The sequence below is a fragment of the Streptomyces sp. NPDC029159 genome (genome assembly GCF_055564055.1).
Window position 1 is genome coordinate 1 of record NZ_JBVHWT010000013.1, and the last position, 56,362, is coordinate 56,362.

Consider the following 56,362-nt stretch of genomic DNA (forward strand, 5'->3'; position numbering starts at 1 on the left):
AACCCCCTGAACAGTCGTGCAGTCACCGCACCGTTGGGAACCCCCCCACCCCCGCGTCCCCCCGCTTTAACCTGCGCGGGGAACCCGCCGACGGAGGGAGGTTCGGGGGTGCCCCCCGTTCCCCCCCCCCGGGCCGCCGTCCGGGGCGCCGCACCCGCAGGGCGCCCCGGACGGCATCTCCCGGCGGTCCGTCAGTAGTCCGTCCGGTCCGAGAAGGCGTCCCGGTCGCCCTCCTCCCGGCGCCTCGCGCCCGCGCCCTGCACCACCAGCAGGGCCAGGCCCGCCACCGTGAAGTTGCGGGTCGCCGCGTCCAGCCCGTTCCACTGCTTCGACTGCCACATCGCGAACCACTCACCGCCCACCGCGAGGAACCCGGCGCCGAACAGCAGCAGGACCATCACCAGCCCGGCCACCGCGACCGTCCGCGCCCGGCCGGGGGAATCCCGCCGCAGCCGCAGCGCCCACCACAGCGCGCCGATCGTCAGCAGCGCCGCGGCCAGCGTCTCCCAGACGATGATCGCTATGTATGCGCCGTCCTGCACTCTGCGGGAGGTCACCGCCCGCCACATCAGGTCCTCGTCCCGGAACGTCGTGTCCATCGCCAGCACATGACGGACGAACTCCTGGTTGGTGCCGAAATCCGTGATGTTGCCGAACGCGACGAGCGCCATGTACAGCGCGACGATCCCGGTCAACACGACCGCGGCGACCGGAAATCCGCTCCGCGGGGTCCGTTCGGACATGGTTGCTCCTCTGCTCCGCCGGGCCCCTGCGGCCACGGCCCGTGCAGCCTGCCATGACCGGCGCCCGAACGTGCCCGACCTGCCGTTTCCGTTCCCCGCCCGAAGTCAACTCCCGTACGCTGCTGCCCATTCGACCGGGTGAGCGACCGGCGGACGGCAGCGCGGTGCGCGGCCGCGGATCGAGAGGAAGAGCGGGACGATGAAAAAGGCGTGGGGCGCAGGAGCGGTGGCCGTGGCGGCGGCCGGGATGATCACGGTGGCGGCCACCGCGGGCGCCGAGACGGCCCCGGCGACCTACGCCACCAGCACCTCCGTCGGCGTCCACAATGCCTACGAGAAGGACAAGTACCCCTATCTCGCGGACGCGTTGGACTCCGGTGCCGCACTCGTCGAGCTCGACGTCTGGACCAACGGCTTCGGCCGCTCCTGGCGCGTCTCGCACAGCAACCCGCTCGGCAACAACAGCAACTGCGAGGGCGCGACCACCCCGGCCGAGCTGCGCTCCAAGGGCCGTGACCAGGACTTCGGCGGCTGCCTCGCCGATATGCGCGCCTGGCACGACGCACACCCCGGCCACCGGCCGGTGCTCATCAAGGTCGAGATGAAGGACGGCTTCAACGAGAAGGGCGGCCGTGGCCCCGCCGCCTTCGACGCCCTCGTCCGCGCCAAGCTGGGCGATGCGGTCTACGGCCCCGGCGACCTCACCGGCAAGCACGCCACCCCGGACGAGGCGGTCCGCGCCGGCGGGTGGCCCCAACGGGACGCGCTCAAGGGGAAGTTCCTCTTCGAGCTGATCCCCGGCACGGTCGAGGAGAAGAACCCCCTCGACAAGCTCTGGACGGACGTCGAGTACGCCCGCCACCTCAAGGACCTCGCCGCCCAGGGCGAGCTGGGGCGGTCGACGGCCTTCCCGGCGGTGCACGGCGCGGCCGCCGGTGACCCCCGCAGCCGGTACGAGGACGCCTCGCTGCGCCCGTGGTTCGTGATGTTCGACGGCGACGCCTCGACCTACCTCGCCGACGGTGTCGACACCGCCTGGTACGACACCCGCCACTACCTGCTGATCATGACGGACGCCCACAAGGTGGCCCCGGCGATCGACGGGACGAAGCCCGGCGAGAGCGACGCCCTGGCCCGGGTCCGGCAACTCGCCGGGGCCCACGCCAGTTTCGCCACCGCCGACTGGTATCCGCTGCCGAACGTCCTGAAGACGGTGGAGCCGCGCGGCGGGAAGTGACGGCGGCGCGCCGGGTTCCGCGGGGCCCGGCGCGCTCCTTGCCCGCTACGCCGGCGCGTCCCCGATGCTGTGCCGGATGAGCGTCTCGGCCAGTCCCGTCTCGTTGGGGAAGTCCATCGGGACGATGCCGAGCCCCTGCCAGCCGGCGCCCTCGCCCTCCAGCAGGCTCTTGACCTTCGGGTTGAGGCGGTCCGCGTTGGAGCGGGGCGGCAGCAGCGCGGCGGTGCTGACGTGGTTGACGAAGAGCTTGCCCGGTTCGGCGACCGCCTTGCGGAACTCCGCCTCGATCTTCGGGAACTTCCCGATCGGCTCGGTCATGTAGTCGTCCTGGATGTCGAACAGCTCCGGCGCGCCGTACCGCACCCCTGGCATGGCGTCGGCGTCCGCCAGCAGCACCACCCGGCCGCGTGCCTCGCCCACCGTCGGCAGCCCGCCGTCGAGCCGGAACAGCGGGCGGTAGCCCTTGGTGTCGAGGTAGAGGTCGAAGATCCGGCGGAACTCCTCCGCCGCCACCTCGGAGTACTCCTGCTGCACCCGCATCAGCACCGTCTCCGACGGTTGCGCCGCGAGGAAGTCCCGGCAGGCGTTGAGTACGTCGCCGAACATCAACTCCTGGTAGAACGCGCCGTGGTGGATGGCGAAGACGTCGTCGATGGCGCGGCAGCGGACGTCGAGGTAGCGGATACCGCTCGCCAACTGCTCGGCGACCGAGGTGTTCTGGCACTCCACCCAGGGGCCGCCGTGCCGGGCGCCGGAATCGTGGGTGCCGGGGATCGAGAGCCGCTGGACCGGGGTGGCGTCGCCGACCGCCGCCAGCCAGTTCTGCGCGGAGACCGTCGCCGTTCGGCGGGGTGCGGCCACCGCGGCGCCCGCACCGGCGCCCGCCAGCATGCCGGCGCCGGCCAACGCCGCCGCGCCCTTGAGGAAGCCCCGTCGATCCAGCCCCATCCCCGCCACCCCTGCCCCTGGTCCGTCGTACGCCCGGACCCACCGGTGCGTACAGGTGATCGAGGTATCGAACCACACGGACCCGCCGGGCGGAATCCGCGCGGCGGGCCGGGGAGGGCGGTGACGGGGCCGGATCGGTCAGCGGCGCACCGAGAGCGACAGCGCGAAACGCCCTGCCGCGTCCGTCCACCAATGGGTCAAATCCATCCCCGCGGTGGCGAGTTCGGTGCGGATGCCGTTCTCGCGGAACTTCGCGGAGACCTCGGTACGCAGCTCCTCACCGTCGGCGAACGGCACCGCCAGGCCGAGTGCCGGGATCTTGACCGTCAGCGCCCGGCGGGCGCGCAGCCGCATCTCGATCCAGGAGTCGTCGGCGTTCCACCGGGCGAGGTGGGTGAAGTCGTCCGGGTCGAAGTCGGCGTCCAGCTCGCGGTTGATGACGTGCAGGACGTTGCGGTTGAACGCGGCGGTGATGCCCTGCGGATCGTCGTACGCGGCGACCAGCGTCGCCTCGTCCTTGACCAGGTCCGTGCCGAGCAGCAGCGCATCGCCCGGGGCGAGCAGGTCGTGCAGGTCGCGCAGGAAGACGGCGCGTTCGCCGGGCAGCAGATTGCCGAGCGTGCCGCCGAGGAACGCCAGCAGCCGTGGCCCCGGGGTGTCCGGCAGCGTCAGTCCGTGCTGGAAGTCGGCGACCAGCGCATGGACCGTCAGGTGGGGGTGCTCGGCGAGGAGCGATTTCCCGGCCGCCTCCAGAGCGGACGCGCTGACGTCGACCGGGACGTAGGTGTCCAGCAGCTCCAGCGCGTCGAGGAGATGGCGGGTCTTGTCCGACGAACCGGAGCCCAGCTCGATCAGGGTGCGGGCGCCCGTCGCCGCGGCGATGGCGCCGGAGCGGGTGAGCAGGATCTCGCGTTCGGCGCGGGTCGGGTAGTAGACCGGCAGCCGGGTGATTTCGTCGAACAGCTCACTGCCGCGGGCGTCGTAGAACCACTTCGGCGGCAGCTCCTTGGGGTCGTGGGTCAGCCCCCGCCGGACATCGGCGCGGAGCGCCGCCGTGGTGGCGTCGGCGGGCAGGGTACGGGTGAGGGTGAAGGGGCTCACGGGGTGCGCTCCTTGAGGGGGGAGAGGTGGACGCCGTCGCGGGTGGCCCGCAGCAGGGTGGCGTCGGGCACCTCGGTCCAGTGGGGGGAGTCGTCGTACGGCTCGGAGGCGACGACGGTGCCGCCGCCCGGGATCGGCAGATGGAAGAGGGGGTCGCCCCAGGTCGTGGCGGCGATGGCGGTGCCGTCGGTCATCAGGAACGTCAGCCGCGAGCCGGGCGCCGCCTCGGCCACCGCGTCGACGGTGTGCGCCAGCGCCTGACCCATGTCGTCGCCCCGGGCGAGCCGGTTGCGGATGAGGGCCCAGCAGAACGCGGCGTCGCAGCGGGCCGCCAGCCGCAGCAGATCGGCCGGCGGCAGGGAGGCGGTGAGCGGCGCCAGCGCATCCGGCCAGCCGCGGACCGCGCCGTTGTGGCTGAAGAGGTGGCCGTCGCCGGTGTACGGCGCGGCCGCCGCCTCGGCGTCGGCGCCCGACTCGGTGGCGTCCCGCACCGCGGCCAGCAGCGCGCCGGTACGGACCACCCGGGCGATGCCGGGCAGACACTCATCGGCCCAGATCGGCCCGGCGCGGCGGTAGCGGGCCGGTTCGGGGTCGTCCGGCGCGTACCAGCCGACGCCGAAACCGTCGGCGTTGACCGTCCCGCTCTGCTGGTGGCGGGGCGCCCACGACTGGTGGTGGAGACTGTGCGGCGGATCGAGGACGATCTGCCGCATGGGCACGGGCGGGCCCAGATAGGCGAGATGACGGCACATCGCTCACCGCCCTCCCCGTGGCGGCCCCGGGCGCCTCATGCGGCCTCCGGGGCGGCGTCGCGGGCGGTGCGGAATCCGGCGAAGATCTGCCGCCGCACCGGAAGGTCCCAGTTGCGGAACGTCCCCCGGCACGCCACCGGGTCGACGGCGAACGAACCGCCCCGCAGCACCTTGTACGCCCCGCCGAAGAACACCTCGGAGTACTCCCGGTACGGAAAGGCGGCGAACCCCGGATACGGCAGGAAGTCGTCGGCGGTCCACTCCCACACATCGCCGATCAACTGCCCCACGCCCAGCGGCGAACGGCCCGCGGGGTAGCTCCCGACCCGGGCGGGCCGCAGATGGCGCTGGCCGAGGTTGGCGTGGACGGGCTCCGGGTCCGCGTCGCCCCACGGATACCGCCGGGAGCGGCCGGTCGCCGGGTCGTGGCGGGCGGCCTTCTCCCACTCGGCCTCGGTGGGCAGCCGCCGCCCCGCCCACCGTGCGTAGGCGTCGGCCTCGTACCAACTGACGTGCAGCACCGGCTCGTCGGGCGGCACCTCCTCGGTGACCCCGAAGCGGCGGCGCACCCAGCCGCGGCCCTCGCGCCGCCAGAACAGCGGGGCGCGCAGGCCGTGTTCGCGAACCTGAGCCCACCCTTCGGCGGCCCACCAGCGGGGCTCGTCGTAGCCGCCGTCCTCGATGAAGCGCAGATAGGCGGCGTTGCTGACGGGCGCGGTGTCGAGATGGAACGGTGCGACGGTGCGGGGGTGCGCGGGCCGTTCGTTGTCCAGCGCCCACGGCTCGGTGGAGGTGCCCATCGTGAACGGGCCGCCGGGGACGAGCACTTCGGCGGGGAGCGGTCCGTCGGTGGTGTCCGGGGGCGCAGGCGCGGTGAGGACGGCCGGGCCGCGGCGCAGCTGGTGGGTGATGAGCATCGTCTCGTCGTGCTGCTGCTCGTGCTGGGCGATCATGCCGAACGCGAAACCGGCGTCGAGCAGCGGAGCGCCGTGCAGCGCGGCGCCCTCCAGGATGTCCAGGACCCGGCCGCGGACCTCGGCGACATAGCCGTGCGCCTCGGCAGGGCCCAGCAGCGGCAGGGACGGGCGGCTGGCGCGGGGGTGCGCGAACGCGTCGTAGACGGAGTCCAGCTCCGGGCGGAGGGCGTCGCGGCCGCCGACGGTGCGCAGCAGCCACTGCTCCTCCTGATTGCCGATGTGCGCCAGGTCCCAGACCAGCGGCGACATCAACGGGGAGTGCTGGGCGAGGAGATCGGGCTCCTCGACGCAGCCGGTCAGCAGGTGGGTGCGGTCGCGGGCGGCGAGCAGCGCGGTGGCCGCGCGGCTCCGCAGCGCCTCGGGATCGTGGTTCACGGGCTCTCCTTCCCCGGAGCTGTACCGGCCTCGGGCACACCCGCGGCGGCCACCTCGTCCAGGACGTCCAGATGATCGTCGGCGGGGCAGCGGCCACGGGCGACGTAGCGCGCGGTGAACGCGTCGACGGCGGCCAGCACCTCGGGCCCGGCGCCCAGCCGGGGCAGCGCCTCGCGTGCCGCGTCGAAGCAGATCAGCGCGGCGGCGTGCAGCTCCGGGTCGGTCAGCGCGGCGCGCGCCGCCCGGCGCCACAGCGGATTACGGGGCGCGGGCCGGGCGCCGGCGGTCTCCGCGAGGGGCTTGACCGCGCGGTAGGCGCGCTCGGTGGCCTCGGGGTCGTCGAAGAGCGCGGCGGTGACGGCGAGCGGGACCACCCAGCCGCGCTCCCCGGGCTGCGCGTCGATCATCCGCAGCTCCAGGTGGCCGCGTGGGCGCACCGGAGGGAAGAGGGTGGTGACGTGGTAGTCGAGATCCTCCCGGGTCGGTGGCCGGGGCGCCGCGCCGCGGATCCAGTCGCGGAAGGTGAGGTCCTCGGGGGCGTCCCAGGGGCCGTCCGCGCCGCGGATGCACATCACCGGGGCGTCGAGGACGTACCGGGCCCAGGCGGTGCGCGGGTCGTCGCCCGGCGGCGGGGCGAGGGTGCGCGCCGGGTCGAGCTGCGACCACACCAGCTGCCGGGTGGTGCGGTAGCCGGTGGGACAGCCCTCGCTGGTGGGGGAGTTGGCGAACGCGGCGGACAGGACGGCGCCCAGCAGATGGGCCAGCAGCCAGCGGCGGCCCAGGCCCAGCGGGCCGGGCTCCTCGTGGCCTGCGTCCAGGCAGACCTGCACCGATGCGGTGGCGCACATCATGGAGCGGCCGGCCGGGCCCCAGCGGTCGAAGTACGCCTCCATCGCGTCGTACCGGGGCTCGGCGAGGACCCGGCTGGGGGCGTGCCAGGGGTTGTGGCCGTGACCGGCGAGGCCGAGGCCGTGGGCCCGTACGACGGGCCTGACCTGTGCGAGATCGGCGGTGACCGTCTCGATGCAGGACATCAGGGAGGCCGCGGGCGGCGAGCTGAGCTCCAGCTGACCGCCCGGCTCGAAGGTGAGACGGGACGCGAGGGGGAGCTGCCGCAACGCGTCGGCGGCGGTGTGCAGTCGGGACGGTGCGACGGGACTTCGGGGGGCGCGGGCGTCGTGGACCAGCCACTCGATCTCGACGCCGATCCGGCGGGGCGGACCGGTCTTGAAACAGATTCCGCGCAGATGAGCTTCGAGTTCGGCTTCGCTGACCGCGGGTCGTACGGGCATCGCTTCCCTCTCCCCTCCGGGGCGGCTGGGCTGCCGCCCTCCACCTAAGCCGCTGTGGCGCGTGTGCTCAAGGGGGCTTCGGGCGCCCGCGGGCGGCGGTCGGCGGCCGACGGGCCGGAGCTGCGCGGCACGGCGGGGGCGCGGGGTACCCCCGGGCGGTACGGCCGTCCGGGTGAGGTGGCGTGGCGGCGGCCCCGAGTGCCGTGCCCGGCGGCCGGTCACTGGCGGTAGCCGCCGAGGAAGCGGCCGATGCGGCGGATGGCGGCGTCCAGGTCGTCGGCGTGCGGGAGGGTGAGGATGCGGAAGTGGTCCGGGCGCGGCCAGTTGAAGCCGGTGCCCTGGACGACCTGGATCTTCTCCCGCAGCAGCAGATCGAGGACGAACTTCTCGTCGTCGTGGATCGGGTACACCTTCGGATCGAGCCGGGGGAAGGCGTACAGCGCGCCGCGGGGTTTGACGCAGGAGACGCCCGGGATCTCGTTCAGCCGCTCCCACGCCACGTCCCGCTGGGCGTGGAGGCGGCCGCCGGGCAGCACCAGGCCCTCGATGCTCTGCCGGCCGCCCAGCGCCGCCTGGACGGCGTACTGTGCGGGCGCGTTGGGGCACAGCCGCATGGAGGCGAGGGTGCCCAGGCCCTCCAGGTAGTCGGCGGCGTGCTGCTGCGGACCGGAGACGACCAGCCAGCCGGAGCGGAAGCCCGCGACGCGGTACGCCTTGGACAGCCCGCTGAAGGTCAGGCACACCAGGTCGGGGGCGAGTGCTGCGGCGTGGTGGTGGATCTCGCCGTCGTAGAGGATCCGGTCGTAGATCTCGTCGGCGAAGACCAGCAGCTGATGGCGGCGGGCGAGGTCGAGCATGCCCTCCAGCAACTCGCGGGGGTAGACGGCGCCGGTGGGGTTGTTGGGGTTGATGATGACCAGCGCACGGGTGCGGTCGGTGATCTTGGATGCGAGGTCGTCCAGATCCGGCAGCCAGTCCGCCGACTCGTCGCAGAGGTAGTGCACCGCCTTGCCGCCGGCCAGCGTCGTCACCGCCGTCCACAGCGGGAAGTCGGGGGCCGGGACGAGGACTTCGTCGCCGTCGTCGAGGAGGGCGGTGACGGCCATGGAGACCAGCTCGGAGACGCCGTTGCCCAGATGGATGTCGTCGACGCCGACCTCGGGCAGCCCGCGGCCCTGATAGTGCTGGGCCACCGCGCGGCGCGCGGCGAGGATGCCGCGGGACTCGGTGTAGCCGTGCGCCCGGGAGAGGTTGCGGATGACGTCCTGGAGGATCTCCTCGGGCGCTTCGAAGCCGAAGAGCGCGGGATTTCCGGTGTTCAGCCGCAGCACGCTGTGCCCGGCCTCCTCCAGTGCGTCGGCCTGCTCGATCACCGGACCCCGGATCTCGTAGCAGACATCGGCCAACTTGCTGGACTGCTTGAACTGCATGCGGCGGCCTCCCCTTCGTCGTTCGCCGGGCTGCGGGACGTGGCCGGGGCGCGTGGTGGGCGGTGCCCGCCCGTGCGCCGTGCCGGCCGGTCCGCGGCCGCCGCGCGGTGCGGCGGAACCCGGCTTCCTCACCGTACTTGGTTTTACCAAGCCCGCACTTGGAAAGTCCAACCATATGTCTATGCTGGAGTCATGTCGCGCCGAAGTTATGACCAGTACTGCGCCGTCGCCCGCGCCCTCGATGCCGTCGGCGACCGCTGGACGCTCCTCATCGTCCGCGAACTGCTGGGCGGAGCCCGCCGCTACACCGACCTGCACACCGACCTCCCGGGCGTCAGCACCGACATGCTCGCCTCCCGCCTCAAGGACATGGAGCGCGAGGAGCTCGTCACCCGCCGCCGCCTCGCCCCGCCGGGCGCCGCCTTCGTCTACGAACTCACCCCGCGCGGCCGGGAGCTGCTGCCGGTCCTCACCGCCCTCGCCGACTGGGGCGCCCCCGCCCTGGGCGACCCGCGCCCCACCGACGCGGTGCGCGCCCACTGGTTCGCCGTCCCGCTCCTCACCCGCCTCGCCGCCCACTTCTCCGGCGACCCGGCGGCCCCCGCCGCTCCCGGCATCGGCGTCCTCGACGTCGTCCTCGACGAGGGCACCTTCCACGTCACGCTCGGCGGCGACACCCCGGTCTACGGCGACGGCCCGGCCCCGGAGCCCGACGCCAGCCTCCGGATGTCCACCGCCACCTGCGTCGATGTCGCCCACGACCAGGTCTCCCTCGCCCAGGCGCTGGAGTCCGGCCGGATCGCGGTCACCCCGGCCGGGGAGGCCGACGCCGTGTCCGCGGGGGCGCGGGGAGCGGGCGGTGCGTCATGACGCGGCGTCCCCTGGCGGTCTTCGATCTGGACGGCACCCTCGCCGACACCGGGCACCGCCAGCACTTCCTCGACCGGCGCCCGCGCGACTGGGCCGCGTTCTTCGCCGCCGCGCCCGAGGACCCGCCGCTCGCCGAGGGCGTCGCCCTGGTCCTGGCCGACGCCCGCGACTGCGAGATCGCCTACCTCACCGGCCGCCCCGAGAAGTACCGCCGCCCCACCCTCGACTGGCTCGCCGCCCACGGCCTGCCCGAGGGCACGCTCCGGATGCGCGCCGACGACGGCCGCCGCCCGGCCCGCCACGCCAAGCTCGACCTGCTCCGCCGCCTCGCCCGCGGCCGGGAGGTCTGCCATCTCGTCGACGACGACGCCCTCGTCTGCGAGGCGGTCGCCCGCGCCGGTTTCCCCGTCGTCCGGGCCGACTGGGCCACCCCGTCGGCCGCCCTCCGCGACGCCCAGGAGCGGGAGGGGCGGACGTGAGAGAGGACGCGAGGGCGGTGGGGGAGGGCCGGACATGACGGAGGAGGACGGGGGAGCGGCGGAGGCCGTTCCGTGGAGCACGCACCGGGTGGCGCTCCTTCCGGACCGGGTGATCAAGATGTACCGCCCGGGGCACGGCGACGCCCGGGCGCGTGAGATACGTGCCCTGCGGCTGCTCGCGGTCCACGCACCGGGCCTCGCCCCGGTGATCCTGGAGCGCGGCGCGTCCCGGCCCGGTGCGCTGACGATGAGTCGCCTGCCCGGCGCCCCCTCCGCGGCCGCCCGCTGGGCGCACCGGAGCTGGACGCCTGGGCCGCGGCGCTCCGGACCGTGCACACCGCCCTCCCGCCCGGGGAGCTGGCCGCGCTCCCGTTGCGGCCCGGCCACCAACGGGCGGTGACGGAGCGGCTGAGGCGCTGGTACGCCCGCCCGGCGGACCGCCCGCGCCCGCCCGTGGTGCGCCGCGCGCTCGACGCGGGCCGCGCCTGGCTCGCCGCCGCGCCGTCCGGCGTCACCGGGGACGCCCCGGCGCCCGACGCCGCGCCACCGGGTGGCGGCGTTGCCGTCGCCCGGGCCGCAACCCGCCGGGCGCGACGGAACGTCAGGCCCACCGCCTCCGGGCGCTCCTGGAGAGCTGACGGGCCGTCGGCGCTGAGGCGGCGCCTGCCCCGTACGGCGGAATGTCCGCCGCGTCCGGCGCCGTTCGGCGGAGCCGCCCGGGACGGCTCCGGTGGCATCGGGCATGGCTCGGGGCATGGATCGCCCCTCATCGTCCCTGGCCCGTACCGGAACCGCCCTTCTGCTCGCCGCGGCCGCACTGGCCGGACCGCTCGCCTCCGCCTCGCCCGCCACCGCCGATAAACCCCGTCACGATCCGGCCCGTACCGCCTCCGCCTGGCTGCCCTACTGGGGCGATGTGGACGCCGCCTACCGTGACGCGCTGCGCCACGCCGATCAGCTGCACACCGTCAGCCCGTTCTGGTACGAGGCGACCGGGGACACCGCCGTCACCGCCCATCCGGGGGCCGGGCGCCGCGACATCGTCCGGGGGCTGCGGCGGGCCGGGATCAAGGTGGTGCCGACCGTCACCGAGACGCTCGGCGCGAAGGAGATGGCGGGGCTGATGCTCGACCGGCGGCGCCGTGCCGCACACGTCGAGGCGCTGGTGCGGACCGTGCGCGGCCACGGCTACGACGGCATCGACCTGGACTACGAGACGATGGCGCTCACCGGCGGCGCCGCCGACCACGACCGGGTCGCCACCGGGTACAACGCGCTCACCGCCGACCTCTGTGCCCGGCTGCACGCCCTCGGCAAGCAGTGCGTCGTCACCGTCGTGCCGCAGACCGGCGGCTCCGGCGCGGCGTACGACTACCGGCAGTTGGGAAAGGTCGCCGACCGGTTCCGCATCATGGGCTACGACCTGCACTGGTCCAGCGGCGCGGCAGGACCGCTCTCCTCCCGGCGGTGGTACGACGCGTTCCTGCGCCGGGCCACCGCCACCGTCCCCCGGCACAAGATCGAGGTCGCCTTCCCCGGCTACGGCTGGGACTGGGACCGGACCGCCGGCGGCCGCGCCACCCACCGGACCTGGAAGGAGGCGGAGGCGCTGCGCCGCAGCACGGGCGCCCCGTACCGCTTCGACGCCGCCTCCGGCACCCCGCACTTCCGCTACCGGCGCGACGGCCACACCCACGAGGTCTGGTACCAGGACGCGCGCGGCGTCGCGGCGCACAAGGAGGTGCTGGACCGGTACGGCGTCCGCGGCACCGGGCTGTGGGCGCTCGGCTTCGAGGACCCGGGCAGCTGGGCGGCGCTGCGGGCCCACGCGGTGCGCCACCGTCCCGTGCGCTGAGCCGACGCCCGGTGAACCCGCCGGCCCGGCACGCCCGTTCGCGCCGGGGCGCGGGCGGGTGCGCGGGGCGCCCGGCGGGCCCGCCGGACGGTTTCCGGAAGCGGTTCCCTCCGGGATACCGACCGCTTAGTATGCCCGTGGCGCGCCGGAGCCCCCACGGTCCGCGCGCCGTCCGCGTACCCACGGCCCGGGAGGCAGCTGGTGAAGGCATGGCGCGTACACGCGAACGGCGAACCGCGTGAGGTGATGCGGCTGGAGGAGGTGCCGGAGCCGGAGGCGGGCCCCGGGCAGCTGCTGCTGCGGGTGCGGGCCGCGAACATCAACTTCCCGGACGCACTGCTCTGCCGCGGCCAGTACCAGGTCCGGCCACCGCTGCCGTTCACCCCGGGCGTGGAGATCTGCGGCGAGGTGCTGGCCGTGGGCGAGGGGGCGCGCGGTGCGGTCGGGCAGCGGGTGCTGGCCCAACCGCCGCTGCCGGACGGCGGGTTCGCCGAGCGGGTGGCCGTCGACGCCGCCGCCGTGCGCCCGGCGCCCGAGTCCCTGGACGACGCCGAGGCCGCCGCCCTCCACATCGGCTACCAGACCGGTTGGTTCGGCCTCCACCGCCGGGCCCGGATCCAGGCGGGGGAGACCCTGCTGGTGCACGCCGCGGCCGGCGGCGTCGGCAGCGCCGCCGTCCAGCTCGGCAAGGCCGCGGGCGCCCGGGTGATCGGTGTGACCGGCGGCGCCGAAAAGGCCCGCGTCGCCCGTGAGCTGGGCTGCGACCTCGTCCTCGACCGGCGCGCCGACGACATCGTCGCCGCCGTGAAGGACGCCACCGACGGCCGTGGCGCCGATGTCGTCTACGACCCGGTCGGCGGTGACGCGTACGCCAAATCCGTCAAGTGCATCGCCTTCGAGGGGCGCATCGTCGTCGTCGGCTTCGCCAGCGGCGCGATCCCCACCGCCGCCCTCAACCACGCGCTGGTGAAGAACTACGCGGTCCTCGGCCTCCACTGGGGCCTCTACAACACCAAGGACCCGGGCGCCGTCGACGCCTGCCACGAAGCCCTCACCGAGCTGGCCGCCAAGGGCGCCGTCGCCCCGCTGATCGGCGAGCGCGTCCCGCTCGACGGCGCCGCCGACGCCGTACAGCGGGTCGCCGACGGCACCACCACCGGCCGTCTCGTCGTCCTGCCCGGAGCGGAGGCGGGACGATGACCGACGCCGCCGACCTGCGCGCCCGCACCGCCCGGCTGCTGGCCGCGCACCCGCCCGCCACCACCGCCCCCCTCGACTTCCTGCGGGCCCGCTTCGACGCCGGGCTGGCCTGGGTCCACTTCCCCGAGGGGCTCGGCGGGCTCGACGCGCCGCGCGCCCTCCAGGCGGTCGTCGACGCCGAACTGGCCGCCGCGGGCGCCCCCGGCAACAACCCCGGCCGCCTCGCCATCGGCCTGGGCATGGCCGCCCCCACCCTGCTGCGCCACGGCACCGAGGAGCAGCGGCGCCGCCATCTGCGGCCGCTGTGGACCGGCGAGGAGGTCTGGTGCCAGCTGTTCAGCGAACCGGGCGCCGGCTCCGACCTCGCGGCGCTCGCCACCCGCGCGGTCCGCGACGGCGACCGCTGGGTGATCGACGGCCAGAAGGTCTGGACATCCAGCGCCCATCTCGCCCGCTGGGCCATCCTCGTCGCCCGCACCGACCCGTCGCTCCCCAAGCACCAGGGCCTGACGTACTTCATCTGCGACATGACCGCCCCGGGCGTGGAGGTCCGGCCGCTGCGCCAGATCACCGGGGAGGCCGAGTTCAACGAGGTCTTCCTCACCGGCGTCTCGCTCCCCGACAGCCACCGCATCGGCGAGGTCGGCCAGGGCTGGGAGGTGGCCCGCACCACCCTGATGAACGAGCGGGTGGCCATCGGCGGCGCCGCCACCCCGCGCGAGGGCGGCATGATCGGCATCGCCGCCGCCGACTGGCGCGCCCGCCCCGAACTGCGTACCCACGACCTCCACCAGCGGCTGCTCACGCTCTGGGTGGAGGCCGAGGTCACCCGGCTCACCGGCGAACGGCTGCGCCAGCAGCTCGCCAAGGGCGCCCCGGGCCCCGAGGGCAGCGGCATGAAGCTCGCCTTCGCCCGCCTCGCCCAGCAGATCAGCGGCTGGAACCTGGAATTCCTCGCCGAGGACGGCCTGACGTACGACGACTGGACGCTGCGCCGCCCCGAGTCCGTCGACTTCACCGGACGCGAGGCCGGCTACCGCTATCTGCGCGCCAAGGGGAACTCCATCGAAGGAGGCACCTCCGAGGTGCTGCTCAACATCGTCGCCGAACGCGTCCTGGGACTGCCGCCCGAGCCGCGGACCGACAAGGACGTCGCGTGGAAGGACCTCCCCCGATGACCGCCGACACGCCCGCATCCGATCTGCTCTACGGCGAGAGCGAGGACGATCTGCGCGCCGCCGTCCGCGCTCTGCTCGCCGCCCGCAGCGATCCCGCCACCGTCCTCGCCGACCTCGAAGCGGGCCGCGCCTGCGACACCGGTCTGTGGGACGCGCTGGCGACCGGCATCGGCGCCGCCGGGCTGCTGATCCCCGAGGAGTTCGGCGGGGCGGGCGCGAGCGCCCGGGAGGCCGCCGTCGTCCTGGAGGAGACCGGCCGCTCCGTCGCCCGGGTGCCCTATCTGACCGGCGCCGTCGTCGCGGTCACCGCGCTGCTGGGCTGCGGCACCGGGCAGCCGCCGGTCGGCGCGCTGCTCACCCGGCTCGCCGCGGGCGCCGTCGCCGTCCTCGCCGTGCCGCTGCCCACCGCCCCCGACCAGCCGTTCACGACCGCGCGGCCGACGGTCCGGGCGGAGGCGGACGGCACCCTGCGCGGCACGGTGACCTCCGTCGCCGACGCCGCCTGCGCCGAGGTGCTGCTCGTCCCCGCCGACGGCCCGGACGGCCCCGCGCTGTACGCGGTCGAGGTGCCCGCCGCGGGCGTGGCCACCACCGCGCTCACCCCGCTCGACCTGACCCGCCCGCTCGCCACGCTCACCCTGGACGGCGCCGCCGGGTCGCCGCTGGCCACCGGCGATCGCGCCGTCGCCGCGGTGCGCGGGGCGCTCACGGCGGGCGCCGGGCTCCTCGCGTCGGAACAGCTCGGGATCGCCGAGTGGTGCCTGACCACGGCCGTCGCACACACCGGTACCCGCACCCAGTTCGGCCGTCCGGTCGGCTCCTTCCAGGCGCTCAAACACCGGATGGCCGCGCTCTGGCTCGATATCGCCTCCGCCCGCGCCGCGGCCCGCAACGCCGCCGACGCACTGGCCACCGGCAGCCCGGACACACCGGTCGCCGTCGCGGTGGCCCAGGCGTACTGCGCGCCGGTCGCGGTGCGCGCCGCCGAGGAGTGCCTCCAGCTGCACGGCGGCACCGGCATGACCTGGGAGCACCCGGTGCACCTCTTCCTGAAGCGGGCCAAGAGCGACGAGAGCGCGCTCGGTGCCCCGGGCCGCCACCGCGCGGCCCTGGCCGAGCTGGTGGAACTGCCCGCACCGTGACCGCCCGGGGCGGGGAGCGGCAGACCGCGGCCGCTCCCCGCCCCGGCCCCGGGCGTCGCTTCCCACCGCCGAGACTGATGTCCTGAATACGCCGTTCGGGTAGCGTCGTGGGCATGAAGACCGTCAGCCACCGTGTGCTGCTCCTGCCCCTCCTGGTCCTGCTGGCCGCGCTGCTGGTGCCCGCCGTCGCACCGGCGTCCACGGCGCGGGCGGCGGGCGGGCTCGACGAGGCGGCCGCCGCCCTCCGCAAGGGCCCGGTCTACGTCGACCCGCGCGCCGCCTCCCAGCTGCCCCGCGAGCGGGCCGACGCCCTCGCCAAGAAGATCGAGAACTCCGGTAAGCCGGTCTTCGTCGCGGTGCTGCCCCGCACCGCCGAGTACCGCCCCGACACCCTGCTGCGCGATCTGCGCACCAAGACCGGCATCAGCGGCGTCTACGCCGTGGAGCTGGGCGACGGCTTCAACGCCGGGGCCGACACCCGGGTGATGTCCCGCAGCTCGGTGCAGAACCTCGTCGGCGCGGTGAAGCGCTCCGGGTACCCGTCCGTCGACGAGCGGCTGAACAGCTTCGTCGACACCGCGATCCAGCAGGCGAACGGCCACGCCCCGGCCGCCTGGGAGGGCGACGGCGGCGGGGGCCCGGGCACCGGCACCCTCGTCGGGCTGGGCGTGCTGGCCGTCGTCGGCGGTGGCGGCGCCTACGCCCTCACCCGCCGCAACCGGCGCCGCCGCGCCGAGCAGGAGCGCGCCGCGCTGGAGGACCTGCGGGTCGTCGTCGACGAGGACATCACCGCCTTCGGCGAGGAGCTGGACCGGCTGGACTTCCGGCCCGGTGAGCCCGGCGCCGACGATGCGATGCGCGACGACTACAGCCGCGCGCTCGACGCGTACGAGACCGCCAAGTCGGCGATGGCGTCGGCCGAACGGCCGGACGATGTGCGGGCGGTGACCGAGGCGCTGGAGGACGGACGGTTCTCGCTCGCGACGCTGGCCGCCCGCCGCACCGGCGCCCCGCTGCCGGAGCGGCGTCTGCCCTGCTTCTTCGACCCGCGGCACGGACCGTCGGTGGTCGACGTGGAGTGGGCCCCGGCGGGCGGCGCCGCGCGCACCGTCCCGGTCTGCGCCGCCGACAAGGCGCGCCTCGACGACGGCCGTGAGCCGCTGGCCCGCACGGTCCGCACCGCGGAGGGCGACCGCCCCTACTGGGACGCCGGTCCCGCCTACGCGCCTTGGGCGGGCGGCTACTTCGGCGGCGGACTGCTGCCCGCGCTGCTGATGGGCACCGTGCTCGGCAATCTGATGACAACCCCGCACGCCTACGGCGCGGACCTCGGCGGCACCGAAGGCGGCGAGTTCTCCGGCTCCGACTTCGACCCCGGTGACTTCAGCGGCGGCTTCGGGGACGGCGGCTTCGGCGACGGCGGGGGCTTCGGCGGCGGTGGCGGCTTCTGACGCCGGGGCGCGGCGGCGGCGGCCGAGGGTGAGCCCGGAGCCGCCGCCCGTGCCCGGCGTCAGCCCGTCCGCTCCGCGGTTGCCCGCCCCCTCCCCGTCCGCACCACCCGCTTGATCCCCAACGTCCGCGCATACCGCGCCCGCGCCGCGAACTCCGCGTAGCGCCAGACCGCCGGGCGGCCGACCTCCTTGCACAGGTGCAGCACCCGGTCCGGGCCCAGATGCACCCCGACGTGCGCGCCGTACCCCTCCGGGCGTCCGGCCACCGGCCCGCCGTCGAAGAGCACCAGATCCAGCGGGCGGGCGACCGTGACGCGGCGGGTGGCGGCGGTGTCCGCCCACAGCTCCGACGACCGCAGCGGCGGTGCGACCAGACCGTGGTGGTGCAGCACCGCGTACGCGTAGAGCTGGCAGTTGGCGCCCGCCGACAGATCGGGGGCGCCGCTCCCCTCCGATGACGACCCATCAGGTGACCTGGCTCCCGGATGGCGGGCCGCCGAGTAGGCGATGTCGCGCAGGGCCGCGGGCAGCCCGCCGAACGGGTCGGGGCCGCAGGGCCCGGGGCCGGCGTTCCGCGTGTCGGACGTCATCGGGCCATCCTGCCGCGGTGATCTTGCCCGCGCCGACGGCGGCGGGGTCGAGGAGGCTCGACAGGCCGACGCAACCGACCTGCGAGGAGAGCCTCCATGCACCGTCGCCACCGCACCGCCGCCGTCCGGGGCGCGGCCGCCGCCGTCGTCCTGGCCGCCGTCACCCCGCTCGCCGCCGCACACGCCGCACCGTCCCCCGGCCCGGGCCCGCAGCCCACGAACCGCGCGATGCTCGACGCGATCCGGCGCGACCTGGGCCTCACGCCGGAGGGAGCGCGGGCCCGGCTCGCGCAGGAGACGGAGGCGGCGCGCGCGGCGAAGGCGGTACGCCAGGCGCTGGCCGGCCGCGCCGCCGGCATGTGGTTCGACAAGAAGAGCGGCAAACTCGTCGTCGCGGTCACCCGGGACGCGGACGCCAAGCTGGTGAAGGACGCCGGGGCCGTCGCGCAGCGCGTCACCCACAGCCGCGCCCAGCTCACCGGGTTGCTGGAGCAGATCGACGCCAAGGCGGGCAAGGGCGTGCCGGGCGTGACCGGGTGGGGCGTCGACGAGCGCGCCAACGCCGTCACCGTCCGGGTCGACACCCGCACCCGGACCGCCGCCACCGACTCCTTCACCGAGGAGGCCCAGCAGCTGGGCGCCCCCACCGGCATCGCGGTGCGTGTCGTCCGCGCCGCCGACGCACCGCGCCGGCAGGGCGGCACCGTCGTCGGCGGCGAGAAGTGGACGCCGGGCGAGGAGGGCATCTGCTCCATCGGCTTCTCGGTGACCGGCGGCGGCCGCCGCGGCTTCCTGACGGCGGGTCACTGCACCGAGACCGCGGACCAGGTCGCGTACGGCAAGGACGGCAGCCGGATGGGCACCTCCAACCGCGGCGGCACCCACAGCGTGGACGGCCGCGAGGGTGACTTCGGGCTCGTCGACGTCGATCAGCCGGCCTGGAAGCTCAGCCCCGACGTGGCCGGTGAGAAGGGCGCCCCGGTCGCCGTCACCGGCTCGCAGGAGGGCATCGTCGGCACCTCCGTGTGCCGCTCGGGCGAGGCGAGCGGCTGGCACTGCGGCGAGATCACCGCCGTCGACCAGACCGTGGACTACGAAGGCGGTGTGGTGGTCGAAGGACTGTCCTTCACCAACGCCTGCTCCGCCGCGGGTGACTCCGGCGGCTCGTACGTCACCCAGCCCGGCGACCCGAAGGCGGTCGGCATCCACTCCGGCGGCGGGACCGCGACCTGTAGCACCGGCGGCGACACCATGACGGTCTTCCAGCCGGTCGACGAGGCGCTGACGAAGTGGCAGCTCACCCTGACGACCGCGGGTTCCTGAACCAGCCCTGCGGTGAAGCCAGTTGACGCGGGGGCCCCGGATCCGCGCGGATCCGGGGCCCCGGATGCCTCAGCGGACCTGCACCGTCGCGACGGCCGAGGTCCGCCAGCGCTCGGGGTGCCGGTCGTGCGGTCCGGTCAGCCCGTACGCCACCGCGCGGAACTCCACCGGGCCGCGCCGCGCGCTCCTCGGGTGCGCCACGGCCCGCGCCTCCGGACCGCCCCGATCGACGACGGCGCCGCAGGCCACCTGGTGCCAGCCCTGCCCGCGGCTGCGCTCCTGGAGGCACACCCGCAGAGAGGAGGCGGCGTCGTCGTCCCCGTGCGCGGCGACCGTGAAGGTCTTGCCGACGGCCGCGGTGCGCGGCGCCGTCACCTCCACGGTGCCCTTGGCCTGCGCGGGCGCGGCGGTGAGCGCCAGCGCGGCCAGCCCCAGCGCGGCGGTGACGGCCACCCGCCACCCGCCAGGTGTGTACGTCGTCCGTGTCCCGGTCCTCGTCGTCCTGGTCATGGGCTTCCCTTCCCGCGGCGCGTCCTCCGGACGGCAGCCACGGAGCATGTCGTCGTGCACGCGTGGTGTGACGGTCGAACGGGAGTGGCCCCGTGGGTGGCGTGTCCCGCACCCCTCCAGAGGGCCGGAGTGCGCGGCGGGTTGCGTCCGATGTGGGCGGCATTACGGATTCCTGACCCTTCGCCGCCGCGGCCCGGGCGGGCGGTATGGGCGCGGTCAGCTCGGGACGGTCCCGGTACGCACCGGAAGCCGGTCCTCCGCCCGCTGGAGCGCCCGGAACTCCTCGTACCAGGCCGGGTTGGGCGCGGGCGTGCCATCGGCGGAGGGCTGGACGGTGAGGTTGGAGTAGACGCTGTTCAGCAGCCAGGGCTGGGACGTCGGCCCGAAGCCGTGGACCATTGCGGGCCCCTGCGCGACGCCGTACGCGGCGACCGCGAGGCGCCCGGTGGCCCGGAACCGCTGCATCTGGTGCGTCAGGAAGTCCCGGTGGGAGCCGAACCAGGCGCTGTCGAGCAGGAGGCGCTTCCAGTCGGCCTGCGGGAGCGGGTGCGCGGCGGCGTCCCGGAGCGCCTGCCAGACGGGGGTGTCCGCCGGGATGCCGCGGCTGCGGGCGAACGAGGCGGGCACATGGTCCTTCAGGTGCTGCTTCCAGAACCGCACCAGGGAGAACTCGGTCGCCAGGAAACGCTGTTCGGGGCGCAGACGAGGCAGTACGTACGTCAGATACGCCTCGGTGTCCTCGATCGCGGCGACATGGGGGTGGATGTCGACGCCCTCGATCTCGTGGGTGTCGTGGACGAAGGTCAGCCAGCGGGCGTGCGCGGCGTCGTGGGTGGCCGGATCCTCCAGACGGTTGAGCGCGCCCATGTAGAGCCGGGTCCGGCAGCCGTCGGGGAAGCGCTGTTTGCGCCGCTCGACGATGTGCCGCGCGAGCGCCTCGTAGAAGGCGTTGAAGCGGCCGCGGCGCTGATCGTCGGCGCGGGATTCGAGGAACGGTTCGTTGCCGATGCCGAGGATGTCCACCGTGCCGAGCGTGGCGTCCAGGACCTGGTCGACGCGTTTCAGCTCGGTGTTCATGGCGGCGCTGCCGGGCGCGGGCAGCGGCCGCCCGGTGAAGGGGAACTTCAGCGACAGCACGGTACCCCACCCGGCGTGGCTCGCGGCCAGTAGCGCGGCGATGCCCCGCTGCCGCCCGGCGTGACCGTCCTCGACCTCGGGCATCGGCACGAAACCGCGGACCCAACCGGCCTTGACGCCCTTCAGCCGGTCGAGGGTGGTCCCGCGCGGATCCTCGTTGAAGTTCGCGGCGAGGACCCCGGCGGGGGCGTGGCCGGGGGCCGGTGACGCGGGGCCCGTCCCGCCGTTCTCCGCCGCGCCCTCGCCGTTTCCGGAACACCCGGCGGCCAGCAGGGCCCCGGCGGCCGACATGCCCAGCAGAACCCGCCTCCGTGCCGGTGCCCCGTCCCGCTCGTGCGCCATCTCCGCCACTCTCCTCGTCCGCTCGCCCGGTCGCGATCTCCCTTGCACTCCTGGGGACGTCCGCCGCCGGCGGGGCGGTTTCGGGGAACGGGAGGCGCGCGCCCTGCGGCCGGGACCGGCACCCGGCCCGCCCTCGGTGACCAGCGGTGCGGCGTTCAGCCGGGTGCGGCGCACCGTGCCCGGAGCGGCTGCCGTGGGGGCTTCCGAGGGCCGGGGCGGGCCACCCGCCGGTACCGGCCACTACCAGAAGCGCCCCGCTTCGTCCGCTCACCTTTACGTACGCTTTAATTGCGATGAGCATGCAATAGCGATCCCCACGCAGAGGAGTTATGAGGATGACGGCCCGGTTCCCACGGGGAGTCGCCGCGGTGACGCTGGCGGCCGGTCTCGCGCTGAGCGCGACGGCCTGTTCCACACCGGACGACGGCAAGGCCGCCACCGGACGCACGGACTCCGCGGTGGTCGGCATCGCGTACGAACCGGAGACGCTCAGCCCGCTCCTCGGCTACGGCAAGGACGGCAACTCCAAGATCTTCGACGGGCTGCTCACCCACGACGCCGGGATGCACCTCAGGCCCGCCCTCGCCACCGCGCTGCCCAAGGTCACCGACGGCGGCCGGACCTACACCTTCGACCTCCGCCGGGGCGTGACCTTCAGCGACGGCAAGCCCTTCAGCGCCGACGACGTCGTCTTCACCTACTCCGCCATTCTCGACAGCAAGACCAACAACGCCTCCAAGGCGGAGCTGGACGCGCTCAAGAGCGTCGAGAAGAAGGACGACCACACCGTCGTCTTCCACCTCAAGTACCCCTACGCACCGTTCGCCGAGCGCACCGTCCTGCCCATCGCCCCGCAGCACATCGCGGGCAAGCAGGACATCAACCACGGCTCGTTCACCACCAAGCCGATAGGCACCGGCCCTTACGTCCTCACCCACTGGTCCAAGGGCGAGAAGCTCACCTTCAAGGCCAACCCGCACTACTGGGGCGGCGCGCCGAAGGTGAAGAACTTCACCATGGCGATCATCAAGGACGACGACATCCGCGCCACCCGGCTGCGCTCCGGCGACCTCGACGGCGCCATCCTGCCGCCGGAGCTCGCCGCCACCTTCAAGGGCGACAAGCACCGCACCACCGTCACCGCCACCACCTTCGACTACCGCAACGTCACGCTGCCCACCGGCAACCCGGTCACCGGCGCCAAGGCCGTCCGCCGCGCCCTCGACCTCGCCGTCGACCGCGAGGCCATGGTCAAGGGCATCCTCAACGGCGCCGGGAAGCCCGCCTACGGACCGGTGCCCACCGACAGCCCCTGGTTCGCGAAGGGCACCGAGCGCCCGCACGACCTGAAGAAGGCCGAGCGGATCCTCGACGACGCCGGGTGGAAGAAGGGCCCGGACGGCATCCGCACCAAGGGCCACCAGCGCGCCTCCTTCACCCTCTGGTACCTCTCCGGCGACAAGCTCCGCCAGGAGCACGCCCTCGCCTTCGCCTCCGACGCGAAGAAGGCAGGTCTCGAGGCCAAGGTCGAATCCGGCACCTGGGAGGCGATCGAGCCGCGGATGGCCAAGGACGCCGTCCTCGCCGGTGGCGGCAGCCCCGCCGACCCCGACTTCGACCAGTACCTCCTGCTGCACTCCTCGCTCGCCGGGGACGGCTTCAACAACATGTCGCGCTACGCCGACAAGACCGTCGACGCCAAGCTCACCGAGGCCCGCCGCACCGACGACAAGGCCGCCCGCAAGGCCGCCTACGACGCCGTCCAGCGCCGCCTCGTCGACAACCCCGCCTACACCTTCCTCACCCACGTCGACCACGTCTACGTGATCGCCGACCGCTGGAAGGGCCTGACCACCCAGACCGAACCGCACGACCACGGCCTGGCCTCCGGCCCCTGGTGGAACGTCGAGGACTGGCAGCCCGCCACGTGATGCTCCGCACCTCGCTGCCCTGGGCGGCGATGGCGCGGATGACCGGCCGGCGGGCGCTGCTCGCCGTGCCGGTCCTCCTCGCCGTCACCTTCGGGGTCTTCGCCGTCGCCGCGGCCTCGCCCTTCGACCCGGTCCGGGCCTACGCGGGTGACGCCGGGCTCACCGCCTCCCAGGCCAACCTCGATCAACTGCGCCACAACCTCGGCGTCGACCAGCCGCTGATCGGCCGCTGGTGGCACTGGCTCACCGCCGCGCTCACCGGCGACCTCGGCGACTCCGCCACGCTCCGGGCACCCGTCACCCAGGTCATCGGCGAACGCCTGGGCTGGTCCGTCCTGCTCTGCGCGCTCGCCTTCGTCCTCGCCGTCGTCGTCGGCACCGCCCTCGGCGTGGCCGCCGCCCGCCGCCGCGGCGGACTCCTCGACCGCGCCGTCACCTCCCTCGCCTACACCCTGGAAGCCGCGCCGCCGTTCTGGCTCGGTCTCCTCGCCGTCTGGCTCTTCGCCCTGAAACTCGGCGTCCTCCCGGCCGGCGGCCTCACCGACACCGGCACCGACCTCGCCACCCCCGGCCAGATCGCCCGCCATGTGGCGCTGCCCGCCCTCGTCCTCGCCGTCTCCCAGCTCCCGTGGTTCGTGCTGTACGTACGGCAGGGCGTCGGCGACGCGCTGGAGGAGGACCCGGTGCGCGGCGCCCGCGCCCGCGGCCTGCGCGAACGCACCGTGCTGCTGCACCACGCGCTCCGCTCCGGACTGCTGCCGGTCCTCACCCTCATCGGCTCCCGGGTGCCGGAACTGATCACCGGCGCGCTGCTGGTCGAGACGGTCTTCAGCTGGCCGGGCATCGCCGCCGCCACCGTCGAGGCGGCGACCGCCGTGGACTTCCCGCTGCTCGCCGCGCTCACCGTCCTCGCCACCGCCGCCGTCCTCGTCGGCAACCTCCTCTCCGACCTGCTGTACGGTCTCGCCGATCCGAGGGTGGGCTTCGATGGCTGACTCACACACCACCCGACAGGAAGCCACCGCGGCACCCGGACCGGGCACCGCGCCCGGCACCGGTGCCGCCACGCCGGCCGCACCGGCCGTGACCTGGCACCGGCGCCCCGGCACGGGCCACCGGCGGCGCACCCGCACCGTGCGGGTGTGGGTCAGCGCCGTCCTCGTCGCCGCCGTGGTCCTCGCCGTTCTCGCCGTCCCGCTGCTGTTCCCGCTGGACAACCAGTCCGTCGACCTGGCACAGAAACTCCACGCCCCCTCCCTGGCCCACCCCTTCGGCACCGACGAGGTCGGCCGTGATCTGCTGCTGCGCTGCGTCTACGGTCTGCGGGTCTCGCTGCTGGTGGGCGTGGTCGCCGCGCTGGTCGCCGTCGGGCTGGGCACCGCCGTCGGCGCGCTGGCCGGGGCGCTCGGCGGCTGGGCGGACCGCGCCGTGATGCGGCTCGTCGACCTCTTCTCGTCCGTGCCCCATCTGCTGCTGGGCATCTTCATCGTGGCGATGTTCCGGCCCGGCGTCTGGCCGGTGATCCTGTCCGTGGCGCTGACCCACTGGCTGTCCACGGCCCGGATCGTCCGCGCCGAGGTGCTGTCGCTGCGCTCCCGCCCCCATATCGACGCGGCGATCTCCGGCGGCGCCTCCCGGTGGCGGGTGGCCGTGCGGCATCTGCTGCCCGGCGTGCTGCCGCAGGCCGGACTCGCCGCCGTCTTGATGGTGCCGCACGCCATCTGGCACGAGTCCGCGCTCTCCTTCCTGGGGCTGGGCCTCCCGGCGCACGAGGCGAGCCTCGGCATCATGGTCAACGCCGCCCGCGGCTCACTGCTGGCCGGCGCCTGGTGGCCGACGCTCTTCCCCGGTCTCTTCCTCATCGTGCCGACCCTCGCCCTCGCCGGTCTGGCCGGTGCCTGGCGGGAGCGGATCAACCCCCGCCGCCGATCGGAGCTGATGCTGTGACCGCGCCCCGCACCGCCGCACCACCCGCCCCCGTACTCTCGGTGCGCGAGCTGTCGGTCCGCTTCCGGATGCGCGGCGGACACCACGTCCGCGCCGTCTCCGGCGCCTCCTTCGACCTGGCGCCGGGCAGCTGCCTCGCCCTGGTCGGCGAGAGCGGCTGCGGCAAGTCGGTCCTCGCCTCCGCGCTGCTCGGCCTGCTGCCGGGCAACGCCGAGACGTCCGGCGCGGCCCACCTGACCGCCGCCGACGGCGCACCCGCCGTGGAACTGCTCACCGCCGACGAACAACTGCTGGCCCGCACCGTCCGCGGCCGCCGCATCGGCCTCGTCCCGCAGAGCCCCGCCGCCCACCTCACGCCCGTCCGCACCATCCGCGCCCAACTGGAGGAGACGGTGCGGGAGCTGGGTGGGGGACCGGCTGCCTCGGCGGCGGCCGGAGCGGCGAGCGGCGTTCCCGGCGTACGGCGGCCCGGGCGGCGCGCGGCGCGGGAGGCGCTGCGCGCGGCGGCGGAGCAGGCCGCGGCGCGCGCCGCGTTCCCCCTCGACCACCTGGACCGCTACCCGCACCAGCTCTCCGGCGGTCTCGCCCAGCGCGCGGCGAGCGCCCTCGCGCTGGTCGGCGACGCCCGGCTGCTGCTCGCCGACGAACCCACCACCGGCCTGGACCGGGACCTCGTCGACCGCACCGTCGACGCGCTCCGGGCGCACGCCGACGACGGCCGGGCGCTGCTGATGATCACCCACGATCTGGCGGCCGCCGAGCGGATCGCCGACCACGTCGCCGTCATGTACGCGGGACGGATCGTCGAACACGCCGACGCCGCCACCTTCTTCGGCACCCCCGGCCCCCGTCACCCCTACGCCCGCGGGCTGCTGGACGCACTGCCCGGCCGCGCCTTCGCCCCGATCCCCGGACTCCCGCCCGAGCTGGGCGCCCTGCCGGACGGCTGTGCCTTCGCCGCCCGCTGTCCCCGCGCGGACGCCCGGTGCGCCGTCCGCCCGGAACCGTCCGACGGCGTCGCCTGCCACCATCCGCACCCCGGCACACCGTCGGCCGACGCCCCCGAGAAGTCCGAGGAGAAGGGCGACCGCCGTGCTCGAACTGCGTGACATCACCGCCGGATACGAGCGGCGCCGCCCGGTCGTCTCCGGCATCTCCCTGACCGTCGCGCCCGGCGAGTCGGTCGGGCTGCTCGGCCCGAGCGGCTGCGGCAAGTCGACCCTGGCCCGGGTCGCGGCGCTGCTGCACAGGCCGGATGCCGGCACGGTGACCGTGGACGGCGTGGCGGCCCCGGGCTGGCGCCACCGCGCCCCCCGCGCCCTGCGCACCTCCTTCGGTGTCGTCTTCCAGCAGCCCCGGCTCTCCGCCGACCCCCGGCTGCGGCTCGCCGACCTCATCGCCGAACCGCTGCGCGCCACCGGCCGCCGCGCGGCGGCGCCCGCCGCCGTCGCGGAACTGGCCCCCACCGTCGGCCTCACCGCAGATCTCCTCACCCGCCGCCCGCACGAGGTCAGCGACGGGCAGCTGCAACGCGCCTGCCTCGCCCGCGCGCTGGTGCTGGAGCCGCGCTGGCTGATCTGCGACGAGATGACCGCGATGCTGGACGCGTCCACCACCGCGGCGCTGGTCGCCGTCGTCGAGGCGTACCGCACCCGCACCGGCGCCGGTCTCCTCGCCGTCGGCCACGACCACACGCTCCTGGAGCGCTGGTGCGACCGGACGGTGCGCTGGTCCGACCTGGCCGGTACGGACCAGGCCACGGCGCCGGGGGAGGGGCCCGAGGCGGCGTGAGGCCGCCAGGCCCGGTCTGCTACCCCCGGCCCTCCGCCGCGGCGATCAATATGCGGGTCAGCTCCTCCGGTCGGGAGACCATCGGCCAGTGCCCCGTGTCGAGATCGACGCGGCGCCAGGACTCGTGCGTCAGCAGTTCGGCCACCGTGGTGTTCGGCTCCGGGCCGTCGAGCAGGCACTTGACATAGGTGGCGGGCAGGGCGCCGAGCGGGCGCGTCAGCGTCGCGGGCTCCGACAACGAGGCGCCCGGATGCGGCGTGGCCCCCGCCACGAGGCGCGCGATCTGTGCGTCGGAGAGCCCCTGACCGGCGAGGTCCGCGGCGGTCGGCGGCGCCCACCAGCCGCCGTTCGCGGCGAGCTGTGCGGCCAGCCGCTCCGGCCCCTCCCACCAGCCGGAGACGAACGACCCGCCGTCGACCGGCACTTCGGAGTCGACGAAGACCACCCGGGACAGCCGCCCACCGATCCGCTCGGCCGCCTGACCCACCGGTATGCCCGAGTAGCTGTGCCCCACCAGGACCACGTCGTGCAGATCCCGCCGGGTGATCTCGTCGACGATGTCCTGCACATGGGTCTGCTGACCGGCCGGGACGCCCGCCTTCTCCGCGATGCCGCTCAGCGTCAGCGGATGGGCGCGGTGCCCCGCCGCGCCCAGCAGCCGCGCCACATCGCCCCACACCCAGGCCCCGAGCCAGGCCCCCGCCACCATCACGAATTCCGTCATGCAGGCAACGTAACCGAGGGGTCTGACAACGCCCGCCGGCCGAAGGCCCGCACCCGCTCGACGGCGGCACGGGCCGGGGGCCCCGGCACACGCCCGGATCCCGGCCCCCTACGGCCGTCACCGCAGCTCAACGCCGCTGCGCCACAGCCCTCACGGCGCGACCAGCGGCTCCGCCTCGTGCGCGCGGTGCAGCAGCGCCACGAAGTCCGGTGCCTCGGGCAGGACTTCGCCGCCGATGCGGTGGACGGCGACGGCAGGGGCCCGGGAGTTGAGGACCACCGCCCCGCGGGCCCACCCGGCGAGGCCGTCGGCCCGGACCTCGGCGTCGCGCTGGGCCACGCCGAGCTGCGCCAACTGCCGTTTGACGATGCCCTGCATGACGCCTTCCAGCATCCCGGCGACCGGCCACACCACCGCCGTACCGTCCCAGAACGCGAGGTTCCAGATCGTGCCCTCGCTCAGCCGCCCCTCCCGGTCGACGAAGGCGGCGTCGTCGAACCCCTCCGCCACCGCCTGCCGCAGGAAGAACCGCTTCGCGGGCTCCCCGACGTGCTTCACGGCAGGCTGGAACCGCTCGTGCGCCACCGCCGTCAGCGCCAGCGGGCCCGCCGGCGGCGCCCCGGCGGACGCCGTACGGATCAGCACCTCGGGCTCGCCTGCACCGGCCGCGAACGGATCGCCCGGCCCGTGGACCAGCACCCGCAGCGACACATCGGCGGGGCTCACCGCCAGCGCCGCCCGCAGCTGGGAGCGGATCTCGTCGTCCGGAGTGGCCTTCCCGAACAGTTCCAGCGAGGCGTTGCGCAGCCGCGTCAGATGGAGGTCGAGTCCGCGGATCAGGCCGCCGCGTACCTGCATGGCGGTGAAATGGGAGGGGCTGCCGAACGCGACGGCCGCCAGTTCCTCGGCGGTCGCGTCCCGGCCGTTGCAGTGCACCACATGAGTCGTCATGTGCGGCCAACGCCCCACCCGGTGCCGTGGTTCCCTACGGTGCCCGGAAACGCACCGCGCGCCCCTCCCGGAGGAGAGGCGCGCGGCGTACGGAGGCGGACCGCTCAGCGGCGCCGGACCAGCGGGAACGGCAGCGTCTCGCGGATCGACAGACCGGTGAGGAACATGACCAGCCGGTCCACGCCGATGCCCAGACCACCGGTGGGCGGCATCGCGTACTCCAGCGCCTGGAGGAAGTCCTCGTCCAGCTCCATCGCCTCCACGTCACCGCCGGCCGCCAGCAGCGACTGGGCGGTCAGCCGCCGCCGCTGCTCGACCGGGTCGGTCAGCTCGGAGTAGGCGGTGCCCAGCTCCGTGCCGAACGCGACGAGGTCCCAGCGCTCGGCCAGCCGCGGGTCCTTGCGGTGCTGACGGGTCAGCGGCGAGACGTCCGTCGGGAAGTCCTTGTAGAACGTCGGCAGCGTCGTACGCTCCTCCACCAGCCGCTCGTACATCTCCAGGACGATGTCGCCGCGGCCCATCTCCGGCTTCACCGGCACCGACGAGGCACCGCACAGCCGCCGCAGCACCTGTGCGTCGGTGTCCGCGTCGACCTCCTCGCCCAGCGCCTCGGAGATCGCGCCGTAGACGGTCTTGACCGGCCACACCCCGGAGATGTCGTGCTCGACCAGCCGCCCGTTCGCATCCGCCTTACGGGCGGTCGCGGTGCCGAACGCGGCGACCGCGGCGCCCTGGATCAGCTCCCGGGTCAGATCCAGCATCACGTCGTAGTCGGCGAACGCCTGGTACGCCTCCAACATCGTGAACTCGGGGTTGTGCTTGTACGAGATGCCCTCGTTGCGGAAGGTCCGCCCCATCTCGAAGACCTTCTCCATACCGCCCACGCACAGCCGCTTGAGATACAGCTCGGGCGCGATACGCAGGTACAGGTCGAGGTTGTAGGCGTTGATGTGGGTGTGGAACGGGCGGGCGTTGGCGCCGCCGTGGATCTGCTGGAGCATCGGCGTCTCGACCTCCAGGTAACCCCGGTCGATCAGCCCCTGCCGCAGCGCCTGCACCGCCGTGCTGCGGGCCCGTACGGTCTCCCGGGCGTCCGGCGAGACCACCAGGTCGACATAGCGGTGGCGGACCTTCGCCTCCGGGTCGGTCAGACCGCGGCGCTTGTCGGGCAGCGGCCGCAGGCACTTCGCCGTCAGCCGCCAGTCGGTGACGAAGACCGTCAGCTCACCGCGGTCGCTCGCGCCGACCTCGCCCGCCGCCTCGATGTGGTCGCCGAGGTCGATGTCGGAGCCGAAGCGCTCCAGCAGCTCCTTGCCGGTGGTGTCCCGGGTCAGCGCGATCTGGAGGTCACCGGACCAGTCCCGCAGCACGGCGAAGAGCACGCCGCCGTGGTCGCGGGTGAGCAGCACCCGCCCGGCGATCCGCACCGTCTCCCCGGTGTGCGCGCCCGCTTCCAGCCCCGGATGCGCGGTACGCACCTCGCCGAGCGTGTGCGTACGCCGCACCCCGACCGGGTACGGGTCGGTGCCCTCGGCGCGCAGCCGCTCCAGCTTCAGATGGCGGGTGCGCACCTGCTCCGGCAGCGCGGCCAGCTCCCGCTCCCGCTGCTCCTCGGCGGTCGGCACCTCGCTGACCAGGCCCAGCTCCTCCAGCGAGGGCAGTCCGGCGGTGCTCGCCGGGGCCTGCAGCTTCTTCTTGTGGCCCTTGCCCCAGAGCTTGCCGAGGCTCGGTACGGCGACGAAGCCCTCGGCGATGCCGGAGGCGAGGCCGATCCGGGCCAGCGCACCGGTGTCGGCGTAGCAGAGGAAACGCGGGTACCACTCGGGGGCGTACTTCGCGTTGGAGCGGTAGAGCGCCTCCAGCTGCCACCACTTGGAGAAGAAGAGCAGCAGCCGGCGCCAGAACTTCAGCACCGGGCCCGCGCCGATCCGCGCGCCCTCCTCGAAGGCGGAGCGGAACACCGCGAAGTTCAGCGAGATGCGGTGCACCCCGAACTGCCCGGCCTGGGCGCAGAGCTGCGCGACCATGAACTCCATGACGCCGTTGGGCGCGCTGCGGTCGCGCCGCATCACGTCCAGCGAGATGCCGTCGTCGCCCCAGGGGACGAAGGACAGCAGCGCGATCATCCGGCCGTCGCCGTCGAACGCCTCGGCCAGCAGGCAGTCGCCGTCCTCGGGGTCGCCGAGGCGGTCCAGCGCCATGGAGAAGCCGCGCTCGGTCTCGGTGTCGCGCCAGGCGTCGGCGCGGTCGATGACCTCGCGCATCTCGGCGTCGGTGAGCGCCGAATGGCGCCTTATCCGGCAGGTGGCGCCGGTGCGCTGGACGCGGTTGACGGCCTGTCGGGTGACCCGCATGTCGCGGCCGTCCAGCTCGAAGTCCTTGACGTGCAAGATCGCCTCGTCGCCGAGCTGCAGGGCGCCCAGACCGCAGCGGGCGAACGCCTTCGCGCCCTCCTCGCTGGCGCCCATCACGGCGGGCTGCCAGCCGTAGCGCCCGGCGACCTCCAGCCACGCCTCGATGGCCTGGGTCCACGCCTCGCGGTCGCCGACCGGGTCACCGCTGGCCAGGCAGACGCCCGCCTCGACGCGGTAGGTGACGGCAGCCTTGCCGCTGGGGGAGAAGACGACGGCCTTGTCGCGGCGGGTGGCGAAGTAGCCGAGCGAGTCGTCGCCGCCGTAGCGGGCGAGCAGTGCCCGGATACGGGCCTCCTCGTCGCCGTGGAGCGCCGCCTCCAGGCGCTGCGAGCGGAAGAGCGTGGCGGCGGCGTTGAGCAGCGCGAGGGCGCCGAAGAGGCCGAGCAGGAAGACGATCCAGTGCGGCGGGTGGCCCTCGACGAGGCGGCCGCCGACCAGCCCGCCGCAGACGCGGTTGGCCGCCCACAGCAGCCGGTTGCCGGCGCCGTGCTCCAGCGAGCCGGGGAACAGCGTCACCAGGCCCCAGCCGAGCAGCACCGCGGCGACCAGCCCGGCCGCCAGCACGCCCGCGGCGCGGACGAAGGCGCCGCGCCGGGTGATGGCGTAGAACTCGCGGTGCGAGACGACGAGCAGCACGAGGATGGCGGTGCACACCGCCAGCGAGACGGCGAACTCCCAGTACCCGGCGGCGAGGAACAGCGCGTCGGCGAGGGCGACCAGCAGCATGTAGGCGACGACGAACCAGAGCGCCACCCGTTTACGGGCGGCCAGCGCCGCGCCGACCAGGAACAGGAAGACGGCGTACGCGAAGTTCGGCGCCACGGGGATGGTGAGGGTGTCCAGCCAGTAGACCACCGGGTGGAGCCCGCGCCGTAGCGGTCCGAAGAGCGCCGTGACGGCGCAGAAGAGGCCCAGCACACCGAAGGCGATGGCGAAGCCGTTGGGGATGCGGCGCCGGAAGCGCAGCCACCCCGTGAGTTGATCCTGGTCCTGCACGGTGCTCATTCCGTCACATTAAGCATGGAAAGGGGATATTCGGCTGATACGGGAGCGCACGGTCGCCGTGCACGGCAGGCCGCCTGCCCCACGGGGCGCCGTGGGATGTGCGGGGTGCGCGGTCGGATCATGGTGGTGCTTCCGTCGGCCGGGGGCGTGCGCCGACGCGGATGGCGCCGGGCATATCCGTCGCTAAGACGGCCGGTGCGGAGGCTCCGTTGCCCGCGGGGAAAGTGATCCGTGACACACGATCGCCGGGAATTTCGGGGGCGCGAGCGGTGTGACCCGCAGTGATCACCCGGATGGGGTGCCGTAGTGCGGGTGGGGTTTTGCCTGAAATGCGCCAAACTTGCCACTCCTAGCCGTCCGATCGGGCGGCCGTCGCGGAGGTGCACCCATGGCTCTGACGATCTCGGTCGTCCTGTTGCTGCTCATTCTGACAGCGATCTTCCTGCGCAGTGGCAAGCTCAAGCTCTCGCACGCCATCGTCTGTGCGCTGCTCGGCTTCTACCTGGCGAGCAGCAACATCGCCCCGGACCTGCGGCACAGCCTCTCCGGCGCCGCCGACGTGATCAGCAGCGTCCGCCCGTAACCGGCTCCGGGCCGCACACCGCCGGGCGCGGGCGTCATCCGCCCGTGAACACCCCGAGCGCGTTCGGCACCGGGCGCTCCGCGCCGCCCGACGGATGGTTGCGCACCACGACCTGCCCGCCGTGCGGTGCGCGGGTCACCAGCGTCGAGGAGCCGCCGCCGTCCAGATCCACACCGTCGCGCGCACCGAGCCCGCGCAGGACGGTGGCCAGCTCGGCGAGGGTGAGCCCCGGCTCGCCCGGGGTGCCGTCCAGGGCCAGCAGATACAGCGTGCGGCCGCCGTCCCCGATCCCGGCGCCGGTCCGCACCGCCGGGACGGCGGGATCGGTGCCCGGTACGGTCCGCCCGTCCCGCAGCACCGCGAATCCGCCGACCGCGCACCGCAGCGGCACTCCGCTCCGGCCGGTCAGCCGGTGGCCGATGCGCACCGGATCGCCCGGCCGCAGCGCCGCCAGCCGCCGCGCGCCCTCCTCGCGGCCCAGCAGCACCTCGGCGCCGGGCGGTACCTGGGCGCCGGGCCGGTCGGCGACCGCGGCGACCCGGCCGTGGGCCACGGTCACCTCCCGTACGCGTGTGGTGCACGGCGCCGCCCGGTCCGTGTCGGTGCCGCAGACGGCGCGCGCCCGTGCGGCCGGGCCCCAGCGGGAGGTGTACGCGCCGATGCCGTCCACCGGGAGCGCGTACTGGTTGAGCCCGGTGAGCGGCAGCGTGCCGTGGCCGGTCACCGCGGCGCCGCGCAGGGTGAGCCGGTCCAGCCGCGCCCGCCGGTCGTCGCCGATGCCGAGGACGTCCTCGGGGCTCGCGCCGGGGGGCGGTGCGGGGCCGAAGCGCTGACCGGCGGGGACCGCGGCCTTCAGCCCGTGTCCGGCGGCGACGGCCGGGCCGGACGGGGCGCCGGTCGCCGGGATGCCGGGGTGCTGGCTTTCGAGGAGGTGGAAGAAGTCGCCGTTGACCGCGGCGGTCGCACCGCGCGCCGCGGCCAGCACGGAGACCGGCGCCCGCGCGCCGACCGCCCCGGGGTACAGCAGGTCCACCGTGACGCGCGGCGCCCGCAGATCGACCGTCACCAGGTGGCCGTGGGCGGTGCCGCGCACCACGGCCACCTGGAACGTCGTATAGGTGACGCCGGGCGCCTGCCGGTGGCCGGGCGCGGTGGTCAAGGTGGCGGCGGCGCTCGCCGGAGGGCTGCCGGCCGTGATCGGCAGACTCCAGACGGCCAGCGCCGCCAGTGCCGTGTGTACCGCACCCCATCGACGTCGCACGGTCCCTCCCGAGGTCACACCGATCCTCGCGGTGCCCGGCGTCGTCGCCGTGGCGCGTGGATGTCGGCGCGGCGGACATCTCGGGAACGCCGCCCGGGTGGCGGAGCGTCAGGCGCGGCCCTTGACCAGATCCATGTAGCGCGACCAGTCCCAGTACTGGCCCGGGTCGGTGTGGTCGGTGCCGGGGACCTCGACGTGGCCGATGATGTGCTTGCGGTCCTTGGGGATGTCGTACCGGTCGCAGATGGCCGCGGTCAGGGCGGCGGACTGCTGGTAGAGGGCGTCGGTGAACCACTTCGGGTCGTCGACCCAGCCCTCGTGCTCGATGCCGATGCTGCGGGTGTTGTAGTCCCAGTTGCCCGCGTGCCAGGCGACGTTCTTCTCGCTGACGCACTGGGCGAGATAGCCGTCGGAGGAGCGGACGACGTAGTGGGCGGCCGCCTTGTGGTTCGGGTCCTGGAAGAGCTTGAGGGTGTCGGCGAACGTCTCCTGCGTCACATGGATGACGACCATCTCGACCGGATACTCCGTCGGACGGTTGGCCTCCGTGAAGTTGGCGGGGTCGGCGGCGGCCCAGTGCACGGGCGGATAGGCGGCTGCCCGGGGGCGCGCGGTGCGGGGGCGGGCGGCGGCGCTGCCGGCCGGGACCAGCGCGGCGGCCGCGGCGAGCGCGGCGGCGCCGGTGAGCAGGCGGCGGCGGGGCAGGGAGGTGCGGTCGGACTCCATGCGTACTCCTGACGAGGCCGAGGGGGGACGCGTACATGACACGTGTGGCCGGTGTGTTCATGATGCGCAGCCGTCCCCCGGATGCCAAGGGCCTCCGGATGGTGCCAATGGGCGAACCAAAGGCGGAACTCGCAGGTCGCACAGGCGAGTTGGGTGTGACACGCCGTCACCCGGATGCCGTAGTGATCCCTGGGGCGGCCGGGCGCGTCGCGCGGCCCGGCCCGGGAAGCGGCGGCGAGGCGTCCGGACCGGCCCCGGGGAGCGGCCCGGACGCGTCCCTCACCGCCGCAGCAGCGCGTCCCCGTCGGCCAGGGTGGCCGTCAGCCGCTCCCATGCGGCGGTGTCCCGCTCACGCGGCGGGTACGCGGTGCCGCGGGCGGTGCCCCAGCGCTGCGCCACCGCCGCCGGGTCCTCGCCCAGCAGCAACCCCGCGGCCTGTGCGGCGGCGCCCAGGGCGACCAGTTCGCGGGCCTCGGGCACCTCCACGGGGCGCCCCGACAGCCGCCGCACCGTCTCCCGCCAGGCCCGGCCCCGCGCCCCGCCGCCGATCAGCAGTAGCGGTGCATCGGCCGCCGACTCGGCGTCCAGCACCTGGTCCACCGCCTTCAGCAGCGCGAACACCGCACCGTCGTAGGCCGCCTGCAGCACCTGACCGGGCGTCGTGTCGTGCCGCAGCCCGTGCAGCAGCCCCGAAGCCCCCGGCAGATTCGGGGTGCGCTCCCCGTCGAGGAACGGCAGCAGCACCGCCTCGCCGCCCGCCTCGACCGCCTCCCGGTCACGGCCCAGCAGCGCGGCGATCCGGTCGACGGCCAGCGTGCAGTTGAGGGTGCAGGCCAGCGGCAGCCAGTCGCCGCGGGCGTCCGCGAAACCGGCGACCGTCCCGGACGGATCGGCCGGCCGCCGCCGCGAGACCGCGTAGACCGTGCCGGACGTCCCCAGACTCAGCACCGGCCGGCCGGGCCGCAGCCCGAGCCCCAGCGCCGCCGCCATGTTGTCGCCGGTGCCCGCCGCCACCAGCGCCCCGCGCGGCAGCGGCAGCTCATCGGTCCGTACGGTGCCCACCACCTCCCCGGGTCGGGCGACGCGCGGCAGCGCGGCCGGGTCCAGCCCGATGTGGTCGAGGATCCCGGTGTCGTACGCCTCGGTGGCCGAGGCCCACCAACCGGTGCCGGACGCGTCGCCCCGATCGGTGACCGCCTCCCCGGACAGCAGCTCGGTGAGGTGGTCGTGCGGCAGCCGGACCGCGGCGGTGGCGGCGGCCGCAGCCGGTTCGTGCTCGCGCAGCCACGCCCACTTGGCGACCGTGAACGCCGCGCCCGGCACGCTGCCGACCCGCTCGGCCCACGCGGCGGCCCCGCCCAGCTCCGCCACCAGCCGCTCCGCCTGCGGCGCGGACCGTACGTCGTTCCACAGCAGCGCGGGCCGCACCGGCGCACCCGCCGCGTCCAGCGTCACCAACCCGTGCTGCTGCCCGGTCACCGACACCGCGCCCGCCTGCCGCGCCGCGTCCCCGCACTGCCCCAGCGCCTCGGCGAGCGACGCCCACCAGCGGCCCGGATCGCTCTCCTTGCCCGCCTCGCCGCCGACGGCGTGCGGGGCCCGGCCGCGGGCGACGACCGTGCCGGACGCCGCGTCCACCACCAGCACCTTGGTGGACTGCGTCGAACTGTCCACACCGACGACGAGCGGTCCCGCTGCCTGTGCGCCCATCACGCTCTCTCCCTCCGCCCGGCCGCGGACCGGGCCGTTCGGCCACCGCATGCCCGGGGGAACTCCCCGCGCGTGCCGCATGCTAATGGGGGAGAGGCGCCCCGGACCCGAGGCCCGAGGCGCCCCGGCGGCTCAGCCGAACAGCTCGCGGACGAACCGCAGCTGCTCCGCCCGCTGATGCCCGCCGCCGCTCTCGTGCCCGTTGAACCGCCACACCTGCTGCTCCTTGGGGCCCGCGTAGTGGTGGTACGCGGCGAAGCCGGTGGACGGCGGGGTGTCCGTGTCGCGCAGCGCGGTGCCGAAGTGGGCAGGCGCCTGCGCGCGGACCGCGAAGTTCAGCCCGTCGACGTGGTCGAGGGTGGCCAGCGCCCGGTCGATGTGCAGCCGCTCGCCCGCGAAGTAACGGGCCAGTTCGCCGTAGGGCCCCGCCTCGGTGATCTCCAGCGCCCGCCGGATGTCCGTCAGGAACGGGACGTCGATCAGCGCCCCGGCGACCTCCGGCACCAGGCCCGCCACCGCCAGCGCGCATGCACCGCCCTGACTGCGCCCGGCTACCACGATCCGCGCCGGATCCACCACCGGAAGGGCGCCCGCCGCCTCCACCGCGCGGACCGCGTCCGTGTACAGCCGCCGGTAGTAGTACGCGTCCGGGTCGAGCAGACCCTGCGTCACCTTCCCCGGCACCCCGGGGTGGGCCGCGCCGACCGGGTCCGGGGTGGCGCCCGGCCGGTTGGGGCCGCTCTGCCCGCGCGCGTCCATCACCGGCGTCGCCAGCCCGGCGCACGGCCACAGCAGCCAGTCGTGGAGGTACCCACGCCCACCGCCGTAGCCGAGGTACTGCACCACGCACGGCAGCGGCCCGGCGGCGCCGCGCGGGGCGAGGAACCAGCCGCGGATGCGGTGCCCGCCGAACCCGGCGAACTCCACGTCATAGGTGTCCAGGAGGGCCAGCCCGGCGTCGGCTGCGGTGAACCGTGCGTCGAGGTCGTGGGCGCGGGCCTCCGTCAGGGTCCGCTGCCAGAAGGCGTCGAAGCCCGGTGGCTCGGGGACCGGCGGGCGGTAGCGGCGCAGTTCGTCCAGGGGCAGGTCGATGAACACGTCAAACCTCCGGGCCGTAGGGTGGAGCGGGTGGCTGCGCATCGACCCGTGCCCAATCGCCGGATATTTCAGCCGCCGTTCGTCCCAGCTCTGTCACCGAGTTTCCCAAGACCCCGCAAAGAAGCGATTATCTCTGCCATGAGCTTTCCTCCGCCTCCGCCGCCCCCGCCGAACCAGCCCCCGAACGACGGTCAGGGCGGCTTCGGTCCGCCGCCCGGCGGCTACGGTGCGGGCGGTCCGGTGCAGGGCGGGTACGGGCAGGGCGGGTTCCCGCCGCCGGGAGGGCAGCCGGCCGGCCCGCCGCCCGGCGGCTACGGTCCGGCCGGTCCCGGCTTCGGGCCGGCGGGTCCGGGCGGCCCCGGCGCTCCCGGGGGCTGGCAGCCGCCGCCCCCGCCGCCGTCCGGCGGTGGCAACGGCAAGATCATCGCGGCGATCATCGGCGGCGGTGTACTGGTGCTCGCCGTCGTCTTCGGCATCATCGCGATGAGCGGCGACGGCGACGACGACAGGAAGAACCGCGCCACGCCGTCCCGCAACACCGACGCCTCGCCGAGCGCCACACCGGACGACGGGCCCACCACCGCCGCGGACTTCCCGTCCGACCCCGCGAGCGCCTCGCCGTCGGAGAGCACCATCCCGTTCTTCAAGCTGGAGGTCGGCGACTGCTACGACCTCCCGGCGGACGGCAGCGGCAACAACGACGCGGCGTCCTGCGACGAGGCCCACGACGCCGAGGTCGTGAGCATCCACCAACTGCGCTCCGGCTTCACATCCAGCTCCGACATCAAGGACGAGGCCGCGAAGATCTGCAAGAGCGACCTGGAGAGCAAGGCCGCCCGCCAGCCCTCCGGTACCGCCGAGGGGACCTACGTGCAGTTCCCCAACCTCAAGGGCTACAACCTCGGCATCAAGAGCGTCAGCTGCAGCCTGATGGGCAACCGCTCCGGCACGAAGAAGCTGCACGCCCCGCTCTCCTGAGCGTGACGGGTGCGCCGTCCGGCCCGGGCCGGACGGCACACCCGGGGCTCGGGCGCAGGCCGAGGCCCCGCTGCTCCGGAGCCGTGGGGCGCCGCAGGGAAGCTTTCCGCGGCGGGCGCCCCGCTGGCCATGGGTACGCCCGGCCCGGAGGCCCGCCCGGGAACACCGTGCCCCTCACCCCCGCAACTGCGCCGCCAGCGCCCTGATCTGCTCCGGACCCACCCGGCAGCAGCCACCGATCAGCCGGGCCCCGGCCGCCGCCCAGCCGGTCACCTGCTCCGCACGGAACTCCGGCGCACCGCACCACGTGCGGGCCCCGGCGTCCCAGCTCTCCCCGCTGTTGGGATAGACCACCACCGGCTTACCGGTCACCCGGGCCGCCACCTCGACGGCGCGGTCCGCGTCCGCGGGCGCACAGCAGTTGACGCCCACCGCGACGATCTCCTCCACATCCGCCGCCACCGCGAACGCCTCCTCCAGCGGCTGCCCCGCCCGGGTGCACGCCCCCGCCACGCTGTACGAGAGCCACGCCGGGGTGTCCAGCCCGCGCACCGCCCGCACCAGAGCCCGCGCCTCGTCGGCGTCCGGCACCGTCTCCAGGGCCAGCACGTCCGGATGGGCCGCCGCCAGGACCTCCAGCCGGGGCCGGTGGAAACGCGTCAGCTCGGCCACGGTCAGGCCGTAGCGTCCCCGGTACTCCGAACCGTCCGCCAGCATCGCGCCGTACGGCCCGGCGGACGCGGCCACGTACAGCGGCCCGGCGACGCCGCCCGCCCGGGCCCGCCCCGCCGCCTCCCGGGCCAGCGCCACGGAACGGCCGAGCAGCGCCCCGGCCTCGGCGGCGCCGACCCCGCGCCGGGCGAACCCCTCGAACGTCGCCTGATAGCTGGCGGTGATGGCGACCTGCGCCCCCGCCGCGTAGTACGCACGGTGTGCCTCGATCACCGCCTCCGGGTCCTCGGCGAGCAGCCGCGCCGACCAGAGCGCGTCGCCGAGATCATGCCCCGCGGCCTCCAACTGGTTGGACAGCCCGCCGTCGAGGACCACCGGCCCCGCGGCGAGGGCATCGGCGAACGGCACAGACGTGCGGACCATCGGGAACCTCTCCAGGAGAACTGCGCAGAGGGACGGGAGCCATCGACCCCGTCCGTCCGGATCGTAACGCCGCCCGGTGACAACGGGCCGTCACCCGGAGCCCGGCGGATCCGGTGCGACCCTGGTCAGCGCGGTGTGCAGCCGCTCCAGCAGGCTCCGGACGGCCGGTCCCGGGGAGCCGTCCGACCGCCAGGCCAACGCGACCCGGCCACGCAGCGGCGGCCCGGTCAACTCACGCGTCCACAGCCCGGCCTCCGCCGCGACCGCCGCCGGCAGTGCGGGCACCACGGCCACCCCCAGGCCCCGCGCGGCCAGCTGGGTGACCAGCCCCGGGGACGCCGCCTCGAAGGCGATGTCCGGCCGGAACCCGGCACGGGTACAGGCGCGTTCGAGCACCGCACGCAGGCCGGTGCCGCGCGGCAGCCCGATCAGCCGCCGACCCTCCAGCGCGGCGAGCGGCAGCGCCCCGCCGACGGTGTGCCCGAAGACCGGATCACCGGGCGCGGCGGCCGCCACCAGCGGCTCGTCCACCACGAGCCGGAACGCCACCCCGGGCGGCGGCGCCTCGTCGGCCAACCCGACCGCGGCGATGTCCAGTTCGCCGCGGCGCAGCGCACCGAGCATCCGCTCCGAGGTGTCCTCGGTCAGCGCGATCTCCACGCCCGGATGCCGCTCGTGGAAACCGGCCAGCACGGAGACCACGTCGAAGGAGTGCCCGACGGCACCGGAGATCAGCCCCAGACGGACCCGGCCGCGCAGCAGCCCGGCGAACTCGTCGGCGGTCTGCCGTACGCCGTCGACGGCCGCCAACGCGGCCCGCGCGTAGGGGAGTACCGCCTCACCGGTCTCCGTCAGCGTCACCCGCCGCCCCGAACGGTCCAGCAGCGAATGCCCCAACTCCCGCTCCAACTGCCGGATCTGCGCGCTCACCCCGGGCTGGGCGACGTGCAGCCGGGCGGCGGCGCGGGTGAAATTGGCCTCCTCCGCCACGGCCACCAGATACCGCAGCTGCCGAAGCTCCATAACCACGGATTCTAGTGATCACCACAACTCGTTCTTGGACGTGGGCGACCGGCCCGGACACCCTGGAGACACGGTGCACGGCTCCGCGCACCCCACGAACGCACGGGAGAACGACGATGGACATCAGAGCCCTGATCGCGGCGGAACGCCGGGAGTTGGCGGACGTCTGGGACGGCCTGCCGGACGCCTCCTGGGACGCGCCGACGCTGTGCGCGGGATGGCGGGTCCGGGAGGTCGTCGCCCATATGTCGCTCGGCTTCCGCCATCCGCTCGCCCGGATCGCGCGGGAGCTGCTGGCGGCCCGCGGGAGTCTGCACCGGATGACCGACCGGTGCGCCCGCCGCGACGCCGCCGCCCTCACCCCGCGGGAGCTGGCCGAGGCGCTCCGCACCCATGCGCACCACCCCTGGAAGCCGCCGGTCGGCGGGTACGCGGGCGCCCTGGGCCACGATGTGGTCCACGGCCTGGACATCACCGTCGCGCTGGGCCTGGACCGCCGCGTGCCCGAGGACCGGCTGACCGTCCTCCTGGAGAACGTCACGCCCCGGACCGTACGGTTCTTCGGCGCCGCGCTGGACGGTGTCGCGCTCCGGGCCGACGACCGGGACTGGAGCTACGGCACCGGCGCCCCGCTCACCGGCTCCGCCCAGGACCTGCTGCTCGTCGCCTACGGCCGCAGGCTCCCACCGGGCCGCCTCCGGGGCGAGCCGAGCGAGCGCTTCGCCCTGAGCTGAGAACCCCTCGGCGAGACGGTCCGGCCCCCGCGTCACGGCCGCCTCACCGCACCGCGGAGAACGTGAACGCGAACCGGGCGGGCCCGGGCACCAGCCGATACCGGGGGAGCACACCGGGACCGCAGGAACGGCTGCCGAGGCCGTGCTGCGCATGGTCGAGGTGGAGCCAGACCCGCTCACCGGGCGTCAGATCCGTGGTGTGCCGGGCGGCGTCCAACTCCTCGGTGGTCCAGCGCCGGGCCGTGAGGAAGAACTCCGGTACGCCGTCGATCCGCAGACCGGTGCCGTCGGCCCGGGTCAGCTCCGCCCACCGCACATGGGGCCGGGCACCGTTCTCCTGCGGGCGGACGTACGGCGTCTGCAGCGCGTCGACGGACGACTCCCAGCGCCCCAACCGGGCGGCCGCCCGGCTGTCGGGGTAGCCCTCGCCGGGCCCGCCGCCCCACCACCGCACCTGGCCCAGGCTCCCCGCCACCGCCATCCGCAGCCCCAGCCGAGGCAGCGGAACGTGCCATTCCCCCTCGGGTTCGACGGACACCTCCAGCCGCAGCAGCTCCGCCGCGGCCGTCCAGCGGTGGACCACGCGCAGCGCCGCATCCGTCCCGGCGGCCGCGACCCGGGTGCGTACCGTCAGCGCCTCCGGTGAGAGGGCGACGTCGTCCGTACGGTGGTGCATCCGGTGCAGACCGGCCCGGCGCCAGGCGGCGGCGGGCCCCGGATCCGGGGCGCCGGGCGCCGCCTCGTCGTTGTCGGTCGGCGCCCGCCACACATCGAGCCGCGGACCGCGCACCGCCTCACCCGCCACCGCGGTGAGCAGGCCCGTCGCCGGGTCGAAGAGACCGGGGCCCAGAGTGAGGTCCGCCCCCGGCCGGCGCGGCGGCACCAATGGCCGGGTGGGCGGGCCGGAACGGCCGCCGGGCGCCGGTGCGGGCAGTTGGCCCCAGGCGATCTCGTGCCCGGCCGGTGCCCATGCCGTCGCCTCCGCCAGCACCGCCCGGACCGTCCACCATGCCTCCGGCAGGGACCCGTCGGCGCGCGTCCCACCAGGGGAGGAAGGCACCGGCGGCAGCTCGACCTCGGCCGTCGCGCCCGCCGCGGTGTCCGGGACGGGCAGCGTGCCCGAGGCGTGTGCCACGCCGTCCACCTCGTACGCCCAGTGGAACGCCAGCCCCGAAAGGTCCGCGAAGTCATGGAGGTTGCGGATCACGACCGTCCGCGGCGGGCCGTCGGCGGCGCCGCCCGCCGTGATCCGTACCGGCTCGACGACCTTCTTCAGCTCCGTCAGCCCCGGGGACGGCGTACGGTCCGGGAAGACCAGCCCGTCGCAGACGAAGTTGGCGTCGTGCAGCTCCTCGCCGAAATCGCCGCCGTAGGCGTGGAACTCCGCACCCTGCGGGGTGGTGCGGTGCAGCCCGTGGTCGAGCCACTCCCAGACGAAGCCGCCCTGGCAGCGCGGATAGGTCTCGAACAGCCGCTGGTACTCGCTCAGCCCACCGGGGCCGTTGCCCATCGCATGGCCGTACTCGCACAGGAGGAACGGCAGGTCACGCCGCCGCGCGGCCAGGGCGGCATCGGCCGGCGGCTCCTCCGTACGCCGTCCGATCCGCTCCACCTCGGCGTGGTCGGCGTACATGCGTGCGTACACATCGGTGTCGGCGCAGCTCGGGTCGCCCTCGTAGTGCAGTGGCCGGGACGGATCGCGCCGTCGCATCCAGGCGGCCATCGCGGACAGCCCCTGCCCGGTGCCGCATTCGTTGCCCAGCGACCACATGATCACGCTGGGGTGGTTCTTGTCCCGCTCGACCGTGCGGCGGGCCCGGTCGAGCAGCGCGGGCTCCCAGCGCGGGTCGTCGACCGGGTTGTTCCGCCAGCCCAGCGCCCGGAAGCCGTGGGTCTCCAGATCGCACTCCTCGACGACCCACATGCCCAGCTCGTCACAGAGATCGAGGAACGCCGGATGCGGCGGATAGTGGCTGGTGCGCACCGCGTTGAGGTTGTGCCGCTTCATCATCAGCAGGTCACCCCGCATCGTCCCGCGGTCCAGGGCGCGGCCCCGGTGCGGGTCGAACTCGTGGCGGTTGACGCCGCGCAGCAGGATCCGGACGCCGTTGACCTGCAGCAGCCCGTCCGCCACCCGGACGGTACGGAAGCCGATCCGCAGCGGAATCCGCTCGCCCGGGGTGACCAGCTCGCCGTCGTACAGCACCGGCTCCTCCGCCGTCCACGGGCGGACGGCGACGGTCGCGCTCTCGTCCGTCGCCAGATCCAGGCCGAGCGAGGGCACCGTCACCCGGCCCGGCGGATCGCAGCTGACGCGGAGTGTGCCGAGGCCGGTGGTGTGGTCGTACCCGGCGTGCACGAAGTGGTCGGCGACCGCCCCCTCGGGACGGCTGTGCAGCTCCACCTCGCGGAAGATGCCGGGGAGCCACCACTGGTCCTGGTCCTCCAGATAGCTGCCCGACGACCACTGGTGCACCCGGACGGCCAGGACATTGCCGCGGGGGCGCAGCAGCGGGCCCACCGCGAACTCGTGCGCCAACCGGCTGCCCTTGAAGTGGCCCAGCTCCGTGCCGTTGAGCCACACCCGGGCGCAGGACTCCACCCCGCCGAAGTGCAGCACCGCCGGGCCGTCCGGCCAGTCCGGGGGCAGATCGAAGCGGTGGCGGTGATCGCCGGTCGGGTTCTCGTCGGGCACCCGCGGCGGATCGACCGGGAACGGGTACGCGGTGTTGGTGTACGCGGGCGCGCCGTGCCCCTGGAGCACCCAGTGGCCCGGAACCTCCAGCTCCGTCCACCCGGCGTCGTCGAAATCCGGGTCGGCGAACGCGGTGTCCCGTCCGGCGGCCGTGGGCGACAGCCGGAACCGCCAGCGGCCGTTCAACGACAGCCGTACGGCGTCCGATCCGGCGTACCAGGGCCGGGGCGGCAGCGCACCGCTCCCCGGCGACCGGTCCTCGTGATACGGCACGGTGGTCCGGCCGGGCGCCGGCGGGGCATCGGTCATGGCTCCTCCTCGCTGCGGGGCACCGGCCCGGTGGCGGGCGGCGGTGCGACGGGATCGGTGCGATGGGGATCGCTCCAGCGAAGCACGCCCCGCCGCCCGCCCGCAGGAGGGCGGCGGGGATCGGCCGGGCGGACACCCGGACGCACCCGGGGCGGACCGGCGCGAACGGGGGCGCTATACGGCGGCGTCCGCGCCCGCGCCGTCCCGCGGCTCCGGGGCGTCCGGACCGGATATCGCGGTGGTGAGCGCCGCCGCCGGATCCTGCGCCGCCGGTCCGGCCGGCGCCCAACGGCCCTGCTCCTTGCGGTACGGCCACCAGCGTCCGTCCCGTCCGCGGCGCAGCTGGGCGTCGCCGCCCCGCACCGTCCAACGGGACCGCGACATCCGTAGCTCGGGCTGCGCGGCGTCCGGCCAGGCGGCGGCCAGCTGCGCCCGGGCGCGCACCAGATCGGCCGGATCCGGCACCCGGTCCTCCTCCAGGACGTCGAGCGCCGTCGCGCCGCCCAGCCGCCAGGCGCGCACCGCCAGCGCCATGGCCCGCGCATCGCGCCCCGAACCCGCCGCCAACCGCGCCGCCGCCGCGGGCTCGGGCTCGGCGGCCGCCAGCCGTACGGCGTCCTGCGCGCGGGTGAGCGCGGGCGGCGCCTGACCGGGCCGGGCGGCGAGGGCCCCGGCCAGCAACTCCCGGGCCCGCGCCGCCGCGTCCGCCCGCAGCAGCTCCAACGCCGCGACCTCCACCCCGGGCTCGGGCGGGGTGCCGCCCCCGAGGGGAGCCGGGTCGTCCCAGGCGTCCACGGAAGGCGGCAGCTCGGGCAGCGGCGGCAGCGCTTCCCGTGCCGCATACACCTGCGCCGCGGGGGCGCCGACGACCGTCGGCGGCCGTTCCCCGGAGGCGCCGGCGGCCCGCGCCGCGCTCCTGGCCTGCAACTCGTCCAGCAACTCCCGCTCCCCGCGGCCGCGGACCAGCAACAACAGGAACGGATCCTCGTCCAGCAACCGGGCCAGCTGGTAGCAGAGCGCGGCGGAGTGGGCGCAGTGGTCCCACTCCTCGCAGCTGCACTCCGACTCCAGATCGCCGATGCCCGGCAGGAGTTCGATCCCCACGTCGGACGCGTCCTCGGCGAGCACCGGCGGCATGTCACGGTCCAGCAGTGCGGCGATGTGCCCGGCGCGGTCCGCCATCACATCCAGCAGCCGGTCCCACTCCCGCGGGCCGAGCTGCTGCAGCAGGACATCGGTGCGGTGCCGGGTGTGATCGCGGTCCTGCACCATGGCCGTGATCCGTCCCGGCCGCACCGACACGGCCCCCACCGCACCGGCCCGCGCATGCCGCCGCCCCTGCTTGACCTGCTGCCTGTCGAGCGCGGTGTCCTCCAGCGCCTTCAGCCACGCCCGGCCCCACCAGCTCTGCGCGAACGCCCCGCCGCGCACCGCGGGCAGCGCCGCGAACGTCCGCTCGGGCACCGCCTCGCGTCCACCGGAGGAGGCACCCCCGTACTCCGCCCGCATCTCCTCCACGACCCCCGTCACCCCGTCCCACTCGCCTTCCCGTACGTCCTGTCCGTCGTGCCCCTGAGGGCGCGGCCGTCCCGTCATCCGTGCTCTCCCCGCAGGGTGACCAGCTCCGCCAGCTCGGCGTCGGTCAGCTCCGTCAGCGCCGCGTCGCCCGCGCCGAGCACCGCGTCGGCGAGCTGCTGTTTACGGGCGAGCATCCCGGCGATACGGTCCTCGACCGTGCCCTCCGTGATCATGCGGTGCACCTGGACCGGCTGGGTCTGCCCGATCCGGTACGCACGGTCGGTGGCCTGGGCCTCGACCGCCGGATTCCACCAGCGGTCGAAGTGCACGACATGGGAGGCACGGGTGAGGTTGAGCCCGGTGCCCGCCGCCTTCAGCGACAGCAGGAACACCGGCACCGCCCCCTCCTGGAAGCGCCGCACCATCTCCTCCCGCCGCGCCACCGGCGTCTGACCGTGCAGCAGCTGCACGGGAACGCCGCGCCCCGTCAGATGCCGCTCCAGCAGGCGCGCCATCTGTACGTATTGGGTGAACACCAGCACACTCGCCTCCTCGGCCAGCAGGGTCTCCAGCAGTTCGTCGAGCAGTTCCACCTTTCCCGAACGCCCGGCGATCCGCGGCGAGTTCCCCGCGCCCGCCGAAACCGCAGCACCCGTAGGAGCCCCGGTTTCCTTCACCGGAACGGGTAGCTCCGGCCGTGCGGAGGGGGTCGTCGCGGTGCCCTCCAGCTCCTTGAGGTACTGCGCGGGGTGGTTGCAGATCTGCTTGAGCGAGGTCAGCAGCCGGACCACCAGCCCGCGCCGCGCGAAGCCGTCCGTCCCCGCGATCTCCGCGAGCCCCTCCCGCACCACCGCCTCGTACAGTCCGGCCTGTTCGGCGGTGAGGGCCACCGCGCGGTCGGTCTCCGTCTTCGGCGGCAGTTCGGGGGCGATCCCGGGGTCCGACTTGCGGCGGCGCAGCAGGAACGGCCGTACCAGCCGCGCCAACCGCTCGGCCGCGGCCACCGCCTCTGGAGAGGCGCCGCCGCCCTCGATGACCTGGGCGTAGTGCTTCCGGAACCGTCCCAGCGGCCCCAGCAGCCCCGGTGTCGTCCAGTCGAGGACGGCCCACAGCTCGGAGAGATTGTTCTCCACGGGTGTGCCGGTCAGCGCCACCCGCGCCCCGGAAGGCACCGTCCGCAGCGCCCGCGCGGTCGCCGAGGCGGGGTTCTTCGCATGCTGCGCCTCGTCCGCGACGACCAGCCCCCACCCCGCCTCCGCCAGCCGCGCGGCGTCCAGCCGCAGGGTGCCGTACGTGGTGAGGACGAACTCGTCCGGCGCGAGATCGGCCAGGCTGCGCCGCGCGCCGTGGTAGCGGCGGACCGCGGTCCCCGGGGCGAACTTCTCGATCTCCCGCTGCCAGTTGCCCAGCAGGGAGGTGGGGCACACCACGAGCGTGGGACCGGCGGTCTCCGGGGTGGCCGCACGGTGCAGATGCAGCGCGATCAGCGTGATCGTCTTGCCCAGCCCCATGTCGTCGGCGAGGCAGCAGCCCAGCCCGAGCGAGGTCATCCGGTGCAGCCATTCCAGTCCGCGCAGCTGGTAGTCGCGCAGGGTGGCGGCGAGCGCCGCGGGCTGCGGCACAGGTGCCCGGTCCGGGCGTTCCGGATCGGCGAGCCGGTCCCGCAGCGCGGCCGGCGGGCCCGTCACCTCGACCGCGACCCGGTCGCCGTCGTCGGTCTCGACGCTGCCGGTCAGCGCGGCGCCCAACGCATCGAGGGGCGTGAGGGTACGGTCCGTGCGCCCCCGAGCAGCTCGTAGCGCCTCCGGGTCGACCAGCACCCATCGGTCCCGCCACCGCACCAGCGGCCGTCCCGCCTCGGCGAGCCGGTCCAGCTCCGCCCGGTCGAGGGCCTGTCCGCCCACCGAGAACCGCCAGCTGAACGAGAGCAGCGCATCGGCCGACAGCCACGCCGCCGCGCCACCGGACCGCCCGCCCCACGCCGCGCCGCCGTCCTCCTGGGGGCCGGGGGCGCCAGCCTGGGCGCCCTCCGGCCCGGTGCCGTCCCCGGGGGCGTCCTGTCCGAGCACCGCGTGGCTGGTCACGCCGGTGACCAGCTCCTTCGGCCAGTGCACCTGCACCCCGGCGGCGGCCAGCGACCGCCCCGCCGGGCCCAGCAGGGCGACGACCTCGTCGTCGTCCAGCTCCAGCGTGTCCGGTACCGCCGCCGAGAGCAGCGGTGCGAGCGGCGCCCACGCGGCGGCCGCCCGCCGCAGCGTGACCAGGGTGTCCATCCGGGCCCGCGCACCGAACGCCTCCCCGGTGGCCGGGCCCCCGGCCCACACCTCCGCCGCGTCCGCCACCACGCCAGGGTCCGTCACGCTGTGGACCTGGAGAACGGCCGCGAAGGTGAGGCTCCCCGGGGCGGCGAGAAGCTCGCCCTCCCCGGAGGCCGGGGGCAGCCCGCCGTGCCCGCGGACCTCGAGGCGCAGCGACAGCCGTACGCCCGCATCGTGCCCGGCGGCGATCTCCGCCGCCCAGGCGTGCTGCTCCGGGATGTGCTGCGGGGCGGCCGCCGCGAAGGCCGGGGCGCCGGTGACGAGATCGGCGGCGGGGGAGCGGGGCAGTCCGTCGGCCACCGCGTCGAGGAAGGCCCGCAGATGCCGCTCCGCCTCCGGCAGCAGCACGGTGCCGTCCGGAGCCGAGCCGTCCGGTGCGGGGAGCGGCGCGGCGCGCGCATACGGCGGCATGGCGGCGGCCAGCGCACGCACCCGCTCCCCGTCCGCCGCATCGAACGGCCCCAGCCGCCAGGCGTCGTACCCCTGGGCGCTCAGCCCGGGCAGCAGCCGTCCCCGGGCGACGAGTTGCAGCGCGACCACCGCCGCCGTGCCCCAGAAGGCGACGGCGGGATCCGCACTGCCGCCACCCCGGGCGCGGGTGAGCAGCGGGAGCGCCTCCGCGACGGGCAGCAGGAGGGCCGGTACGTCGCGGAGCACGATGCCGTTGTCGTCCCCGGGGAGCGCGACCGTCAGCTGCTCGATGGTTGCGGGCAGCTGTCCGTCCGGAGCCGGTGCGGGCGCCGTGGCGGTCGGGGCGTTCAAGGAATCCGGGGCGGCGTCCAGGGGCGCACCGTCCGGACGCCAGAAGGCGAGCTGTCCGGCACGCGGTGGGTCCGAGGGCAGGAAGGTGGCCGTGCAGTCGGCGAGGGTGGCTGACAGACCTGGTCGGGAGGTGGAGAGTGACAGCGGGAGGTCGGTCACGTGAAACGGACTCCTCAAGTTTGACTACTGTCCGATGTGGCGCCCGAGGGTACCGGACGCGCAAGCTGTTCATGGAACCTGCGGAGCCTGGACGGCGTTCAAGAAGTGACAGAGCGCGGTACGTGCCGCGGAAGGGGAGTGAATCGATGTCCACACGGGCGAAGGTCGCAGTGGGTGGCGTCGCGGCGGGAGTGATCCTGCTGTGGCTGCTGCCGCTCTGGGCGGCCCTCCTGGTGATGGTCGGGGTGCCGGTCGTCGCCTATCTGACGCTGGACCCCTCCCAGCGCCGCCGCCTGCGGCACGTGAGCCGCAAGCAACTGGGCCGCTGAGACAGCCAGCAACCGGGGCGTTTCCGCCGGCAGCGGGCGAACACCCTCTGCCGACGGGGGCGCCTTCGGCGTTCCTGAAACCGCCGGTGGCCCGGTCCCGTCCGCGCTGCCCGAGGCCGTTCGCGGCGCCTGAGTCCGCTCGGCGACGGGTATCTGAGGTAGCCCGCGCCGTCTGAGATGCCCTCCGCGGCGTCGTCGGACCACACCCATACGCCGCCCGGCTCGGAGCGTCCCTCCGCGCTGTGAGGGCACGCCCCGACGCCGCGCACCATGCCGGCCAGGCGAACGGTACGACTCTGTGTACGCGCCCTACGTCTCCGGACCCGGACCCTTTCCAGGGGGACCGGGACCGCGGCCCGATGCCTGCATGCCCCTCCCGTACCTACGCTCGCGGACACGACCACCGGCAGGCAGTCCGTCCGCCACCGACATCCGCAGCTAAGGGGGCCACCGTGCCGTTCACCGGTGCCAGCCACATCCGTATCGCCCGACCGTCCCGCGATCTCGCCCGGGCCGAACGGTTCTGGGTGCAGGGGCTGGACCTCGCGGTCCTCTACCGGGTGACGGGTGAGCCCGGAGTGCCCGACCTGCTCATGGTCGGGCACCCGGATGCCTCCTGGCACCTCGAACTGGTCCACGACGCCCAGCACCCCGAGGAACCCCGCCCCACGGAAGAGGACCTGCTGGTCATCTACCTGGACGGGCCCGTCCCCGACGAGCTGGTGTCCCGGCTCGTCTCACACGGCGGCACGCGCGTCAGTTCGCCGAACCCCTACTGGAACGAATGGGGCGTCACCATCGAGGACCCCGACGGCTACCGCCTCGTCCTGTCCACCCGCGGCTGGTCCAACTCCTGACGGACTTCCGGACAAGCCGTCCGGCCCGGGCAATGCCCCAGGCCGGACGGCTTCCTCTCGCCTCTCCTCGCCGTGTCACACCGGACCGGACGCCATGCCGGTCAGCCCGTGCTCACCCCTGCCGTACGGCCCGCGCGCCCATGTCAGGGCACCGGTACGCCGGGCGCGGCGCCACCGGCCGGTGGTTGTCCGAAGGGCGCCTACGGACTCCGGTGACCGTGCCGGCCATCCCGCGCGAGCCCGCCCCGGCGCGGCCCGCCGCAGAGGCGCGGCCGTCCCGGAACGCCCTGCCGTAAGACGTACCCGAGCCGCGGCCGCGGCCCTCTCCACGAGCCGTCGGGGCCTCGGGGGCCGGTGCCCCTGCGAACGCTCCGGCGTCCGCCGCGCCACCGCTCCGCCCCGCCGTGCCGAAGGTCCGTGTGCCAACCTGTCCCGCCACCGTCATCCGGATGCGCGCACCACTCATCACCTGCATCAATGCCTCCCCGTGAGCTTTGTCGACCGATGCAGGACAAGTCCATCACGAGGGTCTGACAATCGACGTCGACGCACCCGGCGGCGCCCGGACCACCCTCAGACGGGGCGGGCCGCGAGCGCGTCCAACGACGCCAGCAACGCGGGGAGTTCCGGGCCGCGGCCGACGGGGTGCACCTCGCCCGGCTCCTCGTCCAGCAGCACGAACGCGATGTCGTCGGTGCGGGCCACCATGCTCCACCCGGGGCCGTCCACCCGCAGGGTGCGTGCCTCACCCGCGGCGAACGACGACCGGACCCGCCCCGGTGGCGGAGGCTGCGTCACATAGCCGCGCGCCTCGGCCAGGACCTGCCGGATGCCGGTGTGCGGCTGCGCACCGGGCGCCACGAACGTCACCTCGCCGTCGGTCTGCTCCCGCCACACCGCCCACTGCATCGCGATCTCGTCGGCACCCAGCCGCCGTTGCGCGGGCCCCCACGTGGAGGCGTCCGGCGGGGTCAGCGCAGGACGGCCGCCCTCCTCGGGGGCCGGATCGTGCGGCTCGGGTATCCCGGGCGCGGCCACGGCCAGCGCCAGCGGCCAGCCGGGCAACGCGGCGACGACGCTGTCCTCCCCGGGGGAGAGGTCGTATTCCATACCGCAGTCCCAGGCGGCGACGGCGCACGCCACCAGGGGCACGTCCTCGGTGGCCACCGTCCACCGGGCGCCCCGGCCGTCCTGCCCTAGGACCAGGCCGTACCCCTCGGCATACGGTTCGAGGCCGAGGCCCGCGCACACCTCGGGGTAGTCGTCGCCCAGCACGCTCGGGAACTGCGCGGGTGTCAACAGCACCGCCGTCAGCACGAACAACTGGTCGTCGCCAGCGTCCTCGCTCGTCGCCACGCCAGCCACCCCATCCGGTCTGTCCGACAGTCGTCGGCGCACCTTAAATGGCTCGGTACGGCCTTGTCACCAGAAGCGGGCGCCCTCCACCGCCCGCCGTCCCGGGGGCCGGAACGCGCCACGGCGTCTTCCGGCCACGCTGCCCGGTGTACGGACGGGACGCCGCTCTGGACACCTTTAAGGTCGAAGTCTTCCAATCGAACGGACGGGGCATACCAGGTGCAGCGCTACGACTGGCTGAAGGAAATCCGGCGACTCGACCCGGAACGCGACTACCTGCGGATCTACCGCATCACCGCGACCCACGAATTCCCCTGGGACATGACCCGGGCCCTCGAACTGGCCCTCTACCGCACCTACGCGGTGCCCAGCATCGGCCGTCTGCTGGCCGAGACCGCCGAACTCACCGACCGCACCCAGAAGCGCTACGACGACACCGCGCTCCTCCTGGACGCCGTCGTCGAGCACGGCTTCGACGGCGCCGACGGCCGCACCGCGATCCGCCGCATCAACCAGATGCACCGCAGCTACGACATCAGCAACGACGACATGCGCTACGTCCTGTGCACCTTCGTCGTGGTGCCGAAACGCTGGATCGACCAGTACGGCTGGCGACGGCTGAGCGACCACGAGACCCGCGCCATGGCGACGTATTACGCCACTCTCGGCCGCCACATGGGCATCACCGGCATCCCGCAAACCTACGAGGAGTTCGCGCACTGCCTCGACAGTTACGAAGAGGCCCACTTCGGCTGGGACGAGGGCGCCCGGCGGGTTTCGGACGCCACCTTGGACCTGATGGCGGGCTGGTACGGCCCGCTCGCCCCGGTGGTGCGCGGTGCGAGCATGGCCCTCCTGGACGACTCCCTGATCACCGCCTTCCGGTACAAGCCGCCGCGCCCGGCCGTCCGTACCGCGGTGCGCACCGCCCTGCGACTGCGCGCCCGCGCGGTACGGCTGATGCCACCGCGCCGCACCCCGCACTACGCCCGGCAGAACCCCGAGATCAAGGGCTACCCCAACGGTTTCCGCGTCGCCGACCTGGGCACCTTCCCGGGGCGCCGTGCCGGCACCTGCCCGGTGCCGCACACGGAAGGCCCGGGTCCGTCGACGGCCCCCGGGGCGGCCGGCACGGATGAGGCGCCCTAGCGCTCAGCCCCTGCGCACGGCCAGCGCCAGATAGCGGTTCTCCTCGTCGGTGTACCGCACCAACTCCCAGCCCGCGGCGGCCAGCAGAGGCCGTAGATTCGGTTCCGCCCGCAGATCGTCGGGGGTGAGCGCCCGGCCCTTGCGGGCGGCGAGCGCGGCCCGGCCCACCGGATGGAACAGCGCAAGCCGTCCCCCGGGGCGGACCGCCCTGGCCCATTCGGCGAGGCTGTCCGCGGGGTCCGGCACGTGGGAGATCAGCCCCGCGGCGAAGACGGCGTCGAGCGCCGCGTCGCCGACGGGCAGGCGAGACGCGTCCGCCAGCAGCAGCGACGCCGACGCGTCCCGCCCCGCCCGTACGGCGGCGTCCAGCATCTCCGGGGTGAGATCGGCGCCCAGGACGGTTCCGCGTGCCCCCACCGCCGCCCGGAGCGCGGGCAGCGCCCGGCCCGTGCCGCAGCCCGCGTCCAGGACCCGTTCCCCGGGCCGCAGGTCCAGCGCGGCGACCCCGGCGGCGTAGGCCGGTCCGTCGTCCGGGAAGCGGGCCTCCCAGTGGGCTGCACGCGGACCGAAGAACTCCCGTACTTTCTGCGGGTGTCGGACCTCTCCGTCGGTCATCGGGCTCCTCCGGGACGGGACGGCGGCTGCCCGGGAGGGCGGCGCCGGGGTGGAAGGCGCGGTGGACGGACGGGCCGCCACCGCACCGGTGTCGTGGCCCAGTGTGCCGCGAGCGGGGCTTCCCGGGGCGGCGCGGCCCGTCACCGGACGCCGCGCCGCCCCGGGGTCACGCCGCGAGGTCGGCCATGGCGACCACCTTGTCGACGCGGACCCGGACCACCAGTTCCCCGGGGACACCGTTGCGCGCACCGAACTCCTCGGCCCGCTCCTCGCCCATGTAACGCGCCGCGATACGGGTCGCCCAGTGCCGGACCTCCGCCACGTCCTCGCCGATCTCGGCGGTGCCCTGGACGACGACGAACGAGAACGGCGGCCGCTCGTCGTCCACGCACAGCGCCACCTTGCCGTCCCGCAGCAGATTGCGGCCCTTGACGGTCTCCTTGCCCGTGTTGAACACCAACTCGTCGCCGTCCACGACGAACCAGACCGGAGTCACATGGGGGCGGCCGTCGGCCTGTACGGTCGCCACCTTGCCGGTGCGGGTTCCTCCGGAGAGGAACTTCAGCCACTCTTCTTTCGTCATTTTTCGTGCCATGGGCACATACTCCCCATCCGCAGTGATCGTGCTGCGCAGGGCACGCCGCAGGGCCGCTTGCCGAGACGCCGGAGGTGGGCCACGCTGGCACAGCAGTCATGTACCGGCTGCCGTCCGCGCCACAGGCGGGGACGGAGACACGGGGAGGAAGCAGCATGGCACTGACCAGCGGACTCGACTGGCTGCTGGACGATCTGACGCAGCGTGTGGAGAAGGTGCGGCACGCGCTGGTTCTCTCCAACGACGGCCTGGTCACCGGCGTGAGCCAGGGCCTCGCACGACAGGACGCGGAACACCTGGCCGCGGTCGCCTCGGGCCTGCACAGTCTCGCGAAGGGCTCCGGACATCACTTCCGCGCCGGCCGGGTGCGGCAGACGATGGTCGAATTCGACGACGTGGTCCTCTTCGTGACCGCCGCGGGGGACGGTAGCTGCCTGTGCGTACTGGCGGGCCACAACGCCGACATGGGACAGATCGCCTACGAGATGACGCTGCTCGTCAACCGCGTCGGTGAACATCTCGGCGTCGCGGCCCGCAAACCGCAGAGTTATCCACAGGGGCGAGAGCAGGGTTGACCGGCTGTCACACGCCCCCGCTACAGTCGTGACTGTCAGTGACCAACCGGACTGCGGGGGATTTCCATGACAGTCATGCACGACGGACAGCAGACACTCACGATGAGCCGGGCTGCCCGCGAACTGGAGCTGAGGACGGGGGAGCTGGAGCTGGCGGTCCAGCTCGGCGCGGTGCGCACGGTCCCGGCGGGGACCGCGCCGCGGCCCGGCGCCGCGCACCTCCGACGCCGCGTCCCTGTCGGAGAGATCCACCGGCTGCGGTCCGCGCCGGACTACCCGGAGGTCTTCCGGGAGCGGATCCGCACCGTCGGCACCACGGAAGCCGCCGCCCTCATGGGCATCGGCCCGGGCCGCTTCCTACGCCTGACCAAATCGGGCTGCTTCACCCCGGTCAGGTTCTACGTCAACCGCTACGGCGCCCTCGTCTGGCTCTACCTCGCCTCGGAGGTCGCCGTCTTCGCCGACCGCGCACCCGAGCTGCTGCACTCCAACACCCCGGCGGCGGTGCGGACGATGCTCGACGAGGGCCAGGACTGGCGGGCCCGCCAGTGGCGTGGCCGGCGCGTTGCCCAGCTCATGGGGCAGGCGGCCGACGCCTGGGAAGCGGCCGCCGTCCTCGCCGCGGTGCTGCCCCCGGAGGAATTCGCCTCCGTCGTCCCGGACACGGCGGAACGGGCCGTGCTCCGCGACCTCAAGCCCCACTTCGCCTCCGTGATCACCGCCACCCCGGCCGCTCGCGAGGCATACGAAAGCGTCCTGGTCGCCGAGGCGTTCGACGAGGTGCTGTGGTACCGCGTCAACCTCAACCGAGCCGTCGAGCGGGCCCGCGACGAGGCGCCGCACCGCCCGCGGAGCATCACCAACGGACCATCCTCCGTCCCCCGCCGCCGACGGCCCGTGGCGCCGACGGGGCCGACCAGGCCCGACCGGCGCGGACCGTCCGCCCCTCACACCGGCCGGAAAAGGCCCTCCTGGACGACGGAGACCAGCAGCCTGCCCTCCCGGTCGTAGATCGAGCCGCGGGCCAGGCCCCGGCCGCCCGTCGCGATGGGGGACTCCTGGTCGTACAGGAACCACTCATCGGCGCGGAACGGCCGGTGAAACCACATGGCGTGATCGAGGGAGGCGAGATCGAAGCCGCGTGGTCCCCACAGCGGCTCCACGGGGAGGCGGACCGCGTCCAACAGCGTCATATCGCTGGCGTAGGTCAGTGCGCAGGTGTGCACCAGCGGATCGTCACCGAGCGGCCCGACCGCGCGCATCCATACCGCGCTGCGCGGCTCGGCGCCTTCGAGCTGCTCCGGCGTCCACCGCAGCCGGTCGACATACCGGATGTCGAAGGGCTGCCGCCGGGCCATACGCTCCAGGGCCTCGGGCACCGCGCCCAGATGCGCGCGGGCCTCCTCCGCGATCGTCGGCAGATTCTCCGGCCCGGGCACCTGACGGACCGGCAACTGATGGGTGAAGCCGGACTCCGGCTTGTGAAAGGAGGCGGTCAGATTGAAGATCGTGCGTCCCTGCTGGACGGCGACGACCCGGCGGGTGGTGAAGGAACGCCCGTCACGCACCCGCTCGACCTGGTACACGATCGGCACCCCGGGGCGGCCCGGGCGGAGAAAGTACGCATGGAGGGAGTGGACCGGCCGGTCGTCCGACACGGTCCGCCCCGCCGCCACCAGCGCCTGGCCCGCGACCTGCCCGCCGAAGACCCGCTGGAGGGACTCCTGCGGGCTGCGGCCGCGGAAGATGTTCACCTCGATCTGCTCCAGGTCGAGCAGATCGACGAGCTTCTCCGCCGGATTCGTCATGGCCGGCAGCTCCCCGCCACGGCCCGCCGCATCTCGCTCACAGCTGCCCCACCTCCGTCACACGCACCACCGCGCGCCCCTCCTCGTCGGAGGCGGCCAGATCGACCTCGGCGGAGATGCCCCAGTCGTGATCGCCGTTCGGATCGGCGAAGGTCTGCCGCACCCGCCACAGACCGTGCTCCGCATCCTCCTCGATCTGCAGCAGTTTGGGACCACGCGCGTCCGGGCCGGTGCCCAGCTCCTCGTACTCGTCCCAGTAGGCGTCCATCGCGTCGCCCCAGGCATCGACGTCCCAGCCGGAGTCCGCGTCCAGCTCGCCCAGCTCCTCGACCTTGTCCAGCGCCGCGAGCTCCACCCGCCGGAACATCGCGTTGCGGACCAGCACCCGGAACGCCCGCGCGTTCGCCGTGACAG

50 protein-coding genes (1 of these 50 cut by a window edge) are annotated in these 56,362 nt (G+C 74.5%); 23 read left to right on the forward strand and 27 right to left on the reverse strand.

Annotation, left to right across the window (positions count from 1 at the left end; genetic code table 11):
• Positions 1–191 precede the first annotated feature (191 nt).
• Complete coding sequence (locus tag ACZ4U4_RS23240; RefSeq protein WP_467877525.1) at positions 192–743, reverse strand: DUF2165 domain-containing protein; 552 nt, start codon at positions 741–743, stop codon at positions 192–194.
• Between the two features lie 199 nt (positions 744–942).
• Between ACZ4U4_RS23240 and ACZ4U4_RS23245 the strand changes: the two genes are divergently transcribed.
• The gene (locus ACZ4U4_RS23245) at positions 943–1,980 is read left to right on the forward strand and encodes a phosphatidylinositol-specific phospholipase C domain-containing protein (protein WP_467877527.1); all 1,038 of its coding nucleotides are present in this window, start codon (positions 943–945) and stop codon (positions 1,978–1,980) included.
• A gap of 45 nt (positions 1,981–2,025) precedes the next feature.
• Here the strand turns inward: ACZ4U4_RS23245 and ACZ4U4_RS23250 are convergent, their stop codons facing one another.
• The 6 genes from ACZ4U4_RS23250 to ACZ4U4_RS23275 all read right to left on the reverse strand — a co-directional run bounded on the left by ACZ4U4_RS23250 (position 2,026) and on the right by ACZ4U4_RS23275 (position 8,855).
• Complete coding sequence (locus tag ACZ4U4_RS23250) at positions 2,026–2,928, reverse strand: phosphatidylinositol-specific phospholipase C (RefSeq protein WP_467877530.1); 903 nt, start codon at positions 2,926–2,928, stop codon at positions 2,026–2,028.
• A 138-nt stretch (positions 2,929–3,066) separates the two neighbouring features.
• Positions 3,067–4,029: an L-histidine N(alpha)-methyltransferase gene (gene egtD / locus ACZ4U4_RS23255; RefSeq protein ID WP_467877533.1), complete on the reverse strand. Its 963-nt coding sequence runs from the start codon at positions 4,027–4,029 to the stop codon at positions 3,067–3,069.
• A complete protein-coding gene (gene egtC, locus ACZ4U4_RS23260; RefSeq protein ID WP_467877535.1) occupies positions 4,026–4,781 on the reverse strand; it encodes an ergothioneine biosynthesis protein EgtC in 756 nt (251 codons plus the stop codon). Before egtC ends, egtD begins: the two co-directional genes overlap by 4 nt.
• A gap of 35 nt (positions 4,782–4,816) precedes the next feature.
• Complete coding sequence (egtB, locus tag ACZ4U4_RS23265; protein WP_467877538.1) at positions 4,817–6,133, reverse strand: ergothioneine biosynthesis protein EgtB; 1,317 nt, start codon at positions 6,131–6,133, stop codon at positions 4,817–4,819.
• A complete protein-coding gene (gene egtA, locus ACZ4U4_RS23270) occupies positions 6,130–7,425 on the reverse strand; it encodes an ergothioneine biosynthesis glutamate--cysteine ligase EgtA (RefSeq protein ID WP_467877541.1) in 1,296 nt (431 codons plus the stop codon). Before egtA ends, egtB begins: the two co-directional genes overlap by 4 nt.
• 218 nt (positions 7,426–7,643) lie before the next feature.
• Entirely contained in the window at positions 7,644–8,855 is a 1,212-nt protein-coding gene (locus ACZ4U4_RS23275) for a pyridoxal phosphate-dependent aminotransferase (RefSeq protein WP_467877544.1), read from the reverse strand.
• A gap of 192 nt (positions 8,856–9,047) precedes the next feature.
• Here ACZ4U4_RS23275 and ACZ4U4_RS23280 point away from each other — a divergent pair, with 192 nt between their 5' ends.
• From ACZ4U4_RS23280 to ACZ4U4_RS23315, 8 genes are all read left to right on the forward strand, one after another.
• Positions 9,048–9,725, forward strand: coding sequence for a winged helix-turn-helix transcriptional regulator (locus tag ACZ4U4_RS23280; RefSeq protein WP_467877546.1), 678 nt, complete (start codon positions 9,048–9,050; stop codon positions 9,723–9,725).
• Entirely contained in the window at positions 9,722–10,204 is a 483-nt protein-coding gene (locus ACZ4U4_RS23285) for a phosphatase domain-containing protein (RefSeq protein WP_467877549.1), read from the forward strand. Before ACZ4U4_RS23280 ends, ACZ4U4_RS23285 begins: the two co-directional genes overlap by 4 nt.
• 34 nt (positions 10,205–10,238) lie before the next feature.
• On the forward strand, positions 10,239–10,604 hold the full coding sequence (locus ACZ4U4_RS23290) for a hypothetical protein (protein WP_467877551.1): 366 nt from the start codon (positions 10,239–10,241) through the stop codon (positions 10,602–10,604).
• Positions 10,605–10,958: 354 nt separating this feature from the next.
• On the forward strand, positions 10,959–12,059 hold the full coding sequence (locus ACZ4U4_RS23295) for a glycosyl hydrolase family 18 protein (RefSeq protein ID WP_467877554.1): 1,101 nt from the start codon (positions 10,959–10,961) through the stop codon (positions 12,057–12,059).
• Between the two features lie 201 nt (positions 12,060–12,260).
• A complete protein-coding gene (locus tag ACZ4U4_RS23300; RefSeq protein WP_467877557.1) occupies positions 12,261–13,259 on the forward strand; it encodes an NADPH:quinone oxidoreductase family protein in 999 nt (332 codons plus the stop codon).
• Positions 13,256–14,437 (forward strand): acyl-CoA dehydrogenase family protein, encoded by a 1,182-nt coding sequence (locus ACZ4U4_RS23305; protein WP_467877559.1) that lies wholly within the window; start codon positions 13,256–13,258, stop codon positions 14,435–14,437. The genes ACZ4U4_RS23300 and ACZ4U4_RS23305 overlap by 4 nt, the downstream gene beginning before the upstream one ends.
• Positions 14,434–15,579, forward strand: a complete 1,146-nt coding sequence (locus ACZ4U4_RS23310; RefSeq protein WP_467877562.1) for an acyl-CoA dehydrogenase family protein — start codon at positions 14,434–14,436, stop codon at positions 15,577–15,579. The genes ACZ4U4_RS23305 and ACZ4U4_RS23310 overlap by 4 nt, the downstream gene beginning before the upstream one ends.
• A 113-nt stretch (positions 15,580–15,692) precedes the next feature.
• Positions 15,693–17,030, forward strand: coding sequence for a hypothetical protein (locus ACZ4U4_RS23315; protein WP_467877565.1), 1,338 nt, complete (start codon positions 15,693–15,695; stop codon positions 17,028–17,030).
• A 59-nt stretch (positions 17,031–17,089) separates the two neighbouring features.
• Here ACZ4U4_RS23315 and ACZ4U4_RS23320 read toward each other — a convergent pair whose 3' ends face one another.
• Positions 17,090–17,620, reverse strand: coding sequence for a cell wall hydrolase (locus tag ACZ4U4_RS23320; protein WP_467877568.1), 531 nt, complete (start codon positions 17,618–17,620; stop codon positions 17,090–17,092).
• Positions 17,621–17,716: 96 nt separating this feature from the next.
• Between ACZ4U4_RS23320 and ACZ4U4_RS23325 the strand changes: the two genes are divergently transcribed.
• On the forward strand, positions 17,717–18,943 hold the full coding sequence (locus ACZ4U4_RS23325) for a S1 family peptidase (RefSeq protein ID WP_467877570.1): 1,227 nt from the start codon (positions 17,717–17,719) through the stop codon (positions 18,941–18,943).
• Positions 18,944–19,012: 69 nt separating this feature from the next.
• On the opposite strand, the gene ACZ4U4_RS23330 is transcribed toward ACZ4U4_RS23325, so the two are convergent.
• Together ACZ4U4_RS23330 and ACZ4U4_RS23335 are read right to left on the reverse strand one after the other, a co-directional pair.
• Positions 19,013–19,453: a hypothetical protein gene (locus tag ACZ4U4_RS23330; protein ID WP_467877573.1), complete on the reverse strand. Its 441-nt coding sequence runs from the start codon at positions 19,451–19,453 to the stop codon at positions 19,013–19,015.
• Positions 19,454–19,669: 216 nt separating this feature from the next.
• Positions 19,670–20,932, reverse strand: coding sequence for a hypothetical protein (locus ACZ4U4_RS23335; protein WP_467877576.1), 1,263 nt, complete (start codon positions 20,930–20,932; stop codon positions 19,670–19,672).
• A 335-nt stretch (positions 20,933–21,267) separates the two neighbouring features.
• Here ACZ4U4_RS23335 and ACZ4U4_RS23340 point away from each other — a divergent pair, with 335 nt between their 5' ends.
• The 5 genes from ACZ4U4_RS23340 to ACZ4U4_RS23360 all read left to right on the forward strand — a co-directional run bounded on the left by ACZ4U4_RS23340 (position 21,268) and on the right by ACZ4U4_RS23360 (position 26,601).
• Positions 21,268–22,863 (forward strand): ABC transporter substrate-binding protein, encoded by a 1,596-nt coding sequence (locus ACZ4U4_RS23340; RefSeq protein WP_467877578.1) that lies wholly within the window; start codon positions 21,268–21,270, stop codon positions 22,861–22,863.
• Complete coding sequence (locus tag ACZ4U4_RS23345) at positions 22,863–23,858, forward strand: ABC transporter permease (protein WP_467877942.1); 996 nt, start codon at positions 22,863–22,865, stop codon at positions 23,856–23,858. Before ACZ4U4_RS23340 ends, ACZ4U4_RS23345 begins: the two co-directional genes overlap by 1 nt.
• The gene (locus ACZ4U4_RS23350) at positions 23,851–24,810 is read left to right on the forward strand and encodes an ABC transporter permease (protein WP_467877581.1); all 960 of its coding nucleotides are present in this window, start codon (positions 23,851–23,853) and stop codon (positions 24,808–24,810) included. Before ACZ4U4_RS23345 ends, ACZ4U4_RS23350 begins: the two co-directional genes overlap by 8 nt.
• A gap of 68 nt (positions 24,811–24,878) precedes the next feature.
• Entirely contained in the window at positions 24,879–25,919 is a 1,041-nt protein-coding gene (locus ACZ4U4_RS23355; RefSeq protein ID WP_467877944.1) for an ABC transporter ATP-binding protein, read from the forward strand.
• A complete protein-coding gene (locus ACZ4U4_RS23360) occupies positions 25,903–26,601 on the forward strand; it encodes an ABC transporter ATP-binding protein (RefSeq protein ID WP_467877584.1) in 699 nt (232 codons plus the stop codon). Before ACZ4U4_RS23355 ends, ACZ4U4_RS23360 begins: the two co-directional genes overlap by 17 nt.
• Positions 26,602–26,620: 19 nt before the next feature.
• Here the strand turns inward: ACZ4U4_RS23360 and ACZ4U4_RS23365 are convergent, their stop codons facing one another.
• The 3 genes from ACZ4U4_RS23365 to lysX form a co-directional block, all read right to left on the reverse strand.
• Positions 26,621–27,325, reverse strand: coding sequence for an alpha/beta fold hydrolase (locus tag ACZ4U4_RS23365; protein WP_467877587.1), 705 nt, complete (start codon positions 27,323–27,325; stop codon positions 26,621–26,623).
• Positions 27,326–27,475: 150 nt separating this feature from the next.
• Positions 27,476–28,276: an aminotransferase class IV gene (locus tag ACZ4U4_RS23370; protein WP_467877589.1), complete on the reverse strand. Its 801-nt coding sequence runs from the start codon at positions 28,274–28,276 to the stop codon at positions 27,476–27,478.
• 104 nt (positions 28,277–28,380) lie between these two features.
• Entirely contained in the window at positions 28,381–31,695 is a 3,315-nt protein-coding gene (gene lysX / locus ACZ4U4_RS23375) for a bifunctional lysylphosphatidylglycerol synthetase/lysine--tRNA ligase LysX (RefSeq protein ID WP_467877592.1), read from the reverse strand.
• A gap of 388 nt (positions 31,696–32,083) precedes the next feature.
• Here lysX and ACZ4U4_RS23380 point away from each other — a divergent pair, with 388 nt between their 5' ends.
• Positions 32,084–32,278: a hypothetical protein gene (locus tag ACZ4U4_RS23380; protein ID WP_345087833.1), complete on the forward strand. Its 195-nt coding sequence runs from the start codon at positions 32,084–32,086 to the stop codon at positions 32,276–32,278.
• Positions 32,279–32,312: 34 nt separating this feature from the next.
• On the opposite strand, the gene ACZ4U4_RS23385 is transcribed toward ACZ4U4_RS23380, so the two are convergent.
• The 4 genes from ACZ4U4_RS23385 to ACZ4U4_RS23400 form a co-directional block, all read right to left on the reverse strand.
• Positions 32,313–33,539: a phosphodiester glycosidase family protein gene (locus ACZ4U4_RS23385; RefSeq protein WP_467877596.1), complete on the reverse strand. Its 1,227-nt coding sequence runs from the start codon at positions 33,537–33,539 to the stop codon at positions 32,313–32,315.
• A gap of 108 nt (positions 33,540–33,647) precedes the next feature.
• Entirely contained in the window at positions 33,648–34,265 is a 618-nt protein-coding gene (locus tag ACZ4U4_RS23390) for an N-acetylmuramoyl-L-alanine amidase (protein ID WP_467877599.1), read from the reverse strand.
• A 279-nt stretch (positions 34,266–34,544) separates the two neighbouring features.
• On the reverse strand, positions 34,545–35,975 hold the full coding sequence (gene xylB / locus ACZ4U4_RS23395; protein WP_467877601.1) for a xylulokinase: 1,431 nt from the start codon (positions 35,973–35,975) through the stop codon (positions 34,545–34,547).
• 132 nt (positions 35,976–36,107) lie between these two features.
• Positions 36,108–37,073, reverse strand: a complete 966-nt coding sequence (locus ACZ4U4_RS23400; RefSeq protein ID WP_467877604.1) for an acetylxylan esterase — start codon at positions 37,071–37,073, stop codon at positions 36,108–36,110.
• A 138-nt stretch (positions 37,074–37,211) separates the two neighbouring features.
• Between ACZ4U4_RS23400 and ACZ4U4_RS23405 the strand changes: the two genes are divergently transcribed.
• A complete protein-coding gene (locus ACZ4U4_RS23405) occupies positions 37,212–38,051 on the forward strand; it encodes a hypothetical protein (RefSeq protein ID WP_467877606.1) in 840 nt (279 codons plus the stop codon).
• 174 nt (positions 38,052–38,225) lie between these two features.
• Here ACZ4U4_RS23405 and mmuM read toward each other — a convergent pair whose 3' ends face one another.
• A complete protein-coding gene (mmuM, locus tag ACZ4U4_RS23410; protein WP_467877609.1) occupies positions 38,226–39,146 on the reverse strand; it encodes a homocysteine S-methyltransferase in 921 nt (306 codons plus the stop codon).
• Between the two features lie 90 nt (positions 39,147–39,236).
• Positions 39,237–40,169 (reverse strand): LysR family transcriptional regulator, encoded by a 933-nt coding sequence (locus tag ACZ4U4_RS23415; RefSeq protein ID WP_467877610.1) that lies wholly within the window; start codon positions 40,167–40,169, stop codon positions 39,237–39,239.
• Between the two features lie 116 nt (positions 40,170–40,285).
• Between ACZ4U4_RS23415 and ACZ4U4_RS23420 the strand changes: the two genes are divergently transcribed.
• Positions 40,286–40,903 carry a maleylpyruvate isomerase family mycothiol-dependent enzyme gene (locus ACZ4U4_RS23420; RefSeq protein ID WP_467877612.1) on the forward strand — a complete coding sequence of 206 codons (618 nt, stop codon included), beginning with the start codon at positions 40,286–40,288 and terminating at the stop codon, positions 40,901–40,903.
• Positions 40,904–40,946: 43 nt separating this feature from the next.
• On the opposite strand, the gene ACZ4U4_RS23425 is transcribed toward ACZ4U4_RS23420, so the two are convergent.
• The 3 genes from ACZ4U4_RS23425 to ACZ4U4_RS23435 form a co-directional block, all read right to left on the reverse strand.
• On the reverse strand, positions 40,947–43,907 hold the full coding sequence (locus ACZ4U4_RS23425; protein WP_467877615.1) for a glycoside hydrolase family 2 TIM barrel-domain containing protein: 2,961 nt from the start codon (positions 43,905–43,907) through the stop codon (positions 40,947–40,949).
• Between the two features lie 174 nt (positions 43,908–44,081).
• Positions 44,082–45,503 carry an SWF or SNF family helicase gene (locus ACZ4U4_RS23430; RefSeq protein ID WP_467877618.1) on the reverse strand — a complete coding sequence of 474 codons (1,422 nt, stop codon included), beginning with the start codon at positions 45,501–45,503 and terminating at the stop codon, positions 44,082–44,084.
• A complete protein-coding gene (locus ACZ4U4_RS23435) occupies positions 45,500–48,664 on the reverse strand; it encodes a DEAD/DEAH box helicase (RefSeq protein ID WP_467877620.1) in 3,165 nt (1,054 codons plus the stop codon). Before ACZ4U4_RS23435 ends, ACZ4U4_RS23430 begins: the two co-directional genes overlap by 4 nt.
• A 146-nt stretch (positions 48,665–48,810) precedes the next feature.
• Between ACZ4U4_RS23435 and ACZ4U4_RS23440 the strand changes: the two genes are divergently transcribed.
• Both ACZ4U4_RS23440 and ACZ4U4_RS23445 read left to right on the forward strand, forming a co-directional pair.
• Positions 48,811–48,993: a hypothetical protein gene (locus tag ACZ4U4_RS23440; protein ID WP_391642534.1), complete on the forward strand. Its 183-nt coding sequence runs from the start codon at positions 48,811–48,813 to the stop codon at positions 48,991–48,993.
• A gap of 452 nt (positions 48,994–49,445) precedes the next feature.
• The gene (locus tag ACZ4U4_RS23445) at positions 49,446–49,850 is read left to right on the forward strand and encodes a VOC family protein (RefSeq protein ID WP_467877623.1); all 405 of its coding nucleotides are present in this window, start codon (positions 49,446–49,448) and stop codon (positions 49,848–49,850) included.
• Positions 49,851–50,423: 573 nt separating this feature from the next.
• Here the strand turns inward: ACZ4U4_RS23445 and ACZ4U4_RS23450 are convergent.
• Positions 50,424–51,206, reverse strand: coding sequence for a hypothetical protein (locus ACZ4U4_RS23450; RefSeq protein WP_467877625.1), 783 nt, complete (start codon positions 51,204–51,206; stop codon positions 50,424–50,426).
• A gap of 219 nt (positions 51,207–51,425) precedes the next feature.
• Here ACZ4U4_RS23450 and ACZ4U4_RS23455 point away from each other — a divergent pair, with 219 nt between their 5' ends.
• Positions 51,426–52,355 (forward strand): oxygenase MpaB family protein, encoded by a 930-nt coding sequence (locus ACZ4U4_RS23455; protein WP_467877627.1) that lies wholly within the window; start codon positions 51,426–51,428, stop codon positions 52,353–52,355.
• 3 nt (positions 52,356–52,358) lie between these two features.
• Here ACZ4U4_RS23455 and ACZ4U4_RS23460 read toward each other — a convergent pair whose 3' ends face one another.
• Positions 52,359–52,970: a class I SAM-dependent methyltransferase gene (locus ACZ4U4_RS23460; RefSeq protein WP_467877630.1), complete on the reverse strand. Its 612-nt coding sequence runs from the start codon at positions 52,968–52,970 to the stop codon at positions 52,359–52,361.
• 166 nt (positions 52,971–53,136) lie between these two features.
• On the reverse strand, positions 53,137–53,565 hold the full coding sequence (locus ACZ4U4_RS23465; protein WP_467877632.1) for a PPOX class F420-dependent oxidoreductase: 429 nt from the start codon (positions 53,563–53,565) through the stop codon (positions 53,137–53,139).
• 155 nt (positions 53,566–53,720) lie between these two features.
• On the opposite strand from ACZ4U4_RS23465, the gene ACZ4U4_RS23470 reads away from it, so the two are divergent.
• Positions 53,721–54,140 carry a roadblock/LC7 domain-containing protein gene (locus ACZ4U4_RS23470; RefSeq protein WP_467877635.1) on the forward strand — a complete coding sequence of 140 codons (420 nt, stop codon included), beginning with the start codon at positions 53,721–53,723 and terminating at the stop codon, positions 54,138–54,140.
• Between the two features lie 75 nt (positions 54,141–54,215).
• Positions 54,216–55,151 carry a DUF6397 family protein gene (locus ACZ4U4_RS23475; protein ID WP_467877638.1) on the forward strand — a complete coding sequence of 312 codons (936 nt, stop codon included), beginning with the start codon at positions 54,216–54,218 and terminating at the stop codon, positions 55,149–55,151.
• Here the strand turns inward: ACZ4U4_RS23475 and ACZ4U4_RS23480 are convergent.
• Both ACZ4U4_RS23480 and ACZ4U4_RS23485 read right to left on the reverse strand, forming a co-directional pair.
• A complete protein-coding gene (locus ACZ4U4_RS23480) occupies positions 55,088–55,948 on the reverse strand; it encodes an acyl-CoA thioesterase (RefSeq protein ID WP_467877640.1) in 861 nt (286 codons plus the stop codon). The two genes, ACZ4U4_RS23475 and ACZ4U4_RS23480, sit on opposite strands and share 64 nt — an antisense overlap.
• Before the next feature lie 37 nt (positions 55,949–55,985).
• Positions 55,986–56,362 carry the end of a DEAD/DEAH box helicase gene (locus ACZ4U4_RS23485; RefSeq protein WP_467877643.1) on the reverse strand. It continues 2,137 nt past the right edge of the window, so 377 of the gene's 2,514 nt are visible here — the last part of the coding sequence; the start codon falls outside the window, past its right edge — the gene reads right to left on this strand; it ends in the stop codon at positions 55,986–55,988.

Coding starts and splice junctions, on each gene's coding strand:
- mmuM (WP_467877609.1), bottom strand. CDS start 39,146: ATGGTCCGCACGTCTGTGCCGTTCGCCGATGCCCTCGCCGCGGGGCCG.
- lysX (WP_467877592.1), bottom strand. CDS start 31,695: ATGAGCACCGTGCAGGACCAGGATCAACTCACGGGGTGGCTGCGCTTC.
- ACZ4U4_RS23330 (WP_467877573.1), bottom strand. CDS start 19,453: ATGACCAGGACGACGAGGACCGGGACACGGACGACGTACACACCTGGC.
- ACZ4U4_RS23475 (WP_467877638.1), top strand. CDS start 54,216: ATGCACGACGGACAGCAGACACTCACGATGAGCCGGGCTGCCCGCGAA.
- ACZ4U4_RS23425 (WP_467877615.1), bottom strand. CDS start 43,907: ATGACCGATGCCCCGCCGGCGCCCGGCCGGACCACCGTGCCGTATCAC.
- ACZ4U4_RS23305 (WP_467877559.1), top strand. CDS start 13,256: ATGACCGACGCCGCCGACCTGCGCGCCCGCACCGCCCGGCTGCTGGCC.
- ACZ4U4_RS23315 (WP_467877565.1), top strand. CDS start 15,693: ATGAAGACCGTCAGCCACCGTGTGCTGCTCCTGCCCCTCCTGGTCCTG.
- ACZ4U4_RS23415 (WP_467877610.1), bottom strand. CDS start 40,169: ATGGAGCTTCGGCAGCTGCGGTATCTGGTGGCCGTGGCGGAGGAGGCC.
- ACZ4U4_RS23480 (WP_467877640.1), bottom strand. CDS start 55,948: ATGACGAATCCGGCGGAGAAGCTCGTCGATCTGCTCGACCTGGAGCAG.
- ACZ4U4_RS23440 (WP_391642534.1), top strand. CDS start 48,811: ATGTCCACACGGGCGAAGGTCGCAGTGGGTGGCGTCGCGGCGGGAGTG.
- ACZ4U4_RS23290 (WP_467877551.1), top strand. CDS start 10,239: ATGACGGAGGAGGACGGGGGAGCGGCGGAGGCCGTTCCGTGGAGCACG.
- ACZ4U4_RS23430 (WP_467877618.1), bottom strand. CDS start 45,503: ATGACGGGACGGCCGCGCCCTCAGGGGCACGACGGACAGGACGTACGG.
- egtA (WP_467877541.1), bottom strand. CDS start 7,425: ATGCCCGTACGACCCGCGGTCAGCGAAGCCGAACTCGAAGCTCATCTG.
- ACZ4U4_RS23340 (WP_467877578.1), top strand. CDS start 21,268: ATGACGGCCCGGTTCCCACGGGGAGTCGCCGCGGTGACGCTGGCGGCC.
- ACZ4U4_RS23345 (WP_467877942.1), top strand. CDS start 22,863: ATGCTCCGCACCTCGCTGCCCTGGGCGGCGATGGCGCGGATGACCGGC.
- ACZ4U4_RS23320 (WP_467877568.1), bottom strand. CDS start 17,620: ATGACGTCCGACACGCGGAACGCCGGCCCCGGGCCCTGCGGCCCCGAC.
- ACZ4U4_RS23420 (WP_467877612.1), top strand. CDS start 40,286: ATGGACATCAGAGCCCTGATCGCGGCGGAACGCCGGGAGTTGGCGGAC.
- ACZ4U4_RS23380 (WP_345087833.1), top strand. CDS start 32,084: ATGGCTCTGACGATCTCGGTCGTCCTGTTGCTGCTCATTCTGACAGCG.
- ACZ4U4_RS23405 (WP_467877606.1), top strand. CDS start 37,212: ATGAGCTTTCCTCCGCCTCCGCCGCCCCCGCCGAACCAGCCCCCGAAC.
- ACZ4U4_RS23460 (WP_467877630.1), bottom strand. CDS start 52,970: ATGACCGACGGAGAGGTCCGACACCCGCAGAAAGTACGGGAGTTCTTC.
- ACZ4U4_RS23465 (WP_467877632.1), bottom strand. CDS start 53,565: ATGGCACGAAAAATGACGAAAGAAGAGTGGCTGAAGTTCCTCTCCGGA.
- ACZ4U4_RS23335 (WP_467877576.1), bottom strand. CDS start 20,932: ATGGCGCACGAGCGGGACGGGGCACCGGCACGGAGGCGGGTTCTGCTG.
- ACZ4U4_RS23295 (WP_467877554.1), top strand. CDS start 10,959: ATGGATCGCCCCTCATCGTCCCTGGCCCGTACCGGAACCGCCCTTCTG.
- ACZ4U4_RS23325 (WP_467877570.1), top strand. CDS start 17,717: ATGCACCGTCGCCACCGCACCGCCGCCGTCCGGGGCGCGGCCGCCGCC.
- xylB (WP_467877601.1), bottom strand. CDS start 35,975: ATGGGCGCACAGGCAGCGGGACCGCTCGTCGTCGGTGTGGACAGTTCG.
- ACZ4U4_RS23390 (WP_467877599.1), bottom strand. CDS start 34,265: ATGGAGTCCGACCGCACCTCCCTGCCCCGCCGCCGCCTGCTCACCGGC.
- ACZ4U4_RS23250 (WP_467877530.1), bottom strand. CDS start 2,928: ATGGGGCTGGATCGACGGGGCTTCCTCAAGGGCGCGGCGGCGTTGGCC.
- ACZ4U4_RS23365 (WP_467877587.1), bottom strand. CDS start 27,325: ATGACGGAATTCGTGATGGTGGCGGGGGCCTGGCTCGGGGCCTGGGTG.
- ACZ4U4_RS23280 (WP_467877546.1), top strand. CDS start 9,048: ATGTCGCGCCGAAGTTATGACCAGTACTGCGCCGTCGCCCGCGCCCTC.
- ACZ4U4_RS23350 (WP_467877581.1), top strand. CDS start 23,851: ATGGCTGACTCACACACCACCCGACAGGAAGCCACCGCGGCACCCGGA.
- egtC (WP_467877535.1), bottom strand. CDS start 4,781: ATGTGCCGTCATCTCGCCTATCTGGGCCCGCCCGTGCCCATGCGGCAG.
- ACZ4U4_RS23470 (WP_467877635.1), top strand. CDS start 53,721: ATGGCACTGACCAGCGGACTCGACTGGCTGCTGGACGATCTGACGCAG.
- ACZ4U4_RS23310 (WP_467877562.1), top strand. CDS start 14,434: ATGACCGCCGACACGCCCGCATCCGATCTGCTCTACGGCGAGAGCGAG.
- ACZ4U4_RS23355 (WP_467877944.1), top strand. CDS start 24,879: ATGCGCGGCGGACACCACGTCCGCGCCGTCTCCGGCGCCTCCTTCGAC.
- ACZ4U4_RS23275 (WP_467877544.1), bottom strand. CDS start 8,855: ATGCAGTTCAAGCAGTCCAGCAAGTTGGCCGATGTCTGCTACGAGATC.
- ACZ4U4_RS23240 (WP_467877525.1), bottom strand. CDS start 743: ATGTCCGAACGGACCCCGCGGAGCGGATTTCCGGTCGCCGCGGTCGTG.
- ACZ4U4_RS23370 (WP_467877589.1), bottom strand. CDS start 28,276: ATGACGACTCATGTGGTGCACTGCAACGGCCGGGACGCGACCGCCGAG.
- ACZ4U4_RS23245 (WP_467877527.1), top strand. CDS start 943: ATGAAAAAGGCGTGGGGCGCAGGAGCGGTGGCCGTGGCGGCGGCCGGG.
- ACZ4U4_RS23285 (WP_467877549.1), top strand. CDS start 9,722: ATGACGCGGCGTCCCCTGGCGGTCTTCGATCTGGACGGCACCCTCGCC.